General features: G+C 73.0%; 29 protein-coding genes (1 of these 29 only partly in view). 20 read left to right on the top strand and 9 right to left on the bottom strand.

Going from position 1 to position 42,515, the window contains the following annotated elements; all coding sequences use genetic code 11:
* The first annotated feature begins 139 nt into the window (after nucleotides 1-139).
* Nucleotides 140-1,036, top strand: a complete 897-nt coding sequence (locus tag ACIBH3_RS23290) for a phosphatase PAP2 family protein (protein WP_396313972.1) — start codon at nucleotides 140-142, stop codon at nucleotides 1,034-1,036.
* 69 nt (nucleotides 1,037-1,105) lie between these two features.
* Here ACIBH3_RS23290 and ACIBH3_RS23285 read toward each other — a convergent pair whose 3' ends face one another.
* A complete protein-coding gene (locus ACIBH3_RS23285; RefSeq protein ID WP_396313971.1) occupies nucleotides 1,106-1,666 on the bottom strand; it encodes a GPR1/FUN34/YaaH family transporter in 561 nt (186 codons plus the stop codon).
* Nucleotides 1,667-2,040: 374 nt separating this feature from the next.
* Entirely contained in the window at nucleotides 2,041-4,608 is a 2,568-nt protein-coding gene (locus ACIBH3_RS23280) for a SpoIIE family protein phosphatase (protein ID WP_396313970.1), read from the bottom strand.
* Nucleotides 4,609-5,134: 526 nt separating this feature from the next.
* Here ACIBH3_RS23280 and ACIBH3_RS23275 point away from each other — a divergent pair.
* From ACIBH3_RS23275 to ACIBH3_RS23240, 8 genes are all read left to right on the top strand, one after another.
* Nucleotides 5,135-9,685 carry a HAMP domain-containing protein gene (locus ACIBH3_RS23275; RefSeq protein WP_396313969.1) on the top strand — a complete coding sequence of 1,517 codons (4,551 nt, stop codon included), beginning with the start codon at nucleotides 5,135-5,137 and terminating at the stop codon, nucleotides 9,683-9,685.
* Nucleotides 9,686-10,268: 583 nt separating this feature from the next.
* Entirely contained in the window at nucleotides 10,269-10,913 is a 645-nt protein-coding gene (locus tag ACIBH3_RS23270) for a two-component system response regulator (protein WP_396313968.1), read from the top strand.
* A 120-nt stretch (nucleotides 10,914-11,033) separates the two neighbouring features.
* Nucleotides 11,034-13,742 carry a DNA translocase FtsK gene (locus tag ACIBH3_RS23265; RefSeq protein WP_396313967.1) on the top strand — a complete coding sequence of 903 codons (2,709 nt, stop codon included), beginning with the start codon at nucleotides 11,034-11,036 and terminating at the stop codon, nucleotides 13,740-13,742.
* A 288-nt stretch (nucleotides 13,743-14,030) separates the two neighbouring features.
* Nucleotides 14,031-14,924: a helix-turn-helix domain-containing protein gene (locus ACIBH3_RS23260; protein ID WP_396313966.1), complete on the top strand. Its 894-nt coding sequence runs from the start codon at nucleotides 14,031-14,033 to the stop codon at nucleotides 14,922-14,924.
* A gap of 84 nt (nucleotides 14,925-15,008) precedes the next feature.
* Complete coding sequence (gene rimO, locus ACIBH3_RS23255; RefSeq protein ID WP_396313965.1) at nucleotides 15,009-16,484, top strand: 30S ribosomal protein S12 methylthiotransferase RimO; 1,476 nt, start codon at nucleotides 15,009-15,011, stop codon at nucleotides 16,482-16,484.
* Nucleotides 16,481-17,119: a CDP-diacylglycerol--glycerol-3-phosphate 3-phosphatidyltransferase gene (pgsA, locus tag ACIBH3_RS23250; RefSeq protein ID WP_396313964.1), complete on the top strand. Its 639-nt coding sequence runs from the start codon at nucleotides 16,481-16,483 to the stop codon at nucleotides 17,117-17,119. The genes rimO and pgsA overlap by 4 nt, the downstream gene beginning before the upstream one ends.
* Entirely contained in the window at nucleotides 17,116-17,655 is a 540-nt protein-coding gene (locus ACIBH3_RS23245; protein WP_396313963.1) for a CinA family protein, read from the top strand. The genes pgsA and ACIBH3_RS23245 overlap by 4 nt, the downstream gene beginning before the upstream one ends.
* 265 nt (nucleotides 17,656-17,920) lie before the next feature.
* A complete protein-coding gene (locus ACIBH3_RS23240) occupies nucleotides 17,921-18,292 on the top strand; it encodes a helix-turn-helix domain-containing protein (protein ID WP_396313962.1) in 372 nt (123 codons plus the stop codon).
* 526 nt (nucleotides 18,293-18,818) lie between these two features.
* Here ACIBH3_RS23240 and ACIBH3_RS23235 read toward each other — a convergent pair.
* Complete coding sequence (locus ACIBH3_RS23235; RefSeq protein WP_396313961.1) at nucleotides 18,819-23,585, bottom strand: ATP-dependent helicase; 4,767 nt, start codon at nucleotides 23,583-23,585, stop codon at nucleotides 18,819-18,821.
* A 184-nt stretch (nucleotides 23,586-23,769) separates the two neighbouring features.
* Between ACIBH3_RS23235 and ACIBH3_RS23230 the strand changes: the two genes are divergently transcribed.
* The 7 genes from ACIBH3_RS23230 (at nucleotide 23,770) to rny (ending at nucleotide 31,677) form a co-directional block, all read left to right on the top strand.
* Nucleotides 23,770-25,326 carry a S8 family peptidase gene (locus tag ACIBH3_RS23230; RefSeq protein ID WP_396313960.1) on the top strand — a complete coding sequence of 519 codons (1,557 nt, stop codon included), beginning with the start codon at nucleotides 23,770-23,772 and terminating at the stop codon, nucleotides 25,324-25,326.
* A gap of 125 nt (nucleotides 25,327-25,451) precedes the next feature.
* Complete coding sequence (locus tag ACIBH3_RS23225) at nucleotides 25,452-26,006, top strand: GNAT family N-acetyltransferase (protein ID WP_396313959.1); 555 nt, start codon at nucleotides 25,452-25,454, stop codon at nucleotides 26,004-26,006.
* Between the two features lie 72 nt (nucleotides 26,007-26,078).
* Nucleotides 26,079-26,273, top strand: coding sequence for a DUF3046 domain-containing protein (locus tag ACIBH3_RS23220; RefSeq protein WP_396313958.1), 195 nt, complete (start codon nucleotides 26,079-26,081; stop codon nucleotides 26,271-26,273).
* Nucleotides 26,274-26,387: 114 nt separating this feature from the next.
* A complete protein-coding gene (locus ACIBH3_RS23215; protein ID WP_396313957.1) occupies nucleotides 26,388-27,683 on the top strand; it encodes an AI-2E family transporter in 1,296 nt (431 codons plus the stop codon).
* A 186-nt stretch (nucleotides 27,684-27,869) separates the two neighbouring features.
* Nucleotides 27,870-28,991, top strand: a complete 1,122-nt coding sequence (gene recA, locus ACIBH3_RS23210; protein ID WP_396313956.1) for a recombinase RecA — start codon at nucleotides 27,870-27,872, stop codon at nucleotides 28,989-28,991.
* Between the two features lie 232 nt (nucleotides 28,992-29,223).
* Nucleotides 29,224-29,949: a recombination regulator RecX gene (recX, locus tag ACIBH3_RS23205; protein ID WP_396313955.1), complete on the top strand. Its 726-nt coding sequence runs from the start codon at nucleotides 29,224-29,226 to the stop codon at nucleotides 29,947-29,949.
* A gap of 273 nt (nucleotides 29,950-30,222) precedes the next feature.
* Nucleotides 30,223-31,677: a ribonuclease Y gene (rny, locus tag ACIBH3_RS23200; RefSeq protein ID WP_396313954.1), complete on the top strand. Its 1,455-nt coding sequence runs from the start codon at nucleotides 30,223-30,225 to the stop codon at nucleotides 31,675-31,677.
* A 112-nt stretch (nucleotides 31,678-31,789) separates the two neighbouring features.
* On the opposite strand, the gene ACIBH3_RS23195 is transcribed toward rny, so the two are convergent.
* The 5 genes from ACIBH3_RS23195 to ACIBH3_RS23175 form a co-directional block, all read right to left on the bottom strand.
* Complete coding sequence (locus ACIBH3_RS23195) at nucleotides 31,790-33,529, bottom strand: FAD-dependent monooxygenase (protein ID WP_396313953.1); 1,740 nt, start codon at nucleotides 33,527-33,529, stop codon at nucleotides 31,790-31,792.
* Nucleotides 33,530-33,645: 116 nt separating this feature from the next.
* Complete coding sequence (locus tag ACIBH3_RS23190) at nucleotides 33,646-34,497, bottom strand: amino acid ABC transporter permease (protein ID WP_396313952.1); 852 nt, start codon at nucleotides 34,495-34,497, stop codon at nucleotides 33,646-33,648.
* Complete coding sequence (locus ACIBH3_RS23185; protein WP_396313951.1) at nucleotides 34,494-35,144, bottom strand: amino acid ABC transporter permease; 651 nt, start codon at nucleotides 35,142-35,144, stop codon at nucleotides 34,494-34,496. Before ACIBH3_RS23185 ends, ACIBH3_RS23190 begins: the two co-directional genes overlap by 4 nt.
* A 43-nt stretch (nucleotides 35,145-35,187) precedes the next feature.
* Complete coding sequence (locus tag ACIBH3_RS23180) at nucleotides 35,188-36,096, bottom strand: glutamate ABC transporter substrate-binding protein (RefSeq protein ID WP_396313950.1); 909 nt, start codon at nucleotides 36,094-36,096, stop codon at nucleotides 35,188-35,190.
* Between the two features lie 129 nt (nucleotides 36,097-36,225).
* Complete coding sequence (locus tag ACIBH3_RS23175) at nucleotides 36,226-36,999, bottom strand: amino acid ABC transporter ATP-binding protein (RefSeq protein WP_396313949.1); 774 nt, start codon at nucleotides 36,997-36,999, stop codon at nucleotides 36,226-36,228.
* 391 nt (nucleotides 37,000-37,390) lie between these two features.
* Between ACIBH3_RS23175 and ACIBH3_RS23170 the strand changes: the two genes are divergently transcribed.
* Nucleotides 37,391-38,164: a response regulator transcription factor gene (locus ACIBH3_RS23170; protein WP_396313948.1), complete on the top strand. Its 774-nt coding sequence runs from the start codon at nucleotides 37,391-37,393 to the stop codon at nucleotides 38,162-38,164.
* A 6-nt stretch (nucleotides 38,165-38,170) separates the two neighbouring features.
* The gene (locus tag ACIBH3_RS23165; RefSeq protein WP_396313947.1) at nucleotides 38,171-39,619 is read left to right on the top strand and encodes a sensor histidine kinase; all 1,449 of its coding nucleotides are present in this window, start codon (nucleotides 38,171-38,173) and stop codon (nucleotides 39,617-39,619) included.
* A 69-nt stretch (nucleotides 39,620-39,688) separates the two neighbouring features.
* On the opposite strand, the gene ACIBH3_RS23160 is transcribed toward ACIBH3_RS23165, so the two are convergent.
* Nucleotides 39,689-40,711, bottom strand: a complete 1,023-nt coding sequence (locus tag ACIBH3_RS23160) for a TAXI family TRAP transporter solute-binding subunit (RefSeq protein ID WP_396313946.1) — start codon at nucleotides 40,709-40,711, stop codon at nucleotides 39,689-39,691.
* Nucleotides 40,712-40,848: 137 nt separating this feature from the next.
* On the opposite strand from ACIBH3_RS23160, the gene miaB reads away from it, so the two are divergent.
* The gene (miaB, locus tag ACIBH3_RS23155; RefSeq protein ID WP_396313945.1) at nucleotides 40,849-42,345 is read left to right on the top strand and encodes a tRNA (N6-isopentenyl adenosine(37)-C2)-methylthiotransferase MiaB; all 1,497 of its coding nucleotides are present in this window, start codon (nucleotides 40,849-40,851) and stop codon (nucleotides 42,343-42,345) included.
* 151 nt (nucleotides 42,346-42,496) lie between these two features.
* A protein-coding gene (locus ACIBH3_RS23150; protein WP_396313944.1) for a hypothetical protein crosses the window boundary here: on the top strand, nucleotides 42,497-42,515 show its beginning. The gene runs 689 nt beyond the window's last position; only the first 19 of its 708 coding nucleotides appear in the window; its start codon is at nucleotides 42,497-42,499; the stop codon falls past the right edge of the window.

The following is a 42,515-nucleotide window of genomic DNA, read 5'->3' as shown; positions in this document are numbered from 1 at the left end:
GTACTGCAGGGGGGACCCTGTGGGAGAGTAGGACGCCGCCGAACAATCATTCACAGAGAACCCCCACCCGATTCCGGGTGGGGGTTCTCTGCGTTAGCGTCTCTGCCAGCAAGTCGAGCAGCATGGAGAGGCGCGTCCAGTGCAGAATCTGACTCTTACCTGGCAGAGCGCCGGTGGTGCCTCGGTCGCCCTCTTCGCGTCCGCCTACGCCGTCAGGCGGGCCCGGAAGGCCTCCCTGGGCGCCCTGCTCCAGGAGGCCGGCACGCTGCTCGCGCTCTTCGCGCTGTGGCAGCTGGTGGGGCACCTCTCCGTGATGAGCACCGACCACGCGCTCGACCGGGCGGCCTGGATCCACCGGGCGGAGTTGAGCCTCGGCCTGCCGGACGAGGCGGCCTGGCAGGCGGCGGTGATGCCCTACCCGGTCGCGATCAGGGCAGCGAACTACTATTACGCGGCCATGCATTTCGCGGTCATGATCGCGGTGCTGCTCTGGGTCTTCGTCCGGCACCGGCACAGATACGCGTGGGTGCGGAACACCGTGGTCATCACGACGGCGATCTGTCTGGTGGTCCAGTTCATCCCGGTGGCGCCGCCGAGGATGCTGCCGGGCAACGGTTTCGTCGACGTCGCCGCGGAGTACGGGCAGTCGGTCTACGGCGGCCCGGTCGGCGGGGTGGTGGCCGACCAGCTCTCCGCGATGCCCTCGGTGCATGTCGCCTGGTGCGTGCTGGCGGCCGTGGCGGTGATCTCCGTGTCGCGCAGCTTCCTGCGCTGGCTGATCCTGCTGCATCCGGTACTGACCGTCGTCGTCGTCGTGGTCACCGCCAACCACTTCTGGGCGGACGGACTGGTCGCGGCCGTGATCCTGCTGCTGGCCTACGCGGCCCAGTGGGGCGCGGGACGGCTGCGTGCCGCCCGCGCCACCGCTGTGGACGGGGAGGCGGCCGTGGGTACGGGCGGCAGGCCCGAGGCGGCCGAGCGCGCGTCTGCCCGTGCCGCCAAGGGCGCAGCGGCCGGGCGGTCAGCCGGGCGTTGAAGACGGTGGTGGGCCGGGCCTCGGAGGAGGCCCGGCCCATCGTGCGTGCGACCGCGACTTCCTGCGCGGCTACTTGACCGGCAGGGCGGCCCGTCCCCACGCGCTGTTGGTCAGCGCGGCGGTGGCCCAGTACCAGGCGACCAGGCCGGACGCCGCGGCGACCCAGCCGGCGAGCTTGGCGAGCCCGCCGCTGCTGCCGAAGGTGGCGATGGCGGAGAGCCCCAGGGAGACCGTGAGCAGGCCGTAGACGAGCCGGCTGAACAGGCCGGCGTTCCAGCTGGCGGCGGTGAGGGTGAGCGCGAGGAGCGCCCACAGCAGCAGGAACAGGCCGGCGGCGTTCTTGCCGGCGCCGCCCGCGGCGGACCACGTCGCCCAGAAGGCGCCGAGGCCGGTGAAGGCGGTTCCGGTGAAGCCCTCACCCGCGCGGAGCTGCCAGAAGCCCGCCACGAACAGCGTCAGGCCGCCGACCAGGTGGGCAAGAAGGGCTGCGTCCTTGGCGCCGGTGCCACTGAAGATGCCGGTGGCCAGCAGGCCGTATCCGAGAAGGGTCAGTCCGAGTGCGAGGTATCCGAGGTTGCCGGCGTCGGCTCCTGCGGAACGGGCGGTTGCCCCGGAAGCGTCGTTGCTCACCGGAGGCTCCTTTCACTCTGGGCGCGCTTGAGGCGCAGTCAGTGCGATGAGAGGTGGGTGCGCGTGACCGGCCGAGGGCGCACGGACATGGCGTGCGGGCGGCTGCGGTCGAGTGAAGTGCCAGCAGAAGAGCTGCTGGTCAGTGTCCCCTCCGGGGGAATCCCCGGTGAATCCGGTGTACCCGGCGCGGGAGCGCTTGTACCCTTGTGAATCGAACAATTTGTACCGTCGTCAGCTGTCGGGAGCTCACGGTTGGCCGGTTGGTGAACGAGGATGACCGCTCCGGTGAAGCCGGAGGGGCCGGAGGAACCGAAGCGTCCGAAGGGCCCTGGCTCGAGCCTTGCCGTCGCCCCGGCCCCGAGGCGGTCAGCCCGTCAGCCTGTGCGCTGGGTGGGCACCCTCAGGGTGAGGATCGCCATGTCGTCGGAGGGCGGCTCGGGCGCGAAGCGTTCGACGGCCCGCTGGACCCGGGCGGCCACGGCGCCGGCGGTGAGCCCGGTGCACCCGGTCAGGACCTGGGCCAGGCCGTCGTCGCCGAGCATCCGCAGCCCCTCCCGGCGCTCGGTGACGCCGTCGGTGACGCAGAGCAGCACCTCGCCCGGCTCCAGCACCAGGTGTTCGGCGGTGAGTTCCAGTTCGTCCATCACCCCGAGCAGCGGCTGGGGCGTCGCGGCCTGGTCGACCTGGCCGTCCACCCGCAGGCGCAGCGGCAACGGGTGGCCCGCACAGACCAGGGAGAGTTCGGTGCAGCCGTCCGCGCGCGGCGTCAGCTCGCCGTACAGCAGGGTCAGGAACCGGCTGCGCGAACCCTCGTCCAGGATGGCCGCGTTGAGCCGGCGCAGGACCTGCGGTGCGTCCAGGCCCTCGCGGGCGAGCAGCCGCAGCGAGTGCCGGGCGAGGCCGGTGACGGAGGCGGCCTCAGGGCCCGTGCCGCAGACGTCGCCGATGGCGAAGCCGTAGGTGCCCTCACGGATCGGGAAGAGGTCGTAGAAGTCCCCGCCGACCTCGTTGCCCTCGCCGGCGGCCTGGTAGAAGACGTCCACCTCGACGCCCGGGATGTCGGGCAACTCCGGTGGCAGCAGGCTGCGTTGCAGTGCCTGGCTGGTGGCGGTGCGCTCGGAGTACAGCCGTGAGTTGTCCAGGGCCAGGGCGGCGCGGCGGGAGAGGTCCTCGGCGAGTTCCAGGATCTCCTGGCGGAAGCGGTCGCCGGCCTGGACACCGAGGGCGAGCAGGCCGATGACCCGGTTGCGGGCGGCGAGCGGCAGGACCACCGTCTCGCCGAGCAGACCGGTGAGTTCGGGACTGTCCGTGAGGCCGGCGGCGCGGGCGGCCTCGGCGGGGGCCTTCCAGAACCGGGCGCCGGGGGCGGGGTCGGAGTCAGGCGTCGGGGTCTTGTCGAGCAGGGCCCGCAGTGCGTCGATCCGGTCCTCGTCCTCGTGCAGGACGAAGGCGAGCGAGGCTGCGGCGCCGTTCTCGCCGGTGGTGTAGACGGCGCACCAGGAGGCCAGGGTGGGCACGGCCATCTGTGCCATCAGAGCGAGGGTCTGCTCGTGCTCCAGGGTGCCGGCCAGCAGGTCGGAGGCCTCCACGAGGAAGGAGAGCGAGCCGCGCCGCAGGCGTTCGAGCTCGGTGAGCCGGGCGCTTTCGAGCGCGAGAGCGACCCGGTCGGCGGCGAACTGGAGCCGCAGGGCGTCCTCGTTGTCGTAGCGGCCGGGCGCCGCGGCGGCGACGCCGAGGGAGCCGACCAGCCGCCCTTCGACCTTGAGCGGGACGGTGATCAGCGAGCGCAGCCCGCTCTCGGCGAGCACCGGGACGGGGGCACCCCGGACGCTGAGGTCCTCATGGACGGTGGGCAGCCGGGCGGAGTCGAAGCGCTGGCCGCTGTGGCCGACCGGGAAGCGGGTGTGGCGCCGGCGCCCGCCGGCGGGCAGTCCGGTGGCGGCGCGGACCTCGAACTCGGTCTCGTCGTCGGTGGTGAGCAGCAGGTACGCGGCGTCGCCGTCGAGCAGGTCGCGGGCGCGTTCCACGGTGCGTTGCAGGAGTGCGCCGAGGTCGTCGGTGGTGACGGGGCCGGCCAGCAGGTCCAGCGGGCCGGCGGTGGCCTCGGGGCTGTCGGCGGGCACCGTCCGGGCTGGGGAGCGGAGCACCGAGCGGTCGACCTCGCGGACCAGCAGGCACAGGGTGGAGGGGACGCCTTCGGTGTCGCGGACGCGGACCTGCTGGCCGTACACGTCGACGACCTCGCCGTCGGCGCGGCGCAGGCCGAAGCTGCCCTCCCAGCGGGCCAGCCGCAGTGTCTCGCCGAGGCCGAGGCCGATCCCGGCGGACTGCGGCCAGGCGGCGAAGTCGGCCCAGGCCCGGCCGAGTACGGCTTCGGCGGCGTGCTGGAACATCGCCTCGGCGTCGGGGTTCCAGGCGAGTACCAGGCCGTCCTCGGCGATCTGGACGACCGCGACGTGGACGGGGCCGTCGGTGCTGGGCAGTTCGCCGCCGGGGGCGGCGGGTACGGCGTAGCGGGTGCCGAGGATGTGCTCGGGCAGCGGCAGCCGGAACCAGACGGTCTTGCGTCCCGCGGAGTACTCCACGCCCCAACAGGCCGACAGGGCCGAGCACATCAGGAGTCCGCGGCCGCCCTCGCCGTCCGGGTCGGCGTAGCGGTCGGAGGCGGTGACGGGGACGTCGGCGAAGGCGGGCAGGCCGCGTTCGGGGTGGTGGTCGGTGACCTCCACCCGGATGTGCTCCTCCTCGCGCAGGCAGCACACCTCGGCGGCGGTGCCGGCGTGCACGACGGCGTTGGTGACGAGTTCGCTGACCAGGACGACGGCGTCGTCCACGACCTCGGGCAGGCCCCAGCCCAACAGGGCGTCCCGGACGAAGCCGCGCGCGGCGGCGGCCGACCGGCCGTCCGGGTCGAAGGTGGCGGCTGCGCGCGCGGTGACCACGTTGCCACTTCTCCTCTGCTCTGGCCCTGGCTGCCCGGGATGCAGGACCGGCTCCCGCCCGGTGCTCCCCCGTGGCGACGCCGGTTCCGGCGGGTGGTGGCCCGGTGCAGCGCCCCAGCCTACTTTCCGCTTGGTTCCCCGTGGGGACGGGGAGCCGAAACAGGCACCTGAGGGTGATTCTGCCCACCTGTTTTCGCCCGAGCCGTACCAACCGAGCGCAACCGGCCGTATACCCGGCGGCAGTACTGCCAGACTGGGGGGTCCGCAGCGAGCCGGTCGCGCAGTACGGTCGATGCGGTGCCGGTGGTCCGGCGGGCTCCCGTAGCGGTGTTCGCCGCACCGGTGCCAGCGCCCGAGCAGTTCCGAGCAGTTCCGGGCGGTAACGGACAGTTCACGATGTGGGAGGGTCCTGTTGAGTTCGGCCACCAAGGACGCAACCGGTACGACGCCGTCCGCCGCGCGCGGCGGACGGCCCGGGGCCGTGCCTCGGGGCGCCGGCGGGCGACGCCCGAGCCACAGCAAGCCGGTGGAGCCGGCCGAGCTGCGCAAGCTGCTGGCCGCGCTCACCGCGATGCGCGACGGCAACTTCAAGCGGCGGCTCGCCGTACCCGGGGACGGGCCGCTGGCCGAGATCGCCGCGGTCTTCAACGAGGTCGCCGAGCGCAACCAGCACCTCACGGGTGAGCTGGCCAGGGTCCGGCGCGCGGTGGGCCGCGAGGGCCGGCTCGCCGAGCGGCTGGAGACGGGTGCCGGCGAGGGCGCCTGGATGGCGGCCGTCGACAACTGCAATGCGCTGATCGACGATCTGGCCCGGCCGATGGCGGAGGTCGGCCGGGTGCTCACCTCGATCGCCGAGGGCGACCTCGAACAGAAGATGGAGCTGCGCTCGGTCCACACCAACGGGGTGAGCCACCCGCTGCGCGGTGAGTACCTGCGGATCGGCCGGACGGTCAACGGCCTGGTGGACCAGCTCTCGGAGTTCACGGACGAGGTGACCCGGGTCGCCAGCGAGGTCGGCACCGAGGGCAAGCTCGGCGGCCAGGCGCGGGTGCGCAGCGTCTCGGGCAGCTGGAAGGACCTCGCGGACTCGGTCAACACGATGGCGGGGCGGCTGACCGCGCAGGTGCGAAACATCGCCGAGGTGACCACCGCGGTCGCCAAGGGCGATCTCTCCCGCAAGGTCACGGTGGACGTGGCCGGCGAGATGCTGGAGCTGAAGAACACCGTCAACACGATGGTGGACCAGCTCAACTCCTTCGCCGCGCAGGTCACCCGGGTGGCCAGGGACGTGGGTACGGAGGGCCGGCTCGGCGGTCAGGCACAGGTGCCGGGCGTCGCCGGAGTGTGGCGGGACCTGACCGACTCCGTCAACTTCATGGCCAACAACCTCACCGGCCAGGTCCGCAACATCGCCCAGGTGACGACGGCGGTGGCGCGCGGCGACCTGTCGCAGAAGATCGAGGTCGATGCGCGGGGCGAGATCCTGGAGCTGAAGAACACCATCAACACGATGGTCGACCAACTCTCCGGCTTCGCCGAGCAGGTGACCCGGGTGGCCCGCTCGGTGGGTACCGAGGGCCGGCTCGGCGGTCAGGCGCAGGTGCCGGGGGCGGCCGGTGTCTGGCGGGACCTCACCGACAACGTCAACTTCATGGCCAACAACCTGACGGACCAGGTGCGCAACATCGCGCAGGTCACCACGGCCGTCGCCAAGGGCGACCTGTCGCAGAAGATCCAGGTGGACGCCCGCGGCGAGATCCTGGAGCTGAAGAACACCATCAACACGATGGTCGACCAGCTGGGCGCGTTCGCGGACGAGGTGACCCGGGTCGCCAGGGACGTCGGCACCGAGGGCATCCTCGGCGGCCAGGCGAGTGTGCCGGGTGTCTCGGGCACCTGGAAGGACCTGACCAACAGCGTCAACCTGATGGCCAACAACCTGACCAGCCAGGTCCGCAACATCGCGGAGGTGACCACCGCGGTGGCGCGCGGCGACGTCTCGAAGAAGATCACCGTCGACGCCCGGGGCGAGATCCTGGAGCTGGTGACCACCGTCAACACCATGGTGGACCAGCTGTCGGCATTCGCCGACGAGGTGACCCGGGTCGCCCGTGAGGTGGGTACCGAGGGCATCCTGGGCGGGCAGGCGCGGGTCCGCGGGGTGTCGGGGATCTGGAAGGACCTCACCGACAACGTCAACTTCATGGCGTCCAACCTGACCAGCCAGGTGCGCAACATCGCGGAGGTCGCCACCGCGGTGGCCAGCGGCGACCTCTCCAAGAAGATCACCATCGCGTCACAGGGCGAGGTCGCGGCCCTCGCCGGCACCCTGAACATCATGGTCGACCAGCTGTCGGCGTTCGCCGTCGAGGTGACGAGGGTGGCCCGCGAGGTCGGCACCGACGGCATCCTGGGCGGTCAGGCGGGTGTGCCGGGCGTCGCCGGGATCTGGAAGGACCTCACCGACAACGTCAACCTGATGGCCAACAACCTGACGGGCCAGGTGCGCAACATCGCGCTGGTCATCACGGCGGTGGCGCGCGGCGACCTGTCACAGAAGATCGACGTGGACGCGCGGGGCGAGATCCTGGAGCTGAAGACCAGCATCAACACCATGGTCGACCAGCTCGGTTCGTTCGCCGACGAGGTGACCCGGGTGGCCCGCGAGGTGGGCACCGACGGGCGCCTCGGCGGCCAGGCCCGGGTACCCGGCGTGGACGGCACCTGGCAGGACCTCACCGAGTCGGTGAACGAGCTCGCCAACAACCTGACCCGGCAGGTACGCGCGATCGCGCAGGTCGCCACCGCGGTGACCAGGGGCGACCTGTCCCTGCGGATCGACGTTGACGCGTCCGGAGAGCTCGACGAGCTCAAGGACAACATCAACCAGATGATCGCCAACCTGCGCGAGACCACCCGTACCAACCAGGAGCAGGACTGGCTGAAGACCAACCTCGCCCGGATCTCCGGCCTGCTGCAGGGCCGACGCGACCTGGAGGCGGTCGCCTCGCTGATCATGACCGAGCTGACGCCGGTCGTCTCCGCGCAGCACGGCGCCTTCTTCCTCGCCCAGCCGGCCGGCCGCACCGCCGAACTGATCACCGAGGACGACGACGAGAACGACACCGTGCTGCGCCTGATCGGCAGCTACGGCTACCAGCGCCGGGCGATGCCCACCACGTTCCGGCCCGGTGAGTCGCTGGTCGGCCAGGCCGCGGTGGAGAAGCGCTCGATCATCCTCAAGGAGGCCCCGCCCGGGTACCTGAAGATCGCCTCCGGGCTCGGCGAGGCCTCGCCGGCACATGTGGTGGTCCTCCCGGTGCTGTTCGAGGGCCGGCTGCTCGGTGTGATCGAGCTGGCCACCTTCAGCTCCTTCACCACCGTCGCCCTGGACTTCCTCAACCAGATCGCCGACCTGATCGGCGTCACCGTCAACACCATCAGCGTCAACACCAAGACCGAGGGCCTGCTGCTGGAGTCCCAGCGGCTCACCGCCGAACTCTCGATGCGCTCCGCCGAGCTGGAGGCCCGTCAGGAGGAGCTGGAGCGCACCAACGAGGAGCTCCAGGAGAAGGCCGAGCAGCTCGCCCAGCAGAACCGCGACATCGAGATCAAGAACAGCGAGATCGAGGAGGCCCGGCAGGTCCTGGAGGAGCGGGCCGAGCAGCTCGCCCTCGCCTCCCGGTACAAGAGCGAGTTCCTCGCCAACATGTCGCACGAGCTGCGCACCCCGCTCAACTCGCTGCTGATCCTGGCCAAGCTGCTCTCCGACAACAACGAGGGCAACCTCTCGCCCAAGCAGGTCGAGTTCGCCGACACCATCCACGGTGCCGGCTCCGACCTGCTCCAGCTGATCAACGACATTCTCGACCTCTCCAAGGTCGAGGCGGGCAAGATGGACGTCCGCCCCGCGAAGATCGCGCTCGTCCAGCTGGTCGACTACGTCGAGGCGGCGTTCCGACCGCTCACCGTGGACAAGAGCCTGGACTTCGCCGTGCGGGTCTCGCCCGACCTGCCGGTCACCCTGCACACCGACGAGCAGCGGCTCCAGCAGGTGCTGCGCAACCTGCTCTCCAACGCGGTGAAGTTCACCGACTCCGGCGCCGTGGACCTGTGCATCCGCCCGGCCGGGGCCGAAGTCCCCCAGCACGTGCGCGAGCAGCTGCTGGAGGCCGGCGCGATCACCGCCCCGGACGAGGAGCTGGTGGCGTTCTCCGTCTCCGACACCGGTATCGGAATCCCGGACAACAAGCTCAGGGAGATCTTCGAGGCCTTCAAGCAGGCCGACGGCGGCACCAGCCGCAAGTACGGCGGCACCGGCCTCGGGCTCTCCATCAGCCGGGAGATCGCCCGGCTGCTCGGCGGCGAGATCCACGCCGAGAGCGAGCTCGGCCGGGGCTCCACCTTCACCCTCTACCTGCCGCTGCGCAGCGAGGCACCGGAGGCCGTGCCGGGTGAGCGCCCAGGTGGCGCGCCGGTGCGCGCCGCGGTCTCGGTGACGCCGGCCGGCACGCCCGTACCGGTGGGGGAGAACCCGGCCGAGCACTGGGCGCAGGAGGTCCGTGAGCTGGCCGAGGAGCGGCGCCGGGGCGCCATCGAACGCCGGCGCGCGGCGGCCGCCTCGGTCTCGGAGGAGCCGATCCCGCGGCAGGCCGCGGCCCGCCCGGCGGCCGGGGCGCAGTTCGACGGGCACTTCGACGGCGAGCAGGTGCTGATCGTGGACGACGACATCCGTAACGTCTTCGCCCTCACCAGCGTCCTGGAGCAGCACGGACTGACCGTCCTCTACGCGGAGAACGGCCGCGAGGGCATCGAGGTGCTGGAGCAGCACGAGGACGTGGCGCTGGTGCTGATGGACATCATGATGCCGGAGATGGACGGCTACGCGACCACCGAGGCGATCCGGCGGATGCCCCAGTTCGCGGGCCTGCCGATCATCGCGCTGACCGCGAAGGCGATGAAGGGCGACAAGGAGAAGAGCCTGGAGGCAGGTGCCACCGACCACATCACCAAGCCGGTCGAGACCGATCACCTGCTGACCGTGATGCGGCACTGGCTGGGCGAGGCCGGGTCCTAGGCCGGATCCCGCCCGGGGCCCGTCCGGATCGCGGCGGGCCGGGGTGATTGCGCCGCGCGCCGGCCGGGTGGTCCCGCCGTCCGCCGGATATCCCGGCCGGGCGGTGGGCCGGCATTCGCAAGAGGTGTGAGCAGTACTGACCGCCGGAGGTGTTCCGGTGCTGTCGTCGCTGGTGGTGGGGCCGGCCGGACGCGTTCCGGCGGCCGGGTCCGCGATGGCGGGCGCAATTGCGTCAGGGGCCCGGAATTCTCGATCGTGCCCGAACCTGTCAGGTGTTCCGTGGCAGTTCTCCCCCCGCCTCGGGATGGCCGGCTCGGCGGGAAGGGTGCGGGGTGGGGGAGTCCGGGGTGGCCTTCGGGGCAGGAGTGGGACGGCTTCGCTGGCGAGGAAGGGTGGGAACCCGGTAGGGTCACCGATCGTTGCGAACAGTGACCGAATGACGACTCAGCGCAGAGGTTCCCCGGTCGGCTGTTTCGCGGCCGAGCGATGTGCCGGGCGAGGGGGTGCGGCTAGCATGACCGGGGTAGTGGTGGGCAGTACACGGGTGCCCTCCCCAGGGAGGCAGGCGACAGGAGGGCGGGTCGTGGTGCAGAAGGCAAAGATCCTCCTGGTCGACGACCGGCCGGAGAACCTGCTCGCACTTGAGGCGATCCTGTCCGCCCTCGACCAGACACTGGTCCGCGCCGCGTCCGGCGAGGAGGCGCTCAAGGCGCTGCTGACGGACGACTTCGCGGTGATCCTGCTCGACGTCCAGATGCCCGGCATGGACGGCTTCGAGACGGCCTCGCACATCAAGCGCCGCGAGCGCACCCGGGACATCCCGATCATCTTCCTCACCGCGATCAACCACGGCCCGCACCACACCTTCCGGGGGTACGCGGCCGGGGCAGTGGACTACATCTCCAAGCCGTTCGACCCGTGGGTGCTGCGCGCCAAGGTCTCGGTGTTCGTCGACCTCTACATGAAGAACTGCCAGCTCAAGGAGCAGGCGGCACTGCTGCGCCTGCAACTGGAGGCGGGCGGCGCGCGGGAGCCGGAGCTGGGCGGGCCCCTGCTGAGCGAGCTCTCCGCCCGGCTCGCGTCGGTCGAGGAGCAGGCCGAGGCGCTGACGAAGCAGCTGGACGGTCAGGACGACTCGGCGGCGGCCGCCGCCACGGCGGCGCACCTGGAGCGCAAGCTGGCCGGGCTGCGCCGGGCGCTGGACGCGCTGCGCCCCGGCGCGGACTGATCCCCGCGCTCCGCCGGCCGGGTGAACCACCGACGGCATGACGGTGTGTCTGCGACACGTCGGGCGTGCGGCCACCTGCCGCACGCCCCCGGGTCGCCCCCGCCGGTAGGCTGCTGAGCCATGGCCACACGTACGCCCGGAAGCGCGGCACGCAACCCGAGTCCGGGACCGGCGAAGAAGGCCGCTGCGAAGTCCGCGGCCAAGCCACCGGCGAAGAAGGCGGCGGCCAGGAAGGCCGCCCCGGCGAAGAAGGCCGCGGCCAAACCCGTGCCGGCGGCTCCGGCGCCCGCCGCGCCCCGGCCGATACTCTTCCGCGCCGTCCGCGCCGTCTGGCTGGGCCTGGCGCACGCCGTCGGCGCGGCCTTCCGCGGGTTCGGTGACGGCGCCAAGGGACTGGACCCGGCGCACCGCAAGGACGGCGTGGGCCTGCTGCTGCTCGCCCTCGCGTTGGTCACCGCGGCCGGTACCTGGTTCAGCCCGCAGGGCTGGCTGGGCGAGGTGGCGACCAATGTGGTCTCCGGCCTGTTCGGGCGCCTCGACGTGCTGGTGCCGGTGCTGCTGGCCGTCATCGGGGTGCGGCTGATGCGCCATCCCGAGGTGCCGGAGGCCAACGGACGGATCGTCATCGGCGTCAGCGCGCTGGTGATCGGCGTGCTGGGCCTGGTGCACATCGGCTGCGGCGCACCCGGCATGGCCAGCGGCGCGACCCGGATAAGGCAGGCCGGGGGGATCGTCGGCTGGGCGGCGTCCACCCCGATGATGGCGGCCGCCGGGCCGCCGCTGGCCGTCCCGCTGCTGATCCTGCTGGCGTTCTTCGGGCTGCTGGTGGTGACCGCCACCCCGGTCAACCGGATCCCGGAGCGGCTGCGCGCGCTCGGTGTGCGCCTGGGCGTCGTCGAGCCGCTCCCGGCGGACGGGCCCGGGGCGTTCGGGGAGGGGCGTACGCCGGAGCGTGAGCACTCCACCGAGCCGCCGGAGGACGCGGATCCCTCGGCGCTGCCCTTCACCGTGGAGGGCCGGCCGGGCGACGAGGTGGCCGCCCGCCGCCACCGCCGCCGGCGCAAGCAACTGGACGATCCCGAGCTGGCCTCGGCCGTTCCCGACATGTTCGTGAAGGATCCGTACGAGACCCGCGACCTCGCCGCCGGGGTCGCCGCGGACCTGGACGGCGCGCTGCTCTACGGCGTGCCGGCCTCGCCGGCCGTGGCGGACATGATGCACCAGGTGCAGGACCGCACCGCGCCGCCCGAGGACGCCGCCGTCCCGGCCGCCCGCGGCGCGGCGGCGCCGGCACCGGCCGGGCCGGGCGCTGCCGACCAGCACGGCCCCGCCCCCGTCCGGATGGAACAGCTCCAGCTCGCCGGCGACATCACCTATGTGCTGCCGTCGCTGGACCTGCTGGAGCGCGGCGGCCCGGGCAAGACCCGCAGCAAGCTCAACGACGACGTGGTGGCCCAGCTGAGCGGGGTGTTCGCCGAGTTCAAGGTGGACGCCAGGGTCACCGGCTTCACCCGGGGGCCGACGGTCACCCGCTACGAGGTCGAGCTCGGCCCGGCGGTCAAGGTCGAGCGGATCACCGCCCTCGCCAAGAACATCGCGTACGCCGTGGCCAGCCCGGACGTGCGGATCATCAGCCCGATCCCCGGCAAGTCGGCGGTCGGCATCGAGATCCCCAACCGGGACCGCGAGATGGTCAACCTGGGCGATCTGCTGCGCTCGCGCACGGCCGCCGAGGACAGCCACCCGATGGTCGTCGGCATGGGCAAGGACGTCGAGGGCCACACCGTGATGGCCAACCTCGCCAAGATGCCGCACATCCTGGTCGCGGGCGCGACCGGCGCGGGCAAGTCGTCCTGCATCAACTGCCTGATCACCTCCGTCCTGGCCAGGGCGACCCCGGACGAGGTCCGGATGGTGCTGGTCGACCCCAAGCGGGTCGAGCTGACGGCGTACGAGGGCATCCCGCACCTGATCACGCCGATCATCACCAACCCCAAGAAGGCCGCCGAGGCCCTCCAGTGGGTGGTGCGCGAGATGGACCTGCGCTACGACGACCTCGCCGCGTTCGGGTTCAGGCACGTGGACGACTTCAACGCGGCGGTGAAGGCCGGCAAGGTGAGCGCGCCGCCGGGCAGCGAGCGCGAGCTGACGCCGTACCCGTACCTGCTGGTGATCGTGGACGAGCTGGCCGACCTCATGATGGTCGCCCCGCGTGACGTCGAGGACTCGGTGGTGCGGATCACCCAGCTGGCCCGCGCGGCCGGCATCCACCTGGTGCTGGCCACCCAGCGGCCCTCGGTGGACGTGGTCACCGGCCTGATCAAGGCCAATGTGCCGTCCCGGCTGGCGTTCGCCACCTCGGCGATGGCGGACTCCCGGGTCATCCTGGACCAGCCGGGCGCCGAGAAGCTGATCGGCAAGGGCGACGCGCTCTTCCTGCCGATGGGCACCAGCAAGCCGGTCCGGATGCAGGGCGCCTTCGTCACCGAGGCCGAGATCGCGGCCGTCGTCCAGCACTGCAAGGATCAGCTGACGGCCGTCTACCGCGACGACGTGACGGTCGGCGGCGGCACCAGGAAGGAGATCGACGAGGAGATCGGCGACGATCTCGACCTGCTGATCCAGGCCGCCGAGCTGGTGGTCTCCACCCAGTTCGGGTCGACCTCGATGCTCCAGCGCAAACTGCGTGTGGGCTTCGCGAAGGCGGGCAGGCTGATGGACCTGATGGAGTCGCGCGGGATCGTCGGTCCCAGCGAGGGCTCCAAGGCTCGCGACGTGCTCGTCACCCCGGAGGAGCTGGACGGCGTCATCGTCAGCATCCGCGGCTGAAAGGGCGGTGGGGAGGGTGATCCAGGGAGGCGGTAACCTCCGGGTTGCCTCACTCGTTCGGAGGAGAGGCAGCGTGGTGGGAACCTTCTGTGTCTCCCGCCGCGTCACAGGGCCGGGGAGCAGTGCGGACCGTCGTGGTTGACCACTCGTCAACCCACGGGTGGTTGTCCGCCGGGCCCCGCCCGGGGTGGGCGCGCACGTTCGGGCCTATTCCGCTTGAGAAACGATCCGACCCCGCCCCTAGACTGTTGTTCCAGCAGGTGGCCATCCGCTCGAAAGGCGTGCCCAGTGACCATCGGCAAGTCCCAGGACCGCGACAACCGCCGGTCCTCCGCCCGTGAGTCCGGCAGCTCGCCGGGCCGGACCGGGCCCGGCACGCCGGAGCCGACGGCCGAGGCCGTCAGCATCGGCCGGGTGCTGTCCGACGCCCGGATCGGGGCCGGCCTCACGGTCGATCAGGTGAGCGCGAGCACCCGCGTGAGGGTGCCGATAGTCCACGCGATCGAGGAGGACGACTTCACCCGCTGCGGCGGAGACTTCTACGCCCGCGGCCATATCCGCTCGATCGCGAAGGCGGTCGGCATCGACGGCGACCCACTGGTCGCCAGCTACGACGCCGCACACGGGGGCGCCCCTGCGCTTCAGCGCCCCGTTCATCTGCTGGAGACCGGGCCGATCAAGGTCAGCGAGCGCCGCCGCCCGAACTGGACGGCCGCCATGGTCGCCGCGATCGTCGCGGTGGTCGCACTGATCGGCTTCAACCTGGTCAACGGCACCACCGGCGGCTCGACCGTCGGCTCCGCCAGTGCCCCGCTGCCCAGCGGCTCCGGCACCGGCTCCCTCGCCCCCGCTCCCTCCGCCAGCGTCCAGCCGCCGGCCCCCGCCGCCCCGAGCGTCGCGGCGATCGCCGCCGCTCCGGCGGACAAGGTCACCGTGAAGCTGGTCGCGGAGAAGGACACCAGCTGGGTCTCGGCGCTCGACGGCGCCGGCAAGTCGCTGTACCAGAACAACATCGAGGAAGGTCAGGACCAGACCTTCACCGACCCCAAGCAGATCAAGCTGGTGATCGGCAACGCCGGTGCCGTGCACGTGTACGTCAACGGCAAGGACCTCGGTCCGGCGGGCAAGGACGGCCAAGTGGTGCATGTCACGTACACCCCCGGAGACCCGCAGGCAGGCTGAACCGGCGGGGCGAAGATCTGGTAATCCGAGGCGCGCGACCTCCGGGGCGAACGGCACCGGGGGCCGCGCGTTAATCTTGGCCCTATGCCTGAACGCCGTACTGTCGCCCTTGTCACGCTCGGATGCGCCCGCAACGAGGTGGACTCCGAGGAACTCGCCGGGCGACTGGAGGCCGATGGCTGGCAGCTGGTCGACGACGCCGCCGACGCCGACGTCGCCGTCGTCAACACCTGCGGGTTCGTCGAAGCCGCCAAGAAGGACTCCGTCGACGCCCTGTTGGAGGCCAACGACCTCAAGGGTCACGGCCGGACCCAGGCCGTGGTGGCCGTCGGCTGCATGGCCGAGCGGTACGGCAAGGAGCTCGCCGACGCACTGCCCGAGGCCGACGCGGTGCTCGGCTTCGACGACTACGCCAACATCACCGAACGTCTGCAGACCATCCTCTCCGGCGGCCACCACGCCGCGCACCTGCCGCGGGACCGCCGCAAGCTGCTCCCGCTGACCCCGGTCGAGCGGCAGGCCGCCGCCGCCGAGGTGGCACTGCCCGGCCACGGCGCCCCCGAGGACCTCCCGGACGGCGTCGCCCCCGCCTCCGGGCCGCGCACCCTGCGCAAGCGCCTGGACGACAACCCGGTGGCCTCGATCAAGCTGGCCTCCGGCTGCGACCGGCGATGTTCGTTCTGCGCGATCCCGGCCTTCCGCGGCTCGTTCATCTCCCGCCGCCCCTCCGACGTGCTGCACGAGGCCCAGTGGCTGGCCGAGCAGGGCGTGCGCGAGGTCGTGCTGGTCAGCGAGAACAACACCTCGTACGGCAAGGACCTCGGCGACATCCGCCTGCTGGAGACGCTGCTCAGCGAGATCGCGGCCGTCCCCGGCATCGAGCGGGTGCGGGTGAGCTACCTCCAGCCGGCCGAGATGCGCCCCGGGCTGATCGACGTGATGACCTCCACGCCGGACGTCGTCCCGTACTTCGACCTCTCGTTCCAGCACTCCGCGCCGGCCGTGCTGCGCCGGATGCGGCGCTTCGGCAACACCGACCAGTTCCTGGAGCTGCTGGAGACCGTCCGGGGCAAGGCCCCGCAGGCCGGTGCCCGCTCCAACTTCATCGTCGGGTTCCCCGGGGAGACCGAGGAGGACTTCGCCGAGCTGGAGCGGTTCATCACCAACGCCGGCCTGGACGCCATCGGCGTCTTCGGATACTCCGACGAGGACGGCACCGAGGCCGCGACCTTCGACGGCAAGCTGCCGCAGGACGTGGTGGACGAGCGGCTGGCCAGGCTCTCCCGGCTCGCCGAGGAGCTCACCGCCCAGCGCGCCGAGCAGCGGATCGGCACCGAGGTGGAGGTGCTGGTCGAGTCGGTCGACGGGGACCTGGTGGAGGGCCGCGCGGCCCACCAGGCGCCGGAGACGGACGGCCTCACCACGCTGACCGGGGCCGACGACGCCGAGGTCGGCCAGTTCTACCGGGCCCGGGTGGTCGCCAGCGAGGGCGTCGACCTGATCGCCGAGGTGCTGGAGCTGGTGCGCGTGAGCGCGGACAGCACGGGAGCGGGAGTATGACCAAGGGGCCCGGCGCTCCGGCCGCGGCCCACCCCGGCAGATCGGGGGCCGCGGTGCCCTCGCCTCCGGGCATCTGGAACATCGCGAACATGCTGACCATGCTCCGGCTGCTGCTGGTGCCGGTCTTCGTGCTGCTGCTCTTCGCCGACGGCGGCCACGACCCCAAGTGGCGGGCGGTGGCCTGGGCCTCCTTCGCCGTCGCGATGATCACCGATCTCTTCGACGGCGAGCTGGCCCGGCGCAAGGGCCTGGTCACCGACTTCGGCAAGATCGCCGACCCGATCGCCGACAAGGCGATCATGGGCTCGGCGCTGATCGGGCTCTCCGTCCTCGGGGACCTGCCCTGGTGGGTCACCATCGTGATCCTCGCCCGCGAGGTGGGCATCACCCTGATGCGGTTCTGGGTGATCCGCTACGGCGTCATCCCGGCCAGCCGGGGCGGCAAGCTCAAGACCCTCACCCAGGGCATCGCGGTGGGCATGTACGTGCTGCCGCTCACCGGCTGGCTGGCCACCGCCCGGGCCGTCCTGATGGGCGTGGCCGTGCTGCTGACGGTCGGTACCGCCCTGGACTACGTCGGGCAGGCGCTGCGCCTGCGCCGCGAGGGCATGGCCGAGGAGCGCGAGGGCCGGTGAGCGGGGCTGCGGAGGGTGGCGGGGACTTCGAGCTCGCCGAGCGTGCGCACGCCGCGCTACGGGCCGCCGGGGGCACGCTGGCGGTCGCCGAGTCGCTGACCGGCGGGCTGCTCGCGGCCGCACTGGTGGACGTCCCCGGGGCGTCCACCACCTTCCGGGGCTCGGTCACGGCGTACGCGACCGAGCTGAAGGCCTCGGTGCTCGGCGTGGACGAGGGGCTGCTGGCCGTGCGCGGCCCGGTGCATCCCCTGGTGGCCCGGCAGATGGCCGAGGGCGTACGGCGCCTGCTGGGCGCCACGTACGGGCTGGCGACGACCGGGGTGGCCGGTCCGGATCCGCAGGACGGGCAGCCGGTCGGCACCGTGTACCTCGGATTCGCCGGTCCTGGGGGAACTCTGGTCAGTTCGCCCCGGTTGTCGGGGGAGCGTGCCACAATCCGTCGCATGGCGGTGACGGCCGCCCTGGAGCTGTTCGTCGGGCGGCCCTGGCCCGATTCGGGCCGAAGCCGGGATCTCCACCGAACCGAGACGTGCTGAACCCGGCGCAAGCCTGCGCCTCAGCTGGAGGATCGTGTTACATCGAAGGGCCTGGTTGGGCAGAAACCAGGTAGCGAACGAGTTGAGTGGCGGTGGCCACGAGCCCCGGAGCGGGCGCGGCGAGGGTCCGGGCGGGGAACAAACAGGGGAGGGGACAGCCTTGCAGCCCAGAGTGAACACGACCACGGTCCCCGCACGTGAAGCGGGCAAGGCGGTACGGTGGGGTCGTGACATCTCGATCCGCAGTCCGAGGAGGGAGGCACCGATGATCCTGCTCCGTCGCCTACTGGGCGATGTACTGCGTCGGCAGCGCCAGCGCCAGGGCCGCACACTCCGCGAGGTGTCGGCGGCCGCCAGGGTTTCGCTCGGTTACCTCTCCGAGGTCGAGCGGGGGCAGAAGGAGGCCTCTTCGGAGTTGCTCTCCGCCATCTGCGACGCACTTGACGTCCGAATGTCCGAGGTCATGCGCGAGGTCAGCGACGAACTCTCGCTCGCCGAACTTGCGGCGATGGCCACCCTCTCCGAAGGTGAACTGCTGAGGCCGGTACTCGAACCGGTACCGCTTCCCGCGCCCGGCGTCGACCGGACGGGTTCCATGTCGCCCAAGGCGGCGGCGATGGACGTGGTCGCGGCCTGACCGGACCTCGCCCTCCCGGGCCCGGCCCGGGGACGAGTGAAGGAGGCGGCTTTGCGGAGAGCAGCGGCGGTGTGTGCCGAGGCCCGGTCAGCTCTGCCGGCGTGTGTGCGGCTGCGGCCGGTGCGCTGGGTGTCGGCGGTCCTGCTCGGCGGGATCTGCTGGTGGCTGCTGCTCAGCAGGGGCTTCGGCGCCGACGGTGCCGTGCTCGGGGTGCTGGGGGCCGGCGGGTGGGGGCTCGGTCTGGTCCCCGTTCACGCAGACCTCGGATTGACCGGGCCACAGCGCCGAACGGGTGAATCCGGGCCCGTGGCGTACGTGCCCGTGAATCCTGTGAACCAGGTCGAGTCCGCGCCCGGGGTATCCGGGGTCGTGGAGGACGCGACGCCGACGCCGGAGTGATGCCGGCCACGACGGCCGTGGGGGGCCACCGCACACCTCGGTGCCCGGTGGCCCCCACGGCCGTCGTGCTGCGCCCGGCTGGCCCTGTTCGCCCTCCCTGCTCGGCTCGTCCGCTGTGGCCGGACGCTCAGGGGCGCAGCCGTAGGCCGCGCGGGGTGGGGTGGAAGCCGGCTGCTTCCAGGGCCTCGCCCAGCGGCGAGGTCAGGGCGGGCTCGCCGTTGGCCCGCTCCACCGTGACGCTGCCCAGCGCCCCCTCGCGGACGGCCCGGGCCAGCGCCTCGGCGGCCAGTGCCCGGGTGCCGGCGTCCTCGGGCCAGGCGAGCAGGGACTTGCCGCCCCGCTCGATGTACAGCGTGAGCTCGCCGTCCACCAGCACCACCAGGGCGCCCGCCTTGCGACCGGGCCGGTGGGCGGTGGCGGTCCTCGCGGCGGCGCCGGCGGTCGTGGTGCCCGGGGCACCCGGCGCGGCCGAGGCGGTGGCCGGCTCCGGGGGCTCCGGCCAGGGCAGCGCCGCGCCGTAGGCGTTGGCCGGGTCTGCGGCCGCCAGCACCACGACCTGCGGGGGCTCGGCCGAGCCGGCCGCCGCCCACTCGCCGGCCCGGGTGCGCTCCAGCCGGCTGTTCACCGAACGCAGCCGGTCGGCCGCGCCCTCCATGGCGAACTGCGCACCGCCCAGCCCCTCGACGAAGTACCCGCGGCGGGCCCGGCCGCGCTCCTCCATCGCGGAGAGGACCCGGTACACCCCGGCGAATCCGCCCGGGACGCGCTCGGCCGCCACCGTGCCGCGGGTCAGCAGTCCGTGCCGGTCCAGCAGGCTCTGCGCCTGGGCGGCCGCCCGGACGGTCTGCTCGGCGGCGAACTCCGGCAGCAGCGACCAGCGCCCCGCGACCGTCGCCGGTGCGCTGCGGGCCCCGCCGGGAGCGGTACGCCCGAGGCCGCGGCCGGCCCCGCCGTACCGCCCGCGCGGGGTGGCCCGCGGCGCCCGGTGGGCGGTGGCTCCGGGCGTGCGCCCGGAGCCGAGCAGGGCGCGCAGCGGGGCGAGGGTGTCATTGGTGACGTACCCGGCCCAGACCAAGTCCCACAGGGCCTCGACGATCTGCGGCTCGGGGACGGGCTCCGCCTCGGCCTGGACCCGCTCCACCAGCTGACGGAAGAACAGACCGTACCCGCCCGCGAGGGCGCCGAGCAGCGCGGTGTGTAGGGGCGTCAGCGCCGGCGGGACGGGCTCGGGGCGCAGCAGATGGGAGTTCTCGCTCAGGTGCAGGCCGATCCAGCCGTCCTTGCCGGGCAGCGCGCCGGCGCCGGACCAGCTGACCTCACCGGCCGCCGTCAGCTCGTCCAGCAGGCCCGGGCGGTAGTCCGCCAGCCGGGCCGGGAGGACGAGCTTCTCCAGGGCGGAGGCGGGCAGGGCGGTGCCCTGGAGCTGTTCGACGACCCGGAGCAGGCCGTCGACGCCGCGCAGCCGGTGGCCGGCCAGGTGCTGCCACTGCGGGAGGAAGGCGGCCAGGGCGCGCGGCGGGACGGCCTCGACCTCCTGGCGCAGGGCGGCGAGCGAGCGGCGGCGCAGCCGGCGCAGTACCTCGGCGTCGCACCACTCGACGGTGGCGGTGTGCCCTTCGACGGGCCGGAACTCGCCCTGGACCAGCCGGCCGGCTGCGGTCAGCCGGTGCAGGGTGCCGGTGACGACCGCGACGCCGAGGCCGAAGCGGGCGGCCGCCTCGGGAGCGGTGAACGGGCCGTGGGTGCGGGCGTGCCGGGCGAGCAGGTCTCCCAGCGGGTCCTTGACGGGCTCGGTGAAGGCCTCGGGGATGCCGACCGGCAGTGGGGTGCCGAGGGCGTCGCGCAGCCGGCCGGCGTCCTCGATGGCGGCCCAGCGCTGCTCGCCGCCGATTCTGACCTGGATGACCCGGCGGGCCGATTCCAGTTCGAGCGCCCAGAGCGGTTCGGCGCCGCGGGCCGTCAGTTCGGCCTCGGAGAGCGGGCCGAGCAGGCGCAGCCCGTCGGCGACGCCCTCGGCGTCCTTGATCCGGCGTTCGGGGGTGAGCCGCTGGAGCTCGGCCTCCAACTCGGCGAGCACGGCCGGGTCGAGCAGCTCGCGCAGTTCGGCCTGGCCGAGCAGTTCGGAGAGCAGCCGGGAGTCCAGCGCGAGGGCGGCGGCGCGGCGTTCGGCGAGCGGGGAGTCCCCCTCGTAGAGGAACTGGGCGACGTAGCCGAACAGCAGGGAGCGGGCGAAGGGGGACGGCTCGGGGGTGGTGACCTCGACCAGGCGGACGGCCCGGGACTCCAGGTCTCCCATCAGCTCGACCAGGCCGGGCACGTCGAAGACGTCCTGGAGGCATTCGCGCACGGCCTCCAGGACGATCGGGAAGGAGCCGTACTCGCTGGCGACCTCCAGCAGTTGGGAGGCGCGCTGGCGCTGCTGCCAGAGCGGGGTGCGCCGGCCGGGGCTGCGGCGGGGGAGCAGCAGGGCGCGGCCGGCACACTCGCGGAAGCGGGAGGCGAACAGGGCGGAGCCGCCGACCTGGTCGGTGACCAGCTGTTCGATCTCGCCGGGCTCGAACAGGGCGGCGTCGGCGCCGACCGGGGCCTCGTCGGATGCGGCGCTGCTCTCGCCGGGGAAGTCGAGCAGGTCGGCGTCCGGGAGGCGGAGCACGATGCCGTCGTCGGCGTGCATGACCTGCGGGTCCAGGCCGTGCTTCGCGCGCAGCCGGGCGCCGAGGGCGAGCGCCCAGGGGGCGTGGACCTGGGCGCCGAAGGGGGAGTGGATGACGATCCGCCAGTCCCCCAGCTCGTCGCGGAAGCGCTCGACCACGATGGTGCGGTCGTCGGGCAGGTGGCCGCAGGCGGTGCGCTGCTCGGCGAGGTAGTCGAGCAGATTGCCGGCCGCCCAGTCGTCCAGGCCGGCGGCCTTCAGACGGGCGGTGGCGTCGCCGGGTGCGAGGCCGCCGAGCTCGCGGACGAAGGCGCCGAGGGCGCGGCCGAGTTCGAGCGGGCGCCCGAGGGTGTCGCCCTTCCAGAACGGCAGCCGGCCGGGGATGCCGGGGGCGGGGGTGACCAGGACCTTGTCGTGGGTGATGTCCTCGATCCGCCAGGAGGTGGTGCCGAGGGTGAAGACGTCCCCCACCCGGGACTCGTAGACCATCTCCTCGTCCAGCTCGCCGACCCGGCCGCCGCCCTTCTTCGGGTCCGCGCCGGCGATGAAGACGCCGAACAGGCCGCGGTCGGGGATGGTGCCGCCGGAGGTGACGGCCAGCCGCTGGGCGCCGGGGCGGCCGGTGACGGTGCCGGTGACTCTGTCCCACACCAGGCGGGGGCGGAGCTCGGCGAAGGCGTCCGAGGGGTAGCGGCCGGCCAGCATGTCGAGTACGGCGTCGAAGGCGGACTGCGGCAGGGTGGCGAACGGCGCGGCCCGGCGCACCAGCGCGAGCAGGTCGTCGACCGCCCAGGTGTCCAGCGCGGTGATCGCGACCAGCTGCTGGGCGAGTACGTCCAGTGGGTTGCGCGGGATGCGCAGCGCCTCGATCAGCCCGCCGCGCATCCGCTCGGTGACCACGGCGGACTGCACGAGGTCTCCCCGGTACTTGGGGAAGAACACGCCGGTGGACACGGCGCCGACCTGGTGGCCGGCCCGGCCCACGCGTTGCAGGCCGGAGGCGACGGAGGGCGGCGACTCGACCTGGACGACCAGCTCGACGGCGCCCATGTCGATGCCCAGCTCCAGGCTGGAGGTGGCGACCACGGCGGGCAGCCGGCCGGCCTTGAGCTCCTCCTCGACCAGGGCGCGCTGCTCCTTGGAGACGGAGCCGTGGTGCGCGCGGGCCAGCACGGGCGGGGCGCCCCTGGCGGCGCCGGAGCCGCCCATCAGGGCGGCGGGGGCGTGCGCCTCGGGGAGGGCGGTGCCGCTCTCCCGCTCCTGGGCGATCTCGTTGAGGCGGTTGCAGAGCCGCTCGGCGAGGCGGCGGGAGTTGGCGAAGACGATGGTCGAGCGGTGGGCCTGGACGAGGTCGACGATCCGCTCCTCGACGTGCGGCCAGATGGAGGCGCCCCCGGACCGCCCCGGGGCTGCCCCCGGCCGGTCCGGGTCGATGGTGTCGGCGGGTGCGGCGGGCAGGTCGTCCAGGTCGGCGACGGGGACGACGACGGAGAGGTCGAACTCCTTGCTGGAGGCGGGCTGGACGATTTCGGCCCCGCGCACCGGGCTCAGGAAGCGGGCCACCTCCTCTACCGGGCGGACGGTGGCCGACAGGCCGATCCGGCGGGCGGGGACGTCCAGCAGCTCGTCCAGCCGCTCCAGGCTGAGGGCGAGGTGGGCGCCGCGCTTGGTGCCCGCGACGGCGTGCACCTCGTCCAGGATCACCGTGTCGATCCCGCGCAGCGCCTCCCTGGCGGCGGAGGTGAGCAGCAGGAACAGTGACTCGGGGGTGGTGATCAGGATGTCCGGCGGGTGGGTGGTGAAGCGGCGGCGGTCGGCGGCCGGGGTGTCGCCGGAGCGGATCGCGACCTGCACCTCGGGCTCGGGCAGGCCCAGGCGTACGGCGGCCTGGCGCAGCCCGGCCAGCGGGCCGCGCAGGTTCCGCTCCACGTCGACCGCGAGGGCCTTGAGCGGGGAGATGTACAGGACCCGGCAGCGGTGCTTGGGATCGGCGGGGGGCGGGGTGCTGCTGAGGCGGTCGAGGGCGGAGAGGAAGGCGGCGAGGGTCTTGCCGGAGCCGGTGGGCGCCACCACCAGGACGTCCGCCTGCCGCTGGATCGCCAGCCAGGCCTCGGCCTGGGCGTTGGTGGGCGCGTCGAAGGCACCCGTGAACCAGGCCCTGGTGGCCGGGGCGAAGCCGGCCAGCGGGTCGGGGGGCTCCAGCGGGTCGGCGGGCTGTCGGCCGGGGGTACGTCGCGCCATGCCCCCATGGTGCCGGGTGGCACTGACAACGCGGGCGCCCGGCGATGGGTTGTGTCCGGGAGAGGTAGCTTCCGTCCAGAAGGGTAGATAAAGGGCAAAGCTGACTGTCCGCTCATATGGTGATGCTTGAGACCGGTGGTCCCGCGGGCCCGAGCCCGCGGACCCGACGAGCGGAGACCGCGCGATGGAGCAGGTGCACCACCTGGCCGCCGGTGGGGCGAACAGGCCCCGCAACGGACCTGTCCGTGTGCTGCTCGCGATGCTGCTCACGGCGCTGGTGCTCGGCGGGGCCGTCCCGTACGTGGCCGGCCCCGGCCGCGCCTACCTCAGCTACCTGGTGCTCGCCGAGCGGACGGACGGCGAGGGCGCCGTACTGGCCGGCGCCGAGGCGCGGGCCGCCGGCGGTCAGGTGGTGCAGGACTACCCCCAGATCGGCGCCGTCCTGGCGTACGCGACCGGGGGCTTCGCCGACAAGGTCCGCGCCCGGCCGGGGATAGCCGCCGTCGGGGCGACCAGGACGAGCCCGGTGCCCGGCCCGCCGCGCCCGCTGGACGGCGCAGGGAGCTTCGGTACCGGTGACTCGGCGGACCGCGCGGGCGCCGCCGGCGGTGGGGGCGGTGGCCGGGCCGGTGGTGACGACGGCGGTGACGAGGCCACCCCGACGCTGCCCGACCCGGGCGAGCAGGACGCCTGGAACCTCGCGATGGTCGGCCAGGCCGCCCTGCCCGGCGACTCCTCCGGCCTGCTGCGCTCCCCGAGCGCGGACCCGGCCGCACCCTCGCCCGACTCGCTGCGCAAGGTCCTGGTCGCCGTCCTCGACTCCGGCGTCGACGACACCCACCCCGATCTGCGGGCCGCCGTCGACCCGAAGAGCTCCGCCTCCTGCGTCGACGGGCGTCCCGACGCCCGGGCCGGCGCCTGGCGCCCCGACCAGGGCGTCAGTGAGAGCGGGCACGGCACCCACGTGGCCGGGATCGTCGGAGCCGCCAGGGACGGGCACGGCGTCAGCGGCGTCGCCCCCGGCGTGCGGATCGCCGCCGTCCGGCTGCTGGGCCCGCTCGGCCAGTACTACGCGGAGAACATCGTCTGCGGCATGCTCTGGGCCGCCGGGCACGGCGCCAAGGCGATCAACAACAGCTACTTCGCCGACCCCTGGAAGTACAACTGCCCCGAGGACCACGACCAGGCGGCGATCACCACGGCGGTGGGCCGGGCCGTGGAGTACGCCCAGCGCCGGGGCGCGGTGGTGGTCGCCTCGGCCGGCAACGACGGCCAGGACCTGGGCGCGCCCCGGACGGACGAGCGCAGTCCCAACGACCGCAGTTCAGGGCCGGCCCAGACCCGCTACGTCGGCACCGAGTGCGTCCGGCTCCCGGGCGAGCTGCCCGGCGTGGTGACCGTCACCGCGCTGGACCGCGACGGCCAGCCGTCCGGCTACTCCAACTTCGGCCGCGGGCGGATCTCGCTGGCCGCGCCCGGCGGCAGCCCGGACGGCGGCCCGCAGGGCGCGATCGTCTCCGACTGGCCCGACGGGCAGTACGCGGCGCTGGCCGGCACCTCGATGGCCGCCGCGCACGTCACCGGGGCGGTGGCGGTCGCGGCGGCGCAGCACCCGGACTGGGGCTCCGGGCAGTTGGCCGCGTTGCTCGCCGCCACCGCGGCGGCCGGCTGCCCGCCCGGGCCGACCGGCTGCGGGGACCGGCAGTACTTCGGGGCCGGTGCGCTGATGCTGCCGCGCTGAGGCGCGTGGCGGGCCCGTCCGGGTGAGCGGCCGGTACGGGTGGCACGGCAGCGCGGTGGCGGGACAGCGTAGGCGGTCTGCCGGAATCCCGGTCCGCGCGGGCGCCGGTGCGCCAGGATCGGGGCATGACGGTATTCCTGACCACCGACCGGCTGAGACTGCGGCAGTTCACCGCGGCGGACGCCAACCCGCTGATCGAGCTGGACGCCGACCCCAAGGTGATGCGCTATCTGACCGGCGGCCTGGCCACCACCCGCGCCACGGTCGAGCGGGAGATCATCCCGCTCTACCTGGATCACTACCGGCGCTACGGGACGCTCGGCTGGTGGGCCGCCGAGGAGCTGGCGGGCGGGCGGTTCCTCGGCTGGTTCGAGTTCCGGCCGCTCGACGGCGGGAGCCCGGAGGAGGTCGAACTCGGCTACCGGCTGAACCGGGAGGCCTGGGGGCACGGCTACGCGACCGAGGGAGCCCTCGCGCTCATCCACAAGGGGTTCACCGAGCTCGGCGTCAAGCGCGTGGTGGCGTTCACGATGGCGGTCAACACCGGATCGCGGCGGGTGATGGAGAAGGCGGGCCTGCGGTACGTGCGGACCTTCCACGACCGGTGGCCGGAGCCGATCGAGGGCAGCGAGTTCGGCGAGGTGGAGTACGCGTTGGAGCTGGCCGACTGGCGGCCGTGACGCGTCCGGCCGGCGGGCCGCCGGCTGTCCGGACGGGCGGTCGGCCCTGGGGGGTCCGGGATAATGGTGGGCATGAGGCTGACGGAGTTCTGGCGGCGGATGTACGCGCACTTCGGCGAGGTGTACGCGGAGTCCTTCGCGTCCGACCACGTGATGAGCGAACTCGGCGGGCGCACCGTGCGTCAGGCGCTGGACGCCGGCTGGGAGGCCAAGGACGTCTGGCGGGTGGTTTGCGAGACGCAGGGCGTCTCGGCGCTGCTGCGCTGAGCGCACGGGGGCGGCCCCGGCCCCGGCGTCGCCGAGGTGCGGGCCGAGGGGGCCGACGCACCCGGGCCGGGTCCGGTGGGCGGGCCCCGGGCACGCATGGGTGAGACTGGGCGGATGGTCAGCAGCTGTGAACGCGGGCATCCGGACCAGGTACTCCGGTCGCCGGACGGGGAGGACGGGCCGCCGCCCGAGCGGCGGCAGAGCTCCTGGGCCGCCGGGATGCCGTCGTGGCTGCCCAGGGCGATGGTGCTGGCCCTGCTGCTGATCGGCGTGTTCAAGCTCGCCGACTGGGCCTTCCGCCAGCTGATCGACCTCTTCGTGATGCTGCTGGTCTCCTTCTTCCTCTCGCTGGCCATGGAGCCCGCGGTCGACCGGATGGCCGCGCGCGGGGTGCGCCGGGGGCTCGGCACCTTCCTGGTCTTCGTCACGGTGGCCGTCGCCATCGGCGGCTTCCTGGCCGCGCTCGGCACGCTGCTGGTGGACCAGGTGGCGAAGATCGCCGGGGACCTGCCGCACCTGGTCGACAATCTGATCGGCTGGATCAACCGGACCTTCCACCAGGACCTGTCGCTGGACGAACTCCAGCAGAAGCTGCTCAAGGACTCCGGGAGTATCGAGACCTACGCGCAGCAGGCCGCCGACAACGTCTGGGGCGTCTCCAGCACGCTCATCGGCGGGTTGTTCAAGCTCTTCACGGTGGGCCTGTTCACCTTCTACTTCACCGCCGACGGGCCGCGGGTGCGCCGGACGGTCTGCTCGCTGCTGCCGCCGGCCAAGCAGGGCGAGGTGCTGCGGGCGTGGGAGATCGCGCTCGCCAAGACCGGCGGCTACCTCTACTCCCGGGCACTGCTGGCGGTCGTCTCGGCGGCCGCGCACTGGGTGATGTTCGCCCTGCTCGACCTGCCGTACGCGGCCGCGCTGGCGGTCTGGGTCGGGGTGATGTCGCAGTTCGTGCCCACCATCGGCACCTATCTGGCGGGAGCGCTGCCGGTGCTGGTCGCGCTCACCGTGCAGCCGGTGGACGCGTTCTGGGTGCTGGTGTTCGTGGTGGTCTACCAGCAGATCGAGAACTACCTGTTGCATCCGCGGATCACGGCGCGGACGGTGGACGTCCACCCGGCGGTGGCCTTCGGCTCGGTGATCGCCGGGGCCGCCCTGCTCGGGGCGGTCGGCGCGCTGATCGCCATCCCGGCCGCGGCGACGCTCCAGGGCTTCGTCGGCACCTACGTGCGCAGGTACGAGGTGGCGGTCGACCCGCGGATCGACCGCGGTGAGGAGCGGCGGGCGGCCCGGCGGGAGCGGCGGCGGCAGACGGCGCGCCGACTGCGGGGGCTGCTCGGGCGGGGACCGGACGGCGGGCGTGGCCCGGGCGGCGGGCGTGGCCCGGGCGGTGGGCGCGGACCGGAGTGAGCCGCCGGCGGCCCGGGCGAGGGGGCAGCCCGGGCCGCTTGATCCAACTTGAATCGAACACCTGTTCTTTGTACTGTCCGGCGAGGAGTTCTCCACAGGCTGAGCCCGGTCGGGGCCGATTGTCAGTGGGACGCGCTAGCGTCGAGAACGATGAAGCGCACAGCACAGAACCCGAGGGTGGAAGCCATGGCAGGTACGGACCGCGAGAAGGCTCTTGAGACCGCACTCGCCCAGATTGAGCGGCAGTTCGGCAAGGGCTCGGTGATGCGCCTCGGCGACCAGGCCCGCGCCCCGATCGACGTGATCCCGACGGGCTCCACGGCGCTGGACGTCGCCCTCGGCGTCGGCGGGCTGCCGCGCGGCCGGGTGATCGAGATCTACGGCCCGGAGTCCTCCGGTAAGACGACGCTGACCCTGCACGCGGCCGCGAACGCCCAGCGGCTCGGCGGCACGGTCGCGTTCGTGGACGCCGAGCACGCGCTCGACCCGGACTACGCGAAGAAGCTCGGTGTCGACACCGACGCCCTGCTGGTCAGCCAGCCGGACACCGGTGAGCAGGCCCTTGAGATCACCGACATGCTGATCCGCTCCGGCGCGGTCGACCTGATCATCATCGACTCCGTGGCGGCCCTGGTGCCGCGCGCCGAGATCGAGGGCGAGATGGGTGACTCGCACGTCGGTCTCCAGGCCCGCCTGATGAGCCAGGCGCTGCGGAAGATCGCCGGTGCGCTGAACCAGTCGAACACCACCGCCATCTTCATCAACCAGCTCCGCGAGAAGATCGGCGTGATGTTCGGCTCGCCCGAGACCACGACCGGTGGCCGCGCGCTGAAGTTCTACGCCTCCGTGCGTCTGGACATCCGCCGCATCGAGACGCTCAAGGACGGCACCGAGGCGGTCGGTAACCGCACCCGCGTCAAGGTCGTCAAGAACAAGGTCGCCGCGCCGTTCAAGCAGGCCGAGTTCGACATCCTCTACGGCATCGGCATCAGCCGTGAGGGCGGCCTGATCGACATGGGCGTCGAGCACGGCTTCATCCGCAAGTCGGGCGCCTGGTACACCTACGAGGGCGACCAGCTCGGCCAGGGCAAGGAGAACGCGCGCAACTTCCTGCGCGACAACCCGCAGCTCGCCGACGAGATCGAGAAGAAGATCAAGCAGAAGCTGGGCATCGGCCCGAAGGCCGACACCCCGGAGGAGGGCGCGGCCCCGGCCGCCACCGAGGCCGAGGGCGGCGCCAAGCCGATCGCCGCGAGCGCCGCCAAGACGGCCGCGGCGAAGAAGACGGCGGCGGCGGCCAAGGCCTGAGCCCTTGATGCACGACAGTGAGGAGCACATCTCCTGTCCGGGCCCCGGTGGTACGCCCTCGGCGCCGGGCACGGGGGAGTCCGGCGACTGGGGGCCGCCGGACTGGTTCGCGGCGTGCGCCGAGCCGGAGCCGGCACCTGAGCCAGGGCCGGGACGTGAGCCAGGGTCCGCGCAGGGCCTCGTTACCGACGGCCGGGGCGGGGGCGGCAGCCCGGAGCTCGGGTTCGAGCTCGTGGCCGCCTCCGAGCTGCCCTCGGGCCGCCGGCGGCGCCGCTCCGCGCTGGAGGGGGAGCGTGAGAGCGGACGGCCGGGGGAGTCCGGGCAGGAGCCGGCCGCCCGGCAGAGCACACCGGAGCACGGCTGGGGGGCCGCGGGCGCCGGTCGGCGCGGGCGCGCCGGGCGGGGTGAGGGCGTGGCGGGTGGGCGGGGGCGCGCGGCCGGGGCAGCCCCGCCCGCCGAGAGCACCGACCCGGCGGCCCGGGCCAGGGACATCTGCCTGCGGATGCTCACCGGCACGGCCAAGACCCGCAAACAGCTCGCGGACGCGCTGCGCACGCGCGAGATCCCGGACGAGGTGGCCGAGGAGGTGCTCGACCGCTACGAGGAGGTCGGGCTGATCGACGACGCGGCCTTCGCCGAGGCCTGGGTCGAGTCCCGGCACGCCGTACGGGGGCTGGCCCGCCGCGCGCTGGCGCAGGAGCTGCGGACCCGGGGGGTGGCGGGGGAGCTGGTGGAGCAGGCGGTGTCCCAGCTCGGTGCGGAGGACGAGGCGGAGGCCGCCCGCGCGCTGGTGGAGCGCAAGCTGCGGGCCACCCGCGGGCTGGAGCGGCAGGCCAGGACACGCCGGCTGGTGGGGATGCTGGCCCGGCGGGGATACTCCGAGGGGCTGGCCTTCCGGGTCGTCCGGGAGGCGCTGGGCGAGGAGGACGACGGGTTCGGTGGCCCGGACGGGCCGTGATGACACCCGGTCAGTCCGGCCGGAGGTCAACTCCCGGTCGCATCTTGACCGTTTCGTAACCTGCGCTTAGCCTCGCAATCAGTGAGGGACCATGTCGATCACACCTCGGGGAGTCACGCCCGGAGCCGGTCACCGCTGGTCCCGTGCGGCTTGCTCCACCTGCCGAAGGCCCCGCTGTCGAGGCTGAGAGAGTCTCACCGGTCGGCGTCACACGCCCCGGCAGGCCGCTCACCGCCGTAACAGCAGAGCGCGCAGGGACGGGGAGTGGGCTGGATGAGGATCGCCGCAGGCACCGGATCGGTCGCCTCCCTGCTGCTGGCCGTCGTCCTCGTCGTCGTCCTCGGGCTGACCTGGCTGATGATCCGCCGGTTGCAGGCCGCCCAGCGCCGGGCCACGGCCGAGGCCGCCCAGGCGCGGGCCTGGGCCGAGGCGCAGGCCGCGCAGCTGAAGGCCGAGCTGGACCGGCGGGAGGAGCGGCTCGCCGAGGAGCTCGGGCGGCTGCGCGCCCAAGAGGCCGAACTCGCCGAACGCGCGTCGGAGCTGAGGCTGGCCAGGGAGGAGATCCACACACTGGCGGCGCAGCGCACGGCGGCGCTGGAGCGGGCCGCCGGGCTGAGCGCGGAGCTGGCCCGGGCCGAGCTGGTGCGGGAGGTGGCGGGCGAGGCCAGGCGCGAGGCGGCCGTGGCCGTCCGTGAGATCGAGCGCAGCGCCAAGGCCGAGGGGGAGCAGCGCGCTCGGGAGATCGTGGCGGGGGCGATCCAGCGGGTGGCGAGCGAGCAGACCGCGGAGACGGTGGTGTCGCTCTTCCGGCTGCCCGGCGAGGACATGAAGGGCCGGATCATCGGGCGCGAGGGCCGCAACATCCGAGCCTTCGAGGCGGTGACGGGAGTGAACCTGATCGTCGACGACACCCCGGAGTCGGTGCAGCTCTCCTGCTTCGACCCGGTGCGGCGGGAGGCGGCCCGGCTGACCCTGGAGACCCTGGTCGCGGACGGGCGGATCCACCCGGTGCGGATCGAGGAGGTGCACGGGCGCAGCCGGGCGGAGATCGAGCGGCTCTGCGTCCGGGCCGGGGAGGACGCGCTGCTGGCCGCCGGGGCCGGCGAGATGGCGCCGGAGCTGGTCCGGACGCTGGGAACGCTCAAGTACCGGACGTCGTACGGGCAGAACGTGCTCGGACACCTGGTGGAGTCGGCGCACATCGCCGGGATGATGGCGGCGGAGCTGGGGGTGGACGCCGAGCTGGTGCGGCGCGCGGCGCTGCTGCACGACATCGGCAAGGCGCTGACGCACGAGGCCGAGGGCAGTCACGCCGCGGTGGGGGCGGACTTCGCGCGCCGGCACGGCGAGTCGGCGGAGGTGGTGCACGCGATAGCGGCGCACCACGGCGAGGTCGAGCCGCGGACGGTGGAGGCGGTGCTGACGCAGGCCGCGGACGCCTGCTCGGGCGGGCGGCCGGGGGCGCGGCGGGAGTCGCTGGAGACGTATGTGCGCCGGCTGGAGCGGCTGGAGGAGATCGCGGGGGCGCACGACGGGGTGGCGAAGGTGTTCGCGATGCAGGCGGGGCGGGAGGTACGGGTGATGGTGCAGCCGGAGGTGGTGGACGACCTCGGGGCGCGGGTGATCGCCCGGGAGGTGGCCCGGCAGGTGGCGCGGGAGCTGACGTACCCCGGGCAGATCCGGATCACCGTGGTGCGGGAGAGCCGGGCGACCGAGGTGGCGCGTTGACCTGCTGCCCTGACCTGCTGCCCTGACCCGCCGTGATGACCCGCCGTGATGACTGCCGGGCCTGACGCCCGCGCGCCGTCCCGGCCGTCCCGGTCGGCTCGGGCGGGCGAGGTCAGGCGGCGGGCTCCGGGGTGCTGTGCTCCGGCGTCTGGCTCGGCGCCGAGGCGGTGAGCGAGGTCGGCCCGCCGCGGGCGCCGTCGGCGAGGGACTGGAGGTCGTCCGCGCGGCAGCCGTCGGTGACGCCGACCAGGTGGCCGTCGGGCCGGATGAGCAGCACGGTGTGCGGGCCGGCGGTCGGGTAGTCCTCGGTGACCAGCACTTCGGCGGGCACGGGCAGGGCGCGGGCGACCTCCGCCAGGCGGGGCATCAGGCCGGCGCCCAGCCAGTGCTGGGAGGACCAGACCGCGGTGCCCGGCGCGACCAGCAGCAGCAGGAAGGTCGCACCGAGGCGGGCGTGCAGGAGGTCGGCGTCGCCGTCCATGGTGACGACGGGGACGTCGGACACCAGGACGCCGGGTGCGGTGGCGGGGAGCAGCTCGGTGAGCGAGGTGCCCCGGCCGCTGCCCCGCTGCACCGGCACGCGCCCGGGTACGCCGGAGGGCGCGGCCGGGTACGCCGGGGCGCCGCCGAACCGGCCGGTGCCCAGCTGGCCGTGGGCGAGCAGGGTCGCGTGCTTGCGGAACGAGCCGGTGAGCAGGGCGCGGCGGGTGGCCTGCCAGCCGCGCAGGGGCCGCAGCAGGGGCATGGTCTGGTCGACGGCGCGCAGCCGGGCGCCGACCGCGCCGCGGCGTTCGGACTCGTAGCCGTCCAGCAGGGATCCGCCGCCGCGCGAAGCGAGATGGGGGTCCCCCCGGCCGGAGGCAGGGGGAAGGTGCCAGGCGAGGGCCAGGCGCCAGGCGAGGTTGTCGGCGTCCCGCAGGCCGTCGGCGAGGTTCTGCATGCCGAGGGCGCCGTGCAGGTGGGCGGCGTCGCCGGCGAGGAAGCAGCGGCCGCTGCGGAACCGGGCGGCCAGGCGCTGCTGCGCGGTGTGGTCGGCGGCGGCCAGCAGCTCGTAGCGGGGGAGTTCGCCGCACCAGCCGGTGAGGGTGGCTTTCACCCGGGCGAGCAGGGTGTCGCCGGTGACGATGCCGGGCCAGGTGGCATGCGGGTCGACGGGTTCGGCGGGGGTGGGCCGGCCGGGGGGCAGCCGCCAGTCCAGGCGCCAGAGGCCGTCGGGCAGCGGGCGGGCGGAGGCCTCGCGGTCGCCGCGCCACGGGGGCTCGCGGTGCAGCCTGGCCTCGCCGGCGAAGGGGAGGTCGACCCGGACGGTGGCGACGGCGTGCCGGTCGACGGCGGGGCGGCCGGGGAAGCGGATCTTGAGGAGCTTGCGGACGGTGGAGCGCGCGCCGTCGCAGCCCACCAGGTGGCTGCCGCGCCACCAGGTCTCGGTGCCGTCCTGGGTGTGTCGGGTGCGCACGCTGACGCCGTCGCGGTCCTGTTCGAGCTCGGTGACCCGGCTGAGCGGTACCAGCTTGATCAGCGGGGTCGCGGTGAGGGCGTCCCGCAGGCCGCGCTGGAGGCGGTGCTGGGGCAGGTGCAGGACGGGCGTCCCGTCGAGACCGATGCGCAGCACCTCCTGGCGGCGGCGCCAGATGGTGAAGCTGTCCCAGCGGGCGGCGTCGGAGGTGGCGCGGGTGTAGCCGAGACGGGTGAGGAAGGCGGCGCCGTCGGTGCCCAGGACGAGGCTGCGGGGGCCCTCGGGGCACAGGCCGCTGCCCTCGTCCAGGATGATGCTCGGCACCTCGTGCCGGGCGAGCGCGAGGGCCAGGGCCAGGCCGACCGGCCCGGCCCCGACCACGATCACCGGGTCCACGGCAGGACCTCCGAGCGTGGGCAGGACGACGCCCGGCCCGATGGGTCGTCATATGCCGCGAGGATGGTCCCGGGTGGTGTCACGAAGAGCAATGCAACAGATCACCTGCGTGCCCGTCAAGCAGCGGCCGGTGTACGCCGGTTCGCGCCGCGTCGTCCGCGCGCCTCGATCCAGCGGGCGAGAGCGGTGAGCAGCAGGCACATCACGATGTAGATCGGTGTGATCACCAGGACCACCGGGATGTAGGGGAAGCCCGCGGAGTTGGTCGGCTGGGTGGCGATCTGCTTGCCGATGTACAGCAGCTCGCTGTAGGTGATGATGTAGCCGAGCGAGGTGTCCTTGAGGGTGACGACCATCTGGCCGATGATCGCCGGCAGCATCGAGCGGACGGCCTGCGGCACCAGGATGGTGGCCATCACCTGGCTCTTGCGCAGGCCCAGGGCGAACGCGGCCTCGCTCTGCCCGCGCGGCACGGCGTTGACACCCGACCGGATGATCTCGGCCTGCACGCAGCCGTTGTACAGGGTCAGCCCGAGCACCAGCGCCCACATCGGGGTCTTGATGAAGTACGCGTAGTACAGCGCCACGATCAGGATCAGCAGCGGCATCGCCCGGAAGAACTGCACGATCGCGGTGCACGCCCAGCGCAGCGGCTGGTGGTCGGAGAGCCGCCCGGCGGCCAGCAGGGCGCCGAGGACCAGCGAGAACACGGCGGCCAGGCCGAACGCCTGCAGGGTGGAGAGCAGGCCGTCGACGATCTTCTGCTGGACGTTGGTGTACTGGAAGATGTCCCAGAGCCCGGCGTCGAACTGGCCGTTGCTGCTCAGGCTGTGGAGGACGTACCAGAGCAGGGCGGCGATGCCGAGGACGGCGACCACGCCGGCGATCCGGTAGCGGGTGCGGGCGCGCGGGCCGGGGGCGTCGTACAGGACGCTGGCCGGGGCCGGGCGGACGGAGGTGCTGCTCATCGGGCCACCGCCAGTTGAGTTTCCAGGATGCGGAAGAGCAGGCCGACGACGGCGCTGATCGTCAGGTAGGCGAGGGCCACCCAGAAGAAGATCGCGAAGATCGAGTAGCCCCGCTCCGACAGGGTCGCCTGCACGTGGAACAGCTCGGGCACGCTGAACGCGCCGGCGATCGCCGAGTTCCTCGGCAGCGCGATGAACACGCTGCTCATCGGCGCGAGGACGGTACGGGCCGCCTGTGGCAGCACCACCAGGCCCAGGGTCTGGCCGAAGCTCATGCCCAGGCTGCGGGCCGCCTCCGCCTGGCCCATCGGAACGGTGTTGATGCCCGAGCGCAGCACCTCGCAGACGAAGCTGGCGGTGTAGAAGCCGAGCGCGAACACCGCGAAGGTGAGGTGGCTCAGGTGCACGCCCAGCTGCGGCAGGCCGAACTCGACGGCGAAGAACAGCAGGGTGAGCGGGGTGTTGCGGAAGATGGTGACCCACCCCGTCCCGAACGCGCGCAGCGCCGGGACGGGGGAGACGCGGAAGGCCGCCAGCAGGGTGCCCAGCACGATGGCGAGCAGTGCGCTGAGAGCGCTGAGCTCGATGGTCTGCAGGAAACCGTCGCGGAACAGCGCGAAGTTGCCATTCTCGGACAGTATGCCCATCCGGCGGCCCTCCTCTCGGATCTAAGGGGTGGTCGGGTGCGGATCAGTAGCGGTCGAGCGCCGGGACCTGGGGCGCGGCCGAACCGGACAGGCCGAGCGTCGCGTCGTAGGCCTTCTTCCAGTCACCGTTGTCCTGGTGGGCCTTGATGGCGTCGTTGATGGCGTCGCGGAGCACCTTGTCGTCCTTGTTCAGGCCGACGCCGTAGCTCTCCGGGTGGAACGGCTGCCCGACGACCTTGAGCTTGCCCTTGAACTTGGAGGCGAAGCCCTTGAGGATCGCGTCGTCGGTGGTGACCGCGTCGACCTCGCCGCTGAGCAGCTTCTCCACGCAGGCCGAGTAGCCGTCGAACTGGGTGATCTTGGGGCCGTACTTCTCGATGTTCTTGATCGAGGTGGAGCCGGTCGCGGTGCAGACGTTCTTGTCCTTGGTGGACTCCGGGCCGGTGATGGTGGTGTTGTCCTTGGCCACCAGCAAGTCCTGGCCCGCGACGTAGTAGGGGCCGGCGAAGGAGATCGACTTCTTGCGCTCGTCGCTGATGCTGTAGGTGCCGACGTAGTAGTCGATCTGGCCCTTGGCGATGGAGGGCTCGCGCTGCGAGGAGACCAGCGTCTGCCACGTGATCTGGTCGGGGCTGAAGCCGAGGTCGGCGGCGATCATCTTGGCGATCTCGATGTCGAAGCCGCTGCGGGTGTTGTTGGTCAGGTCCTGGAAGCCGAGGAAGGGCTGGTCGGACTTGGCGCCGATGGTCAGGTGGCCGGCGGCCTTGGCGTCCGCGAAGGTCTTCGAGCCCTCCAGCTTGACGTCGGTCTTCACCGGGTACGTCGGCAGCTGCGGGGCACCGCTGGCGCCGTCGGCCGCGGCGTCACCGGGCGAACCGCTCTTGCCGCAGGCGGCGGTGGCGGTCAGCGCGACGGCACAGAGCGCTACGGCGATGGTGCGACGAGTCCTCATGGGTTGCTCTCCTCGGGCGGTGCCCCGGGTCGACCGGGCGCTGGGTGGGTGAGGTTGCGTGCGAAGGCCGGCGGGCGCGTCGATGCGCCCGGCCGTCGCCGGCACACTGATACCGGGTCAACTCCGCTGTCAGTGCTGGAGGATCTTCGAGAGGAAGTCCTTGGCGCGGTCGCTGCGCGGCGCCGTGAAGAAGGCCTCGGGGGTGTTCTCCTCGACGATGCGGCCGTCCGCCATGAAGAGCACGCGGTTGGCCGCGGAGCGGGCGAAGCCCATCTCGTGCGTGACGACGACCATCGTCATGCCGTCGGCGGCGAGCTGGCGCATCACCTCGAGCACCTCGTTGATCATCTCGGGGTCGAGCGCCGAGGTCGGCTCGTCGAAGAGCATCACCTTCGGGTTCATCGCCAGCGCGCGGGCGATCGCCACGCGCTGCTGCTGGCCGCCGGAGAGCTGCGCAGGGAACTTGTCGGCCTGCGCGCCCACCCCGACCCGCTCCAGCAGCTCGCGGGCCTTGGCCTCGGCCTCCTCACGGGGCACCTTGCGCACCTTGACCTGGCCGAGCACCACGTTCTGCAGCACGGTCTTGTGCGCGAACAGGTTGAAGCTCTGGAACACCATCCCGACCTCGGCGCGGAGCCTGGCCAGCTCCTTGCCCTCGGCGGGCAGCGGGCGGCCGTCGATGGTGATCGTGCCGGAGTCGATCGTCTCCAGCCGGTTGATCGTGCGGCACAGGGTCGACTTGCCCGAACCGGAGGGGCCGATGAGCACCACGACCTCGCCCTGCGCGATCTCCAGATTGACGTCCTGGAGCACGTGCAGCGCACCGAAGTGCTTATTGACGCCGTTCAGTACCACCAGCGGGCTGGGGGAGGCGGTCGAGTCGGTCACGGTCTTGTCCAACATCGCGCCTTGCTCCCTCGTGTCGGCCCCGGGCGAACTCCCTTGGGCGGCAGTGCTGGTGATGCGGTCCCGGGTACCGGGGGCCTGGAGCCGGCGGAGCTCGCAGCCCCCGGTGCCGCGACCATAGAAGGGGTGACGACGCCACGTCAGCCGATCTGAGCGGAACTTGAGGATCACGATCCGGCCACGTGAGCGTTCCCGGAGGTCCACCGGGCGGCCCCGGCCGGGTGTCCGGCCTCGTCGCGCTGGGAAGTCGTACGGGTGCGAGCGGTCCCTGTGGCGCCCGCGCGGTGGCGCAGCCTGGCGCCGCACCGTCCGCTGGCCCATACTGGCTGGTTCATACTGCGCAGGTCCGGGGAGGCCCCCGGCGGGACTCTGCGGGAAGGAGGTAAGGATGCGACTGCTCCTCGTCGAGGACGACGAGCGCGTGGCAGCGGCGCTGGTCGCGGTGCTGGGCCGGCACGGCTTCCAGGTCAGGCACGCCCGCAGCGGGCACGAGGCGCTGGACGCCCTGGTGCCCGACGGCAACGAGCCCTACCGCGTGGTGCTGCTCGACCTCGGGCTGCCCGACCGCGACGGCTTCGAGGTGTGCAGCCGGATCAGGGCGGGCAGCGGCGTGCCCGTGATCATGGTCACCGCACGCGCCGACATCCGATCCCGTATCCACGGCCTCAACCTTGGCGCCGACGACTACGTCACCAAGCCGTACGACATGGGCGAGCTGCTGGCCCGGATCCACGCCGTCGCCCGCCGTGGCGCGGCGCCCGCCGCCGTGGCCGCCCCGGCCGCCACCGACGACGTACCCCCACCCAGGGGCCCGCTGGAGTCCCGCGGCATCCGGATCGACCGCGAGCGCCGCCGGGTCAGCGTGGACGGCCGGGACGTCCCGCTCACCCGCAAGGAGTTCGACCTGCTCGCGCTGCTCGCACAGAGCCCGGGCGTGGTCTACCGGCGGGAGCAGATCTTCAGCGAGGTCTGGCGCAGCGGCTGGGAGGGCAACGGCCGCACACTGGAGGTGCACATCGGCTCGCTGCGCACCAAGCTGGCGCTGCCCGGCCTCGTCGAGGCCGTGCGCGGCGTCGGCTACCGCCTGATCCCCGAGTCCCCGCAGACCCCCCGGCCGCCGGCCGACCCGGCCGACCCGCCGCCGGCCACCCCGGAGATCTGACCGCTCGTGCGCACCCGCCTGCTCGGCATCCTGCTCTCCCTGATGGCCTGCGTGCTGGCCGCCCTCGGCGTGCCGCTGGCCGCCGCCGTCGCGGCCGCCGAGCAGAGCAGGGTGGTGGTCGACCGGATCGACGACGCCGCCCGCTTCGCCCAGGACCTGCCCACCCAGGGCGTGCCCACGGCCGGCGCGGCCGTCAAGGGTCAGCCCGAACCCGCCCCCGGCGACGTCAGCCGGCGCAACGCCCTGCACGCCGAGGTCGCCCGCTACCACGAGCTGTACGGCGTCCGGATCGGCCTCTTCTACCGGGACGGCAGCGCCATCGCCATCGCGCCCGAGAACTGGCGCGTACCCACGGAGGGCCCGGGGGCGCAGGCCTTCCAGGAGGCGCTGGCCGGGCGGCGCAGCCACAACCCGCGCCAGGCCTGGCCGTGGACCCCGGACCGCACGCTCGCCGTCGCCGCGCCCGTCGTCCGTGACGGCGACGTGGTCGCGGTGGTGCTCACCGACTCACCCACCGGCCCGTTGCGTGCCCGGGTGCTGCACCGCTGGCTCTTCATCGGGGCGGGCGAGGCGGCCGCGATGATCGTCGCCGTGCTGCTGGCGACCAGGCTGACGGAGTGGGTGCTGCGCCCCGTCCGCACGCTCGACCGCGCCACCCACGACATCGCCACCGGCCGGATGAACGCCCGGGTGGCGCCCGCCGGTGGCCCGCCCGAGCTCCAGCGCCTGGCAGGCTCGTTCAACGACATGGCGGACCATGTGGTGCAGGCCCTGGACCAGCAGCGGGCGTTCGTGGCGGACGCCTCGCACCAGCTGCGCAACCCGCTGGCCGCGCTGCTGCTGCGGGTCGAGCTGCTGGGCCTGGAGCTGCCCGAGGGGCACGACGCGGAGCTCGGCGGCGTCCGCGAGGAGGGCACCCGGCTGGCTCGGGTGCTGGACGACCTGCTGGGCCTGGCCACCGCCGAGCACGCCCGCCCCGAGCCGGAGCCCACCGATCTCGCGGCGCTGGTGCTGGCCCGGCTGGACGCCTGGCGGCCGGTGGCCGACCAGCGCGGCGTCGCGCTGGGCTGGGAGGGGCCGCCGCTGGCGCTCGGCATGGCCGACCCGATCGGCTTCGGCAGCGCGCTCGACGCGGTGCTCGACAACGCGCTGAAGTTCACCCCGTCCGGCTCCGGGGTACGGCTGCTGGTCGCGGTGCGTCGCCATGAGGTCGCGGTGACGGTCTCCGACGCGGGGCCGGGCCTGACCGAGGAGGAGCTGGCCCGGGTCGGGGACCGGTTCTGGCGCAGCCCCAGGCACCAGAACGTGGACGGCTCGGGGCTCGGTCTCTCGATCGCCCGGACCCTGCTGCTGGCGGGCGGCGGTGAGCTCTCCTTCGCGCCGGTCGAGCCGACCGGGCTGGCCGTCACGCTGGCCGTCCCGCGGCCGGACCGGCCGGACCGGTTCCGCTCGTAGCCTGCTGCCGCGCCTGGTCCGGTGCCGCTCGTAGCCGTTGCCGCGCGCGGCCTCGTTGTCAGGCAGGCTTCAGGGCTTGACCGAGCGGTAGTAGCGCCGGGCGCCCTCGTGCAGCGGGAGCGGGTCGGTGTAGACGGCGGTGCGCAGGTCCACCAGCTGGGCGGCGTGCACCTGGGCGCCGATCCGGTCACGGCTGTCGATCACCGCCCTGGTCATCCCCTGGACCAGGTCGGTGTCCACGTCGTCCCGGGTGACCAGCAGGTTCGGCACCGCGACGGTGGAGACCGACTGCTTCGGCTCGGCGTTCGGGTAGGTGTTCTCGGGGATGGTCGCGGCCCGGTAGGCGTCGGTGCCGCCGCCCTCGACCTGGTGCAGGTTCTCCGCGAGGTCACCGAGCGGCACGACCCGGATCCGGAAGTGCTCGGAGAGGTCCGTCAGGGCGGTGGTGGGCAGCCCGCCGGACCAGAAGAACGCGTCGACGCTGCCGGCCCGCAGCTGGTCGGCGGCCTGGGCGACGCCGAGCATCGCGGGCTTGATGTCGTGGTCCGGGTCGAGCCCGGCACAGGCCAGCAGCCGTCTGGTGACCAGGTTGACGCCGGACAGCTCCTGCCCGACCCCGACCCGCAGGCCCCGCAGGTCGGCGGCCTTCGTCACCGGGGAGTCGGCCGGGACGACCAGCTGGAGGTAGTCGTCGTAGAGCCGGGCGATCGCCCGGAGCCGGTCCCGGCCGGGACCGGTGAAGTCGGCCACGGCGTCGGCGGTCGCCATCGCGAAGTCGTCGCTCCCCGAAGTCACCCGCTCCAGGTTGTCGACCGAGCCCTGCGAGTTGTCCAGCCGCAGCTCCACGCCGGGCATCGCCTCCGCCAGCTGGCCCTGGAGCAACTGCCCGTACCGGTCGTAGACCCCGCGCTTACCGCCGGTGGCAAGGCTCGTCCCGCCCTTCGGGTAGTCCGTGGAGCCCGCCGAGGACAGCCACCAGCCGCCCAGCGCGCCCGCGACCAGGACCAGCGCCAGCACGGCACGCCACAGCCGGCTGTGTGCCAGGGCGCGAGCGGCGGCGCCGACGCGGGAGGGGAGTGGGTAGCGGGCCATGGATGGATAGTGCCAGGCCGACGGGCCCGGCGGGAGTGCCGCGGGCCCACGGCGGCCGCGCGCAGGGTCCGGTCCGGGTGGGCGGTCGGGTGGGCGCGGCCGAAAACACCGTGCGCGCTGCCCTTACCCTGGTCTGTGTGAGCGGTGACAGCGGATTGAAGAGCTACAAGGTCGTCACGTACGGCTGCCAGATGAACGTCCACGACTCCGAGCGCCTGTCCGGGCTGCTGGAGGACGCCGGGTACGTCAAGGCCGACCAGGGCGGGGACCCCGACCTGGTGGTCTTCAACACCTGCGCGGTGCGTGAGAACGCCGACAACAAGCTGTACGGCAACCTCGGCCAGCTGGCGCCCGTGAAGACCCGCCACAAGGGCATGCAGATCGCCGTCGGCGGCTGCCTGGCCCAGAAGGACCGCGACACCATCGTGCGCAAGGCGCCGTGGGTCGACGTGGTCTTCGGCACCCACAACATCGGGCACCTGCCGGCGCTGCTGGAGCGCGCCCGGGTCGAGCAGCAGGCCCAGGTCGAGATCCTGGAGTCGCTGGAGACCTTCCCCTCCACCCTGCCCACCCGCCGCGAGTCCGCGTACGCCGCGTGGGTCGCGATCTCGGTCGGCTGCAACAACACCTGCACCTTCTGCATCGTGCCCGCGCTGCGCGGCAAGGAGGAGGACCGCCGCCCCGGCGACGTCCTCGCCGAGATCGAGGCGCTGGTGGACGAGGGCGTCATCGAGGTGACGCTGCTCGGGCAGAACGTGAACTCCTACGGCTCCGACCTCGGTGACCGCGAGGCGTTCTCCAAGCTGCTGCGGGCCGCCGGGCAGATCGAGGGCCTGGAGCGGATCCGCTTCACCTCGCCGCACCCGCGCGACTTCACCGACGACGTGATCGCCGCGATGGCCGAGACCCCGAACGTGATGCACCAGCTGCACATGCCGTTGCAGTCCGGCTCCGACACCGTGCTGAAGGCGATGCGCCGCTCGTACCGGCAGGAGCGCTTCCTCGGGATCATCCGCAAGGTCCGCGAGGCGATGCCGGACGCCGCGATCTCCACCGACATCATCGTGGGCTTCCCCGGTGAGACGGAGGAGGACTTCGAGCAGACCATGCACGTGGTGCGCGAGGCGCGCTTCGCCAACGCCTTCACCTTCCAGTACTCCAAGCGCCCGGGCACCCCGGCGGCCGACATGGCGGACCAGGTCCCCAAGGCCGTGGTGCAGGCCCGCTATGACCGGCTGATCGCCCTCCAGGAGGAGATCTCCTGGGAGGAGAACAAGAAGCAGGTCGGCCGGACGCTGGAGATCCTGGTCGCCGAGGGCGAGGGCAAGAAGGACGACCGCACCGACCGGCTCTCCGGCCGCGCGCCGGACAACCGGCTGGTGCACTTCACCCGCCCGACCGAGCCCGTGCGGCCGGGTGACGTGGTGACGGTCGAGATCACCTACGCCGCGCCGCACCACCTGCTCGCCGAGGGCCCCACCCTCGCCGTCCGCCGGACCCGGGCGGGCGACGCCTGGGAGAAGCGCAACGCCGCCCCGGCGGCCAAGCCGGCCGGCGTGCTGCTGGGCCTGCCCGGCATCGGCGCCCCGGCGCCGCTCCCGGCCGCGCCCTCGGGCGCCTGCTGCGGGGACTGACACTCGGCGCTCAGGTCGAGGCGCTGTGACGGCCCGGTGGGAAGGCCCCCACCGGGCCGTCGCGCGTGTGCGGGGAGCGTGTGCGCGATGCCCGCCCTCGCGCTGTGGCGGGCCGCTCCGGCGGGGGCCGCCGGCGGATAGAGTGATCGACATGCTCGTAGCCGCCGCCG

Origin of the sequence: Kitasatospora sp. NPDC050543 (assembly GCF_044457565.1) — a bacterium.
Taxonomy (GTDB): Bacteria; Actinomycetota; Actinomycetes; order Streptomycetales; family Streptomycetaceae; genus Kitasatospora.
The sequence above is the reverse complement of the archived record's forward strand: the minus strand, read 5'-3'. Positions and strand labels throughout refer to the sequence as shown.

Excerpts from the sequence above, each read along its gene's own strand:
- ACIBH3_RS23215 (WP_396313957.1), top strand. The coding sequence starts at position 26,388 with ATGGTCAGCAGCTGTGAACGCGGGCATCCGGACCAGGTACTCCGGTCG.
- ACIBH3_RS23170 (WP_396313948.1), top strand. The coding sequence starts at position 37,391 with ATGCGACTGCTCCTCGTCGAGGACGACGAGCGCGTGGCAGCGGCGCTG.
- rny (WP_396313954.1), top strand. The coding sequence starts at position 30,223 with ATGAGGATCGCCGCAGGCACCGGATCGGTCGCCTCCCTGCTGCTGGCC.
- ACIBH3_RS23175 (WP_396313949.1), bottom strand. The coding sequence starts at position 36,999 with ATGTTGGACAAGACCGTGACCGACTCGACCGCCTCCCCCAGCCCGCTG.
- ACIBH3_RS23230 (WP_396313960.1), top strand. The coding sequence starts at position 23,770 with ATGGAGCAGGTGCACCACCTGGCCGCCGGTGGGGCGAACAGGCCCCGC.
- ACIBH3_RS23220 (WP_396313958.1), top strand. The coding sequence starts at position 26,079 with ATGAGGCTGACGGAGTTCTGGCGGCGGATGTACGCGCACTTCGGCGAG.
- ACIBH3_RS23235 (WP_396313961.1), bottom strand. The coding sequence starts at position 23,585 with ATGGCGCGACGTACCCCCGGCCGACAGCCCGCCGACCCGCTGGAGCCC.
- ACIBH3_RS23190 (WP_396313952.1), bottom strand. The coding sequence starts at position 34,497 with ATGAGCAGCACCTCCGTCCGCCCGGCCCCGGCCAGCGTCCTGTACGAC.
- recA (WP_396313956.1), top strand. The coding sequence starts at position 27,870 with ATGGCAGGTACGGACCGCGAGAAGGCTCTTGAGACCGCACTCGCCCAG.
- pgsA (WP_396313964.1), top strand. The coding sequence starts at position 16,481 with ATGACCAAGGGGCCCGGCGCTCCGGCCGCGGCCCACCCCGGCAGATCG.
- ACIBH3_RS23225 (WP_396313959.1), top strand. The coding sequence starts at position 25,452 with ATGACGGTATTCCTGACCACCGACCGGCTGAGACTGCGGCAGTTCACC.
- ACIBH3_RS23185 (WP_396313951.1), bottom strand. The coding sequence starts at position 35,144 with ATGGGCATACTGTCCGAGAATGGCAACTTCGCGCTGTTCCGCGACGGT.
- ACIBH3_RS23160 (WP_396313946.1), bottom strand. The coding sequence starts at position 40,711 with ATGGCCCGCTACCCACTCCCCTCCCGCGTCGGCGCCGCCGCTCGCGCC.
- rimO (WP_396313965.1), top strand. The coding sequence starts at position 15,009 with ATGCCTGAACGCCGTACTGTCGCCCTTGTCACGCTCGGATGCGCCCGC.
- ACIBH3_RS23265 (WP_396313967.1), top strand. The coding sequence starts at position 11,034 with ATGGCCACACGTACGCCCGGAAGCGCGGCACGCAACCCGAGTCCGGGA.
- ACIBH3_RS23180 (WP_396313950.1), bottom strand. The coding sequence starts at position 36,096 with ATGAGGACTCGTCGCACCATCGCCGTAGCGCTCTGTGCCGTCGCGCTG.
- ACIBH3_RS23240 (WP_396313962.1), top strand. The coding sequence starts at position 17,921 with ATGATCCTGCTCCGTCGCCTACTGGGCGATGTACTGCGTCGGCAGCGC.